Annotated in this window: 51 protein-coding genes (2 of these 51 running past the window's edge); 25 read left to right on the top strand and 26 right to left on the bottom strand. The window is 39.3% G+C overall.

The genetic code is table 11. The annotated features are described in order from the left end of the window. The 6 genes in view from PTUN_RS13040 to PTUN_RS13015 are tightly spaced (at most 30 nt apart) and all read left to right on the top strand, a layout consistent with a single transcriptional unit that may run on beyond the window. On the top strand, positions 1-684 hold the 3' portion of the coding sequence (locus tag PTUN_RS13040) for a flagellar motor protein (RefSeq protein ID WP_009837390.1). 84 nt of this gene lie to the left of the window's left edge; only the last 684 of its 768 coding nucleotides appear in the window; its start codon lies off the left edge, out of view; it ends in the stop codon at positions 682-684. A gap of 8 nt (positions 685-692) precedes the next feature. Then, the gene (locus PTUN_RS13035) at positions 693-1,658 is read left to right on the top strand and encodes a flagellar motor protein MotB (protein ID WP_009837389.1); all 966 of its coding nucleotides are present in this window, start codon (positions 693-695) and stop codon (positions 1,656-1,658) included. Between the two features lie 12 nt (positions 1,659-1,670). Beyond that, positions 1,671-2,456: a ParA family protein gene (locus PTUN_RS13030; RefSeq protein WP_009837388.1), complete on the top strand. Its 786-nt coding sequence runs from the start codon at positions 1,671-1,673 to the stop codon at positions 2,454-2,456. Beyond that, the gene (locus tag PTUN_RS13025) at positions 2,453-3,184 is read left to right on the top strand and encodes a chemotaxis protein CheW (RefSeq protein ID WP_009837387.1); all 732 of its coding nucleotides are present in this window, start codon (positions 2,453-2,455) and stop codon (positions 3,182-3,184) included. The genes PTUN_RS13030 and PTUN_RS13025 overlap by 4 nt, the downstream gene beginning before the upstream one ends. A 29-nt stretch (positions 3,185-3,213) precedes the next feature. Further along, a complete protein-coding gene (locus PTUN_RS13020) occupies positions 3,214-3,705 on the top strand; it encodes a chemotaxis protein CheW (RefSeq protein ID WP_009837386.1) in 492 nt (163 codons plus the stop codon). A gap of 30 nt (positions 3,706-3,735) precedes the next feature. Continuing rightward, positions 3,736-4,134 (top strand): DUF2802 domain-containing protein, encoded by a 399-nt coding sequence (locus tag PTUN_RS13015; RefSeq protein WP_009837385.1) that lies wholly within the window; start codon positions 3,736-3,738, stop codon positions 4,132-4,134. On the opposite strand, the gene PTUN_RS13010 is transcribed toward PTUN_RS13015, so the two are convergent. Together PTUN_RS13010 and PTUN_RS13005 are read right to left on the bottom strand one after the other, a co-directional pair. Beyond that, positions 4,131-4,427, bottom strand: coding sequence for an EscU/YscU/HrcU family type III secretion system export apparatus switch protein (locus tag PTUN_RS13010; RefSeq protein WP_009837384.1), 297 nt, complete (start codon positions 4,425-4,427; stop codon positions 4,131-4,133). The two genes, PTUN_RS13015 and PTUN_RS13010, sit on opposite strands and share 4 nt — an antisense overlap. Positions 4,428-4,431: 4 nt before the next feature. Continuing rightward, entirely contained in the window at positions 4,432-6,285 is a 1,854-nt protein-coding gene (locus tag PTUN_RS13005) for a hypothetical protein (protein WP_009837383.1), read from the bottom strand. Between the two features lie 109 nt (positions 6,286-6,394). Here PTUN_RS13005 and ccmA point away from each other — a divergent pair, with 109 nt between their 5' ends. From ccmA to PTUN_RS12955, 10 genes are read left to right on the top strand one after another with little or no spacing between them, the layout of a single operon-like run. Then, positions 6,395-7,015 (top strand): cytochrome c biogenesis heme-transporting ATPase CcmA, encoded by a 621-nt coding sequence (gene ccmA / locus PTUN_RS13000; protein ID WP_009837382.1) that lies wholly within the window; start codon positions 6,395-6,397, stop codon positions 7,013-7,015. Next, entirely contained in the window at positions 7,015-7,701 is a 687-nt protein-coding gene (gene ccmB / locus PTUN_RS12995; RefSeq protein ID WP_009837381.1) for a heme exporter protein CcmB, read from the top strand. Before ccmA ends, ccmB begins: the two co-directional genes overlap by 1 nt. Positions 7,702-7,703: 2 nt before the next feature. Continuing rightward, positions 7,704-8,453 (top strand): heme ABC transporter permease, encoded by a 750-nt coding sequence (locus tag PTUN_RS12990; protein WP_009837380.1) that lies wholly within the window; start codon positions 7,704-7,706, stop codon positions 8,451-8,453. Further along, positions 8,443-8,646 carry a heme exporter protein CcmD gene (gene ccmD / locus PTUN_RS12985; protein WP_040643648.1) on the top strand — a complete coding sequence of 68 codons (204 nt, stop codon included), beginning with the start codon at positions 8,443-8,445 and terminating at the stop codon, positions 8,644-8,646. Before PTUN_RS12990 ends, ccmD begins: the two co-directional genes overlap by 11 nt. Beyond that, complete coding sequence (gene ccmE, locus PTUN_RS12980; RefSeq protein ID WP_009837378.1) at positions 8,643-9,122, top strand: cytochrome c maturation protein CcmE; 480 nt, start codon at positions 8,643-8,645, stop codon at positions 9,120-9,122. Before ccmD ends, ccmE begins: the two co-directional genes overlap by 4 nt. Before the next feature lie 2 nt (positions 9,123-9,124). Then, a complete protein-coding gene (locus PTUN_RS12975) occupies positions 9,125-11,110 on the top strand; it encodes a heme lyase CcmF/NrfE family subunit (RefSeq protein ID WP_009837377.1) in 1,986 nt (661 codons plus the stop codon). Next, positions 11,100-11,672 carry a redoxin family protein gene (locus PTUN_RS12970; RefSeq protein ID WP_009837376.1) on the top strand — a complete coding sequence of 191 codons (573 nt, stop codon included), beginning with the start codon at positions 11,100-11,102 and terminating at the stop codon, positions 11,670-11,672. The genes PTUN_RS12975 and PTUN_RS12970 overlap by 11 nt, the downstream gene beginning before the upstream one ends. Continuing rightward, positions 11,669-12,130 carry a cytochrome c-type biogenesis protein gene (locus PTUN_RS12965; protein ID WP_009837375.1) on the top strand — a complete coding sequence of 154 codons (462 nt, stop codon included), beginning with the start codon at positions 11,669-11,671 and terminating at the stop codon, positions 12,128-12,130. The genes PTUN_RS12970 and PTUN_RS12965 overlap by 4 nt, the downstream gene beginning before the upstream one ends. Next, positions 12,130-13,389, top strand: a complete 1,260-nt coding sequence (gene ccmI, locus PTUN_RS12960) for a c-type cytochrome biogenesis protein CcmI (RefSeq protein ID WP_009837374.1) — start codon at positions 12,130-12,132, stop codon at positions 13,387-13,389. Before PTUN_RS12965 ends, ccmI begins: the two co-directional genes overlap by 1 nt. 7 nt (positions 13,390-13,396) lie before the next feature. Next, entirely contained in the window at positions 13,397-14,128 is a 732-nt protein-coding gene (locus tag PTUN_RS12955) for an MlaA family lipoprotein (protein ID WP_009837373.1), read from the top strand. Positions 14,129-14,181: 53 nt separating this feature from the next. Here PTUN_RS12955 and PTUN_RS12950 read toward each other — a convergent pair whose 3' ends face one another. After that, positions 14,182-15,411, bottom strand: a complete 1,230-nt coding sequence (locus tag PTUN_RS12950; protein WP_009837372.1) for an EAL and HDOD domain-containing protein — start codon at positions 15,409-15,411, stop codon at positions 14,182-14,184. Positions 15,412-15,699: 288 nt separating this feature from the next. Between PTUN_RS12950 and putP the strand changes: the two genes are divergently transcribed. Continuing rightward, entirely contained in the window at positions 15,700-17,190 is a 1,491-nt protein-coding gene (gene putP, locus PTUN_RS12945; RefSeq protein WP_009837371.1) for a sodium/proline symporter PutP, read from the top strand. Between the two features lie 605 nt (positions 17,191-17,795). Here the strand turns inward: putP and PTUN_RS12940 are convergent. The 10 genes from PTUN_RS12940 to PTUN_RS12895 form a co-directional block, all read right to left on the bottom strand. Next, positions 17,796-18,647: a Tim44 domain-containing protein gene (locus PTUN_RS12940; RefSeq protein WP_009837370.1), complete on the bottom strand. Its 852-nt coding sequence runs from the start codon at positions 18,645-18,647 to the stop codon at positions 17,796-17,798. A gap of 191 nt (positions 18,648-18,838) precedes the next feature. Continuing rightward, positions 18,839-19,546, bottom strand: a complete 708-nt coding sequence (locus PTUN_RS12935) for a DUF3379 family protein (protein ID WP_009837369.1) — start codon at positions 19,544-19,546, stop codon at positions 18,839-18,841. Position 19,547: 1 nt separating this feature from the next. After that, on the bottom strand, positions 19,548-20,102 hold the full coding sequence (locus tag PTUN_RS12930; RefSeq protein WP_040643647.1) for a sigma-70 family RNA polymerase sigma factor: 555 nt from the start codon (positions 20,100-20,102) through the stop codon (positions 19,548-19,550). Between the two features lie 98 nt (positions 20,103-20,200). Next, complete coding sequence (locus PTUN_RS12925) at positions 20,201-21,820, bottom strand: BatD family protein (protein ID WP_009837367.1); 1,620 nt, start codon at positions 21,818-21,820, stop codon at positions 20,201-20,203. Beyond that, positions 21,814-23,727, bottom strand: a complete 1,914-nt coding sequence (locus tag PTUN_RS12920) for a vWA domain-containing protein (RefSeq protein WP_009837366.1) — start codon at positions 23,725-23,727, stop codon at positions 21,814-21,816. The genes PTUN_RS12925 and PTUN_RS12920 overlap by 7 nt, the downstream gene beginning before the upstream one ends. Then, a complete protein-coding gene (locus tag PTUN_RS12915) occupies positions 23,724-24,710 on the bottom strand; it encodes a vWA domain-containing protein (protein WP_009837365.1) in 987 nt (328 codons plus the stop codon). The genes PTUN_RS12920 and PTUN_RS12915 overlap by 4 nt, the downstream gene beginning before the upstream one ends. Continuing rightward, the gene (locus PTUN_RS12910; RefSeq protein WP_009837364.1) at positions 24,703-25,161 is read right to left on the bottom strand and encodes a DUF4381 domain-containing protein; all 459 of its coding nucleotides are present in this window, start codon (positions 25,159-25,161) and stop codon (positions 24,703-24,705) included. The genes PTUN_RS12915 and PTUN_RS12910 overlap by 8 nt, the downstream gene beginning before the upstream one ends. 2 nt (positions 25,162-25,163) lie before the next feature. Then, positions 25,164-26,111: a DUF58 domain-containing protein gene (locus PTUN_RS12905; protein ID WP_009837363.1), complete on the bottom strand. Its 948-nt coding sequence runs from the start codon at positions 26,109-26,111 to the stop codon at positions 25,164-25,166. Between the two features lie 3 nt (positions 26,112-26,114). After that, on the bottom strand, positions 26,115-27,071 hold the full coding sequence (locus PTUN_RS12900) for an AAA family ATPase (RefSeq protein ID WP_009837362.1): 957 nt from the start codon (positions 27,069-27,071) through the stop codon (positions 26,115-26,117). Positions 27,072-27,337: 266 nt separating this feature from the next. Beyond that, entirely contained in the window at positions 27,338-27,559 is a 222-nt protein-coding gene (locus tag PTUN_RS12895) for a hypothetical protein (RefSeq protein WP_009837361.1), read from the bottom strand. A 318-nt stretch (positions 27,560-27,877) separates the two neighbouring features. On the opposite strand from PTUN_RS12895, the gene fadI reads away from it, so the two are divergent. From fadI to PTUN_RS12880, 3 genes are all read left to right on the top strand, one after another. Further along, on the top strand, positions 27,878-29,185 hold the full coding sequence (gene fadI, locus PTUN_RS12890; RefSeq protein ID WP_009837360.1) for an acetyl-CoA C-acyltransferase FadI: 1,308 nt from the start codon (positions 27,878-27,880) through the stop codon (positions 29,183-29,185). After that, complete coding sequence (fadJ, locus tag PTUN_RS12885; RefSeq protein WP_009837359.1) at positions 29,185-31,287, top strand: fatty acid oxidation complex subunit alpha FadJ; 2,103 nt, start codon at positions 29,185-29,187, stop codon at positions 31,285-31,287. The genes fadI and fadJ overlap by 1 nt, the downstream gene beginning before the upstream one ends. A gap of 109 nt (positions 31,288-31,396) precedes the next feature. Continuing rightward, positions 31,397-31,591 carry a hypothetical protein gene (locus tag PTUN_RS12880; RefSeq protein WP_009837358.1) on the top strand — a complete coding sequence of 65 codons (195 nt, stop codon included), beginning with the start codon at positions 31,397-31,399 and terminating at the stop codon, positions 31,589-31,591. Between the two features lie 12 nt (positions 31,592-31,603). Here the strand turns inward: PTUN_RS12880 and PTUN_RS12875 are convergent, their stop codons facing one another. Then, a complete protein-coding gene (locus PTUN_RS12875) occupies positions 31,604-33,841 on the bottom strand; it encodes a sensor domain-containing protein (RefSeq protein WP_009837357.1) in 2,238 nt (745 codons plus the stop codon). Positions 33,842-33,898: 57 nt separating this feature from the next. Further along, the gene (locus tag PTUN_RS12870) at positions 33,899-36,619 is read right to left on the bottom strand and encodes an insulinase family protein (RefSeq protein ID WP_009837356.1); all 2,721 of its coding nucleotides are present in this window, start codon (positions 36,617-36,619) and stop codon (positions 33,899-33,901) included. A gap of 189 nt (positions 36,620-36,808) precedes the next feature. Here PTUN_RS12870 and sixA point away from each other — a divergent pair, with 189 nt between their 5' ends. Both sixA and PTUN_RS12860 read left to right on the top strand, forming a co-directional pair. Then, complete coding sequence (gene sixA / locus PTUN_RS12865; RefSeq protein ID WP_198138427.1) at positions 36,809-37,291, top strand: phosphohistidine phosphatase SixA; 483 nt, start codon at positions 36,809-36,811, stop codon at positions 37,289-37,291. A gap of 293 nt (positions 37,292-37,584) precedes the next feature. After that, positions 37,585-40,362, top strand: a complete 2,778-nt coding sequence (locus PTUN_RS12860; protein ID WP_040643646.1) for a M16 family metallopeptidase — start codon at positions 37,585-37,587, stop codon at positions 40,360-40,362. Positions 40,363-40,434: 72 nt separating this feature from the next. Here the strand turns inward: PTUN_RS12860 and PTUN_RS12855 are convergent, their stop codons facing one another. The 10 genes from PTUN_RS12855 to PTUN_RS12810 form a co-directional block, all read right to left on the bottom strand. Further along, positions 40,435-40,896, bottom strand: a complete 462-nt coding sequence (locus PTUN_RS12855) for a methylglyoxal synthase (protein ID WP_009837353.1) — start codon at positions 40,894-40,896, stop codon at positions 40,435-40,437. 60 nt (positions 40,897-40,956) lie between these two features. Beyond that, entirely contained in the window at positions 40,957-41,586 is a 630-nt protein-coding gene (locus PTUN_RS12850; RefSeq protein WP_009837352.1) for a LysE family translocator, read from the bottom strand. 91 nt (positions 41,587-41,677) lie between these two features. Then, positions 41,678-42,865 carry a multidrug effflux MFS transporter gene (locus PTUN_RS12845; protein WP_009837351.1) on the bottom strand — a complete coding sequence of 396 codons (1,188 nt, stop codon included), beginning with the start codon at positions 42,863-42,865 and terminating at the stop codon, positions 41,678-41,680. Positions 42,866-43,000: 135 nt separating this feature from the next. After that, complete coding sequence (locus tag PTUN_RS12840) at positions 43,001-43,651, bottom strand: peptidylprolyl isomerase (RefSeq protein ID WP_009837350.1); 651 nt, start codon at positions 43,649-43,651, stop codon at positions 43,001-43,003. An 85-nt stretch (positions 43,652-43,736) separates the two neighbouring features. Further along, positions 43,737-44,123, bottom strand: coding sequence for a bactofilin family protein (locus PTUN_RS12835; protein ID WP_009837349.1), 387 nt, complete (start codon positions 44,121-44,123; stop codon positions 43,737-43,739). After that, complete coding sequence (locus PTUN_RS12830; RefSeq protein ID WP_009837348.1) at positions 44,113-45,384, bottom strand: M23 family metallopeptidase; 1,272 nt, start codon at positions 45,382-45,384, stop codon at positions 44,113-44,115. Before PTUN_RS12830 ends, PTUN_RS12835 begins: the two co-directional genes overlap by 11 nt. A gap of 119 nt (positions 45,385-45,503) precedes the next feature. Continuing rightward, positions 45,504-46,814, bottom strand: a complete 1,311-nt coding sequence (fahA, locus tag PTUN_RS12825; RefSeq protein WP_009837347.1) for a fumarylacetoacetase — start codon at positions 46,812-46,814, stop codon at positions 45,504-45,506. Positions 46,815-46,953: 139 nt separating this feature from the next. Next, the gene (hppD, locus tag PTUN_RS12820; RefSeq protein WP_009837346.1) at positions 46,954-48,000 is read right to left on the bottom strand and encodes a 4-hydroxyphenylpyruvate dioxygenase; all 1,047 of its coding nucleotides are present in this window, start codon (positions 47,998-48,000) and stop codon (positions 46,954-46,956) included. A gap of 483 nt (positions 48,001-48,483) precedes the next feature. Next, positions 48,484-49,911: a peptide MFS transporter gene (locus PTUN_RS12815; protein ID WP_009837345.1), complete on the bottom strand. Its 1,428-nt coding sequence runs from the start codon at positions 49,909-49,911 to the stop codon at positions 48,484-48,486. Positions 49,912-50,179: 268 nt separating this feature from the next. After that, positions 50,180-50,968: an ATP adenylyltransferase family protein gene (locus PTUN_RS12810; protein WP_069358433.1), complete on the bottom strand. Its 789-nt coding sequence runs from the start codon at positions 50,966-50,968 to the stop codon at positions 50,180-50,182. A gap of 205 nt (positions 50,969-51,173) precedes the next feature. Here PTUN_RS12810 and PTUN_RS12805 point away from each other — a divergent pair, with 205 nt between their 5' ends. Continuing rightward, on the top strand, positions 51,174-52,964 hold the full coding sequence (locus tag PTUN_RS12805) for an ABCB family ABC transporter ATP-binding protein/permease (RefSeq protein WP_009837343.1): 1,791 nt from the start codon (positions 51,174-51,176) through the stop codon (positions 52,962-52,964). Here PTUN_RS12805 and PTUN_RS12800 read toward each other — a convergent pair. After that, positions 52,948-53,955 carry an acyltransferase family protein gene (locus tag PTUN_RS12800; RefSeq protein ID WP_009837342.1) on the bottom strand — a complete coding sequence of 336 codons (1,008 nt, stop codon included), beginning with the start codon at positions 53,953-53,955 and terminating at the stop codon, positions 52,948-52,950. The genes PTUN_RS12805 and PTUN_RS12800 overlap by 17 nt on opposite strands. 186 nt (positions 53,956-54,141) lie before the next feature. On the opposite strand from PTUN_RS12800, the gene PTUN_RS12795 reads away from it, so the two are divergent. After that, entirely contained in the window at positions 54,142-57,045 is a 2,904-nt protein-coding gene (locus tag PTUN_RS12795) for an Ig-like domain-containing protein (protein ID WP_009837341.1), read from the top strand. A 134-nt stretch (positions 57,046-57,179) separates the two neighbouring features. After that, positions 57,180-57,671, top strand: the 5' end (the start) of a protein-coding gene (locus tag PTUN_RS12790) for an AAA family ATPase (RefSeq protein ID WP_009837340.1). Its footprint extends 1,335 nt past the window's final position; 492 of the gene's 1,827 nt are visible here — the first part of the coding sequence; the start codon lies at positions 57,180-57,182; its stop codon lies beyond the right edge, outside the window.

Below are 57,671 nucleotides of genomic sequence, written 5' to 3'. Positions count from 1 at the left end.
AGCTTAATTAATTTTCCGGCTTTGTTAATTGTACTGGGTGGCACATTAGGTGCGGTGATGCTGCAATCTCCTTCGGCACAATTTTTTTGTGGTCTAAAGATGTTTAAGTGGGTCTTTGTTCCGCCAAAACATCGCGTTGACGAAGGTATCTCTAAAATAAAAAACTGGTCGCAAAAGGCTCGGCAAGACGGTTATTTATCGCTTGAAAAAGAAGCACTTGCAAGTAAAGAGCATTTCATCAATAAAGGTTTAAATATGCTTATTGATGGCGTTGAAGCTGAACAATTTCGCTCTGCAATGGAGATTGAATTACTATTTCAACGTGAGAGTTTATTAAAGTCCGCAAAGATATATGAAGCTATGGGCGGGTACAGTCCTACAATCGGTATTCTAGGTGCTGTTTTAGGTTTAATTCAGGCTATGAGCTTTATAAAGCAACCTGAAATGCTGGGTGCAGGTATTGCGACAGCATTTATAGCGACTATTTATGGTGTTGGTTTTGCCAACTTACTCTTTTTACCTATTGCAAATAAATTACGTTTTTTAATTGAACAAAAAATGCTTTATAACGAGTTATTAGCTGAAGGTATGCTAGCTATTTTACAAGGCGATACACCTCATAGTATCGAGTTAAAACTGTCTGCGTTTAAAATGGAACGCCATTACATAGATTCACACCTTTAGGCTTAGCCATGCGTCGCTATCGCCAGCTTACAATCTCCTCTGAAAACAACCATGTCGAAAGATGGTTGGTTTCTTATGCCGATTATATGACCTTGATGTTCGCACTTTTTGTGGTGCTATATTCATTAGCAATCACAAAAGAGGAGGAGTTTTCGGTTTTATCGGATTCCCTTGAAAGCATCTTTGTGCAACCTGAAATTCGTACTGAAGATGGTAGTGGAGTAAAGGGAGAGGGGTTGTTATTAAAAAACTCAGTTGAAAGTGAATTTAATTTATATGGTAATGCAATTACCGATGAAGAGCGCGGCCCTGAGTTAGTTGATGGTTTTGGCGATTTAGTTAATTTAAAGAAAAAAAGACTTGGTAGCCCTTTAGAATCGCTTAATCAAGAGCTAAAAACAGCGTTATTTGATCATATAGAGGCAGGTGAAGCTAAAGTTGAACTTGATCAAGATTGGTTAACAATAGAATTAAGCTCAGGTTTGTTATTTGGTAGTGGTAGTGCTGTTGCAACCTTGAATGCTAAAAAAGTCGTAAAAGATATTTATGAAATAGTGAAAAGTGTCGATAACTATATACGTATCAGAGGGTTTACTGACGATAGGCCAATTAATAATGAATTATTTTCATCAAATTGGCAGTTATCGGTGGCAAGGGCCACTGAAATGCTACTTCAATTAGAGCGCTTAGGAATTAACCCTGCACAGATGGCAATAGAAGGTTATGGAGAACATTCACCAACTAGCTCTAATGAAACAGAAGAGGGCCGAGCTGCAAATCGTAAAGTTGTCATTGCTTTGTCTAAATATGCTTTACCAGCAAAAGAAAATAAAGTGAGTCCAGAGGCAGTAAACCAAGAAACTGTTATAATTGAAGATGCTAAAGCACAAAAAGCCAACCCTGAAATAAAAGTGATAGAGTTACCTCATGGTGGGATACGTATCACTACCCGAGAAGAAGAATTAAATAAGTAGTAAGGACTGTTTTTGAAAATTTGGACTGTGGCTAATCAAAAAGGTGGGGTAGGAAAAACCACCACAACAGTAACCTTAGGCGGGATCCTTGCCTCACAGGGTAAAAAGGTATTGCTGATTGATACCGACCCTCACGCATCTTTAACTTATTATTTTGGCATTGACTCAGAACAATTAGAAATTAGTGTTTATGATATTTTTGCCCGTGGTAAAAATATGAAAAAAGAAGAGATTTTACAGTCTCTTTGCCCATCTTCTATGGAGAATCTTGATATATTGCCCGCGACGATGGCCATTGCTACACTCGACAGAAGTATGGGTAATAAAAATGGCATGGGATTATTACTCAAAAAAGCACTCGCCAAATTAGACAATGAATATGACTACGCTATTTTAGACTGCCCCCCTGTATTGGGTGTGCTGATGGTCAATGCATTAGCAGCCAGTGAACGAATTTTGATTCCCGTACAGACTGAGTTTTTGGCTCTTAAAGGGCTTGACCGTATGATGCGAACGATGGAGCTAATGCAAAGCTCTCAATCAAAAACTTACCAATATACAATAGTGCCAACTATGTATGATAAAAGAACAAAAGCGTCCTTAGAAGCTTATAAAACGTTACGTACTACTTATGGTGATAAAGTGTGGCCGGGTGTAATTCCAGTAGATACGAAATTTCGAGATGCAAGTTTAGCAATGAAAGTACCTAGTTTATTTTGTCCTAAGGCTCGTGGTGTTTATGCCTATGAGGCTTTGTTGAAATATTTAATGAAAATAAATGGTGAGGCTTCATTATGAGCAGGCAATTGTTTGCTAATGAAAAAGTAATGAAGCAATATTTAACCGCTTTGTTAAACGATGATGAGGTTTCTCAACTTTCTTCAAATTTAGATCCCGTTGCAAAGTTACTGCAGCAAGTTCAGCCAATTGCAACTGAGCCTAAAGTCAGTTCAAAAAAAATCACCGAAAAAGCTGAAAAAGTAATAGTTATAAACGAGCAGCAGAATCAAGCTATAACGGATACTGAGCTACAAACCCAAGCGGCTGTCCCTCCAATAAAACGTTATGATGATGAATATCGTCAGGGGGAATTTCAAGCGCTGTTTTTTAATGTTGCTGGATTAACGTTAGCCGTGCCACTTAAGTCATTAGGTGGCATTCATCAGGTTGGAGAATTGAATTCTATCTTTGGAAAACCAAGCTGGTTTAAAGGTGTGATGTTGCATCGAGAAGAAAAGTTAAATGCAATTGATACTGCTCGATGGGTAATGCCAGAAAAATATGACAAAACGCTAGAAGAAGCACTAAACTATCAATATCTTATTATGTTAGGTGATAGTCATTGGGGTTTATTAGCTGAAGGGCTGGTCAATAATATTACTTTGAAGAACGATGATATAAAGTGGCGAGAAAACTCAGGTAAGCGTCCTTGGTTAGCTGGCTTGATAAAAGAAAAAATGTGCGCTTTAGTTGATGTTGCATCATTAATCGAATTACTAGAAAAAGGTTTAGACAGCCAAGAATAATTCTGGGCTTTGCTAATAGGAGCATTCAAATGAGTCAAGATAGAATACTGTCAACAAAATCAGTTGATAATGATGAAGTTTTACAGTGGGTGACATTCCATCTAGAAGATGAAACATATGGCATCAATGTAATGCAAGTACAAGAAGTATTACGTTACACCGAGATAGCTCCTGTGCCTGGTGCACCTGTTTATGTATTAGGGATTATTAACTTACGCGGTAACGTTGTTACAGTAATAGATACTCGTGCTCGTTTTGGTTTGTCAGGAAACGATGTTACTGATAATTCTAGAATTGTAATTATTGAAGCAGATAAACAAGTCATTGGTATTTTGGTTGATAGTGTTGCAGAAGTTGTTTATTTACGTAGTTCAGAAATAGACAGTACACCAAATATTGGTACTGAAGAAAGTGCTAAGTTTATCCAAGGTGTCTCTAATCGCGATGGCGAGTTATTAATCCTAGTCGACTTAAACAAACTCTTGAATGATGAAGAGTGGGATGAGTTAAGTAATTTTTAGTGATTAATAGGGGCCTTGTGCTCAGTTCTTATGATATTTGAAGTATTGGTATTACTTAATTTAGCGATTAGTTTTTTTGCTTTTTATATGATTTTTAAAGGGAAAAAAAACTATCAGTTATTAATTGAAAAAAAGGATCAGGAATTAACCGCCCTTACTCAGCAAATGACTATTTTACGTAGTGAAATAGAAGAGGTGCGCGGTGGATTGTTAAGTATTGGTAAGCGTATTTTAAAGTTAGAGCATACGACAAAAGAGCTTATTGAAAACCAGCAAGAACTTAAGTTTGTTGATCCTGATTCAAAGATGTATTCACGTGCAGTAAAGATGGTTGAGCTAGGTGCGGATTTAGATGAGATCATCAAAGAATGTGAATTACCTCGTGCAGAAGCCGAGCTGTTGATTTCGTTGCATCAACAGAAAAATTAAGCCTGTATATTTAATTTATTGCTGAGTTGTTGCCAACCTGGAGGATACTTTCCTTGCAGGACATATGAAAAAGCAATTAACTCGGCGATGATTAAATAAAGCTCCCGTGGGATTTCCTGCCCAAGCTCCAATTGTTTTATTACATCACTGAGCCCTTCATCTTGGTGGATCAGTATGTTTTTCTCTTTAGCTAAAGCGAGTATCTCTTCTGCTAGTACGCCAAAGCCTTTAACTGAAACACTCGGCGCATTTTTCCCATCATATAATAATCCTATCGCTGCTTTTTGCGTCATAACCTTATACCTTTATGTTGATAATACTGTGTTCATTATAAAAATTTTGCTCATCAAGAGGGCTGTATTTTATAGTCATTTTCTCTATTTTTAGTCCTTGCTCGGTCAAGCGCTGCCTTAAACTGAGTAAATGCGGCTCTGCTTTTTGGCTCAAGAGCTCTGTTGAGGCGATAATGTCAAAATTAGCTGTTTTATCGAATAATTGTGCATGAGCTTGTAGTTGTCCTTCTGTGCCAAAATCAAAGTTTAGTCGAATAAACCAGATGGTTTTTGAGAGATTTTGTTGCTGTTCTTGTTGTTGATAATGGCCAATTTTAAGATGAGTTTGCTTAAGCTCACCCATCAAATGCATTGGCAAAAATAAGTGCAGCAAGGGATTATTATCTTGTAGTTGTTGAATTAATTGTTGATGGTTTTGCTGTAAACTGCTTTGGATCATCGCCAAATCAGTGAATAGGCCGGGTAATTGTGTCAGCTGTTGCTGCGCTTTAGTAAAGTCGATTTGATCTTTTGCAAATAAAGCCCCGATTAACTGATCAATTGCCTGTCGATTTGATGACATAAGTGACTGTTTTAGCTCCCCTTGTGTTTGTAAGGTGAGCAAACTGATTAATAATTCACTTAAGGCGTTTTCAAATACCAGCGGTGCTTGCTGACTGCTTAAAGCACTTGGTTGTAATAGCTTTAATAGCTCGGCTTGAATTTTATAAGGTGATAAGTTCGTTGGAGATATTAGGCGGCTAAACGCTTGATTGATGAGCTTATTCAGTTCTTGCGCTTCGGGTAAACCTGCTTTACTCAATTGTGATATTTTTTCAGCTGCTTGCTCAAAGATTGTCGCTTTATCTTGGGTATTACTGACTTGCCCAGAATGATGCTCATTGGTTTTTGTGGGGTCTGTTACTTGTTGTTCTATTTGTGTTTCAGGATGTTGAATTGCTCGCTCAGCAGTGGCGTTTTTGTTAAGTAATGGTATTTGAGCACCTAATGTTTGGTTTATTTGTTGGCTTGCGTTATGTGGTCTTAATTCATTTTGCTGTGTAATCGCTTTATTTAAGTTTAGTGTGATGGGTGTCGGCGTGATGGATAGTAAAAGCTGTTGTTGTTTTATACTCGCATTTATTGGTTGCCAGCCATGATTGCCTGTATTGTTCGATTTTAGATTCAATTCAATTTGGTTGTTATTCAGTTGCAGCGAGGCTTTGCCACCTGAGGTGATATTTATTTGTGCTTGGTTAAGTGCTTTGGCGAGTAAATCCATTAGTTTTTGAGTTGAAATGGGCCCAGAGAGTAACAATTGCCCGTTAAGACGATTATTTAACTCGGTGGTGAGTTGTCCATGAGCACTTTTGACTTCAAGTTGAAGTTTTGTATCTCCTTGAGCTGTCAAAACAGCAAGTTGTTGTGGTGATAACGATAAATACGCCTTCAACTGAGGCAATTGCAGCTGCTGGGAATGTAAATTGAATTCGGCATTAAAACTCACTTTGTTCTGCTGATTAGAAAATTCAGCTTGTGGTAATAGGCTGATTAGTTTTAGTAAATCTGCGGTGGTGTTTATTTTTAAACTCGAATTCAGCGCAGGGGTAATCACAATTTGTTGTAGATTGCCTTTTAAAACTAACACGCCTTCAGTTATCGGATTGTTTTGACCTGAAGCAGTATTGTTAACGGTTAAATTCAGTGGGCGCCATGCTTCGTTAATTTTGATTTCTGCACTTAGGGCTGGAGCAAGATAAGTCATGTTACGAATAGGGTAGGGATGTTCGGTTTTAAGGGTTTGCAACAGAGTAAATGAGCCATTTGCGGGCTTGAGCTGTTGCGAACTTGTTAGCGAAACCTCATTTATTTTTTGCATTTGTGTCTTAAATCAATCTTTAGCCAATTCTGAGATAAAGCTAACTTACGCTTTGCAATATCATTATGATAGACTACTGCCCTCTTTGGGGTATAGAGAAAGTTACTTTTTGTTAAATGTAGAATCAATCACTTGCATCAAACAAGAGCGCTGTTTGTTTGAAAATCTCTCTTTTGAATTAAAAGCTGGGGAGATTATGCAATTAGAAGGTCCAAATGGGGCTGGAAAAACATCATTATTGCGTATTCTTGCTGGTTTTTCTCGGCCAGAGCAAGGTCGACGGTTGTGGATGGGTGAGGATATTGCAAAACATGAAGAAGACTTCCTAGCCGAGCTACTTTACATTGGTCATAAAACTGGGGTTAATCCGCATTTAACAGCAATTGAAAATATTCAATTCTGGCAGCAAAGTCATGGTTATGTCCAAGTAGGTGATTACTATGCTTTACTTGCTAAACTTGGTTTGGTTGGACTCGAAGATGTGCCTGTTAGAATGCTGTCTGCTGGACAACAGAGACGAGTTGCATTAGCGCGTTTGTGGGTAAGCGATGCAAAACTTTGGATGCTAGATGAGCCTTTTACTGCGGTTGATAAAAAGGGCGTAGTATTATTACAACAGCAATTTAAGCAGCAGTTAGCGCGTGGTGGTTGTATTATTTTGACCAGTCATCAAGATTTGACCGAACACTTTACTCAATTAAAAACCTTAGTATTGGAGTATCGATTTTAATGCTCCGTCAATATTCTTATCGTCAGATATTCAGTGCTGTGTATAAAAAAGACCTGCGTTTAGCTTTTCGCCAGCGTTCTGAAATAATTAACCCTCTTTTGTTTCTCACTATAGTTATCAGCTTATTTCCATTAGGTGTGGGTCCTGAGCCTGCGCTACTTTCGCGTATGGCACCTGGTATTATTTGGGTTGCAGCTTTACTGGCTACTATGTTGAGTTTAGATAAACTTTTTCGAGATGATTATTTAGATGGTTCATTAGAACAACTATTGGTAAGTCCTTATCCTATGTCGTTGATTGTATCTGCCAAAATTGCAGCGCACTGGACAACAACCGGATTACCACTAGTCTTATTTTCACCTTTATTCGCCCTGTTACTGAATTTAGAAAGCCAAGCCTGGCAAGCGACCATTGTCACGTTATTAATTGGTACTCCATTATTGAGCTTAATTGGTGCCATTGGGGCAGGTTTAACTGTGGGTTTACAAAAAGGAGGGATTTTATTGAGTTTACTAGTCCTTCCGCTGTATATACCCGTATTGATTTTTGCTACTTCAGCTATTGATACCGCAGCGATGTCGCTTGCGTATAGTGGGCAGTTAGCAATCTTAGGAGCCATGGTTGCAGCTGCAATTGTGCTTGCTCCTATCGCCGTTTCATCAGCATTGAAAGTGAGTGTAAGTTAATTATGTGGAAGTGGTTACATCCTTACGCGAAAGCGGAGACAGCATATCGTTTGTGCAATGTATTTTTGCCTTATTTTGCCGTCGCAACAGTTGTATTACTCGTCGTAGGTTGGGTATGGGGGTTAGCGTACGCACCAGCCGATTATCAACAAAAAGATAGCTACCGTATTATTTTCATTCATGTGCCATCAGCTATTTTATCGATGGGTGCTTATTCATCGATGGCGATAGCTGCATTTATTGCGCTTGTTTGGCAAATTCGTAATGCCGAATTAGCTGTCATAGCCATTGCCCCTGTTGGGGCTGCAGTGACCGCTATCGCTTTAATTACGGGAGCCGCATGGGGTAAACCTATGTGGGGTGCTTGGTGGGTGTGGGATGCACGCTTAACTTCAGAACTCATCTTATTATTCTTGTACTTGGGTGTTATTTCGCTCTATCACGCTTTTGAAGATAAAGCTGCGGCTGGCCGTGCAGCCTGTATTTTGGCGTTAGTTGGGGTGGTGAATTTACCTATCATCCATTTTTCGGTGGAATGGTGGAACACCCTGCATCAAGGAGCAACTATCACTAAATTTGATTCATCAGCAATAGATAAATCAATGTTTTGGCCATTAATGGTCAACATTGCTTCGTTTGCCGCATTTGTTGGCACAGTGACCTTAATTCGATTAAAAAATGAAATTTTGTTGCGTGAAAAACACCGCCCCTGGGTGAGAGCGCTTGTAAGTGGAGATCACAATGCAGTTTAGTTCCTTCTCAGAGTTTTTCGCCATGGGCGGATATGGGTTTTATGTATGGCTATCTTTTGGTAGTTGTTTGTTGATTTTATTGGGGTTAGTTTTTTTCAGTGCCCGAGGGCATCGACAAACATTAAAATCAATCGCTGATCAATTAGGTCGAGAGCAGCGTATTAAACAAGCTCAACAAGGGGAGATGGTATGAACCCAAGACGTAAAAAAAGATTGTTTATTTTAGTTGCGATTTTATTTGGTATCGGCAGCGCCATTGGCCTGGTTTTATACGCTTTACAAGAAAATATTAATTTGTTTTATACCCCAAGTGAATTAATTGAAGGTAAAGGGCCGGATAAACAAAAACCGCATGTTGGTCAAAAGCTTCGTATTGGCGGCATGGTGGTGCCTGGCAGTGTGGTGCGTGATGAAAAGTCTTTGTTTGTTGAATTTAAACTGATTGATACCGGGCCACTGGTGACAATTCGTTATCAAGGTATTTTACCTGATTTGTTTCGTGAAGGTCAGGGCATTGTGGCTCAAGGTCATTTAACGTCTTTCGATACCATTGAAGCGTTTGAAGTGTTAGCAAAACATGATGAAGAATATATGCCTGCAGAAGTTGCTGAGGCGGTAAAAGGAATTAGACACGAAAAACCCGCTTACACTATACCAAAAGGGAATTAAACATGATCCCAGAGTTAGGTTTTTTGTCTTTAACAATCGCAATGGCGCTTTGTTTACTGTTGTGTATTTACCCTTTGTGGGGCGCGCATAGCGGTAATTTAAGGCTAATGCGAGCTGCGCCCGCATTGGCGGTTGGTCAATTTGTTTTTGTACTTTTATCTTATTTAGCATTAGTTTATGTCAGTTTACATGATGACTTTACCGTAGCGTATGTCGCAAATAACTCCAGCTCATCACTTCCTTGGTACTACAAAGTAACTGCAACGTGGGGAAACCACGAAGGTGCGATGTTAGTTTGGGTCTTAATGCAGTCAATCTGGACCGCATTAGTCGCGGTATTATCAAAATCATTGCCATGGTTATTAAGGGCTAGAGTATTGGGTGTCCTTGGCTTTTTAGGTGTTGGTTTTATGTCATATACCTTACTACTTTCAAGCCCATTTGAGTTACTACTGCCATATTATCCTGTTGAAGGTCGTGATTTAAATCCATTATTACAAGACCCCGGGATGATTATCCATCCACCGTTATTGTACATGGGTTATGTTGGTTTATCGGTTTCATTTGCATTTGCAATTGCAGCATTGATGACCGGCAAGCTTGATAATACATGGGCTAAATGGTCTCGTCCTTGGACTATGGCTGCGTGGGGATTTTTAACCTTAGGTATCACAATTGGTAGCTGGTGGGCATATTCAGAACTTGGTTGGGGTGGCTGGTGGTTTTGGGATCCTGTAGAAAATGCCTCACTGATGCCATGGTTAGTTGCCACTGCGTTACTGCATTCACTTTCTGCAACTGAAAAGCGTGGTGTGTTTAAGTCGTGGACTGTATTGCTTGCGATTGCTGCATTTTCATTAAGCTTGCTTGGCACCTTTATTGTGCGCTCAGGAATTATTGTTTCTGTGCATGCATTTGCAACCGATCCTGCACGTGGCGTATTTATCTTGGGCTTTTTACTTACTGTGGTTGGCGGTAGTTTATTACTCTATGTACTAAAAGTGTCTGATGTAAAAAGTGAGGGGCGTTATCAGTTCTTTTCTCGTGAAGTTGCACTTTGGTTAAATAACATTTTATTAGTAGTTGCCACATTAATCGTATTACTCGGTACTTTGTTACCGCTAGTACACAAAGAGTTAGGACTTGGTTCTATTTCTATTGGTACGCCGTTTTTTAATCAAATGTTTTCAATTTTGTTAGTGCCATTTGTTGTTTTATTAGCGCTGGGTCCAATGCTTCGCTGGAAACAAAATCAGCTCAAGTTTGTATTTAACAAATATGCATTTGCCCTAGTATTGAGTGTGATTATTGGTGCTGCTTGGTTGTTTTCGAGCTATGAAACTGTCGCGGTAATGACGTTTGTCGCCGTAGTATCAGCACTTTGGATTGTTCTAACTTCCCTAATAGATATCGCACTTAAATTTAAAGGAACAGTCAACTTTGCTGAAGGCTGGAAGAAATTAACCTTAAGTTATTGGGCTATGATTGCAGGCCATGTTGGGTTTGCTTTTGTCATTTCAGGGGTTGCTTTGACATCTGCTTATTCTGTTGAGCGTTCGGTTAAAATGGAGCCCGGTGAAAGTGTGTATCTCAATCAATATGAATACCGTTTTAATGGTGTTTATGCACTTAATGGTCCAAATTACACAGGCCATGCGGGTGAGGTTACGGTTCTTAAAGACCAAAAATTTGTTGAGATTTTACACGCCGAAAAACGTCTTTATACCGTGGGTAATCAGTTTATGACTGAAGCTGCCATTGATGCTGGATTTACTCGAGATTTATATTTAGCGCTTGGGGAACAATTTAGTAATGGTGCATGGTCTTTGCGTATTTATCACAAGCCTTTTGTGCGTTGGATTTGGCTTGGCGGTATTATTATCGCCTTGGGTGGCTTTTTAATTTTGTTTGATAAACGCTATCGTCGCAAAGTGACAATAGCTAATACACTCAATAATAAAAATGGAGACACTAATCATGCAGCGTAAGTTACTGTTAGCAACCCCATTAATTATATTTTTATTGTTGAGCATTTTTTTATTTAAAGGTTTGTTTTCAGACCCTCGAGTATTACAGACCGGGCGTTTAGGGCAGCCTATGCCAGAGTTTGTTTTACCAGACTTGATGCAAGCCGATAAGCAGTGGCGTAATACTGATTTATTGGGTGAAGTTTATTTACTGAACGTGTGGGGTACATGGTGTCCAACCTGTTTGGCAGAACTTGATTATTTAACTCAACTACGTGAAAAAGGCATTAAAATCGTAGGGCTTTATTATGAACAAGCTTATGACCCTGACTTTGGCGATCAATTTAGTCTACCAGCTTTACAAAAAGAAGTGACTCAAATGCTGGCACGCGCAGGGGATCCTTATCAATTTAACATGCTGGATTTACATCGTACCTTGTTGCTTGACTTGGGGGTGTCTGGTGCACCTGAAACCTTTTTAGTTGATAGTAAAGGGACGATTCTGTTACATCACACTGGTGATATTAACGAGCGTGTTTGGCGAGCAAAATTTGCTCCGGTTATTGCAGAGTTAACTCAATGAAATATTTAATCGCAATATTACTTAGTCTTGTTTCAACTTTTATAGTTGCGAGCGAAGATAAGTATCAATTTGAAACCAAAGAGCAGGCCTCGATTTTTTCTGAGCTCACTCATGAGTTACGTTGTCCAAAATGTCAAAATCAAAATATTGCTGACTCGGATGCGATCGTTGCAAAAGATTTACGAGACAAAGTATTAGTATTGGTTGAAGAGGGCAAGGGTAAGCAAGAAATTATTGATTATATGATTGATCGTTACGGCTACTTTGTTCACTACAAGCCACCGGTAACGGCTTCGACCTTAGTCTTGTGGGTATTGCCAGTATTATTTGTTGTATTTGGCTTTATTTCGATTTTATTGCGTCAGAAAAAGGCATCGAAAAACCAGCCTTGGACTGAGCAAGATGAAGCAACGTTAGTTCAGCTAATTGCTCAGTATCAACGCAAGGAGCCTAAATAATGACAGAGTTTTATATTTATGCCGTTATTTTAGTGATTTTAGGCTGTGGATTTGTTGTTTTACCTTTTATTCGTGAAGACAAACTCGCTTCGGTTGACCCGGGTAATAATGCAGAGCGCATTGATATTTATCAGCAACGATTAGCTGAGCTTAATCAGGAGCAGCAATACAATACTTTAACGCCCCAAGCGTATGAACAAGCAATTATTGAGTTAAAAAAACGCTTACTCAACGAACTCGCGCCTGAAAAGCAATTTAATCTCAAAGGTAATAATCGCGTATTAAGTTTGGTTGGCATTTTGTTCATGTTTAGCTTTAGTGGCATTTTTTATTATGCCATTGGTAGCCATCAACAAGTGCAAAGTTGGCATCAAGCGATTGAGCGTTTGCCTGAGTTAGGGCAACGAGCAGTGATGCAAACTGGTGAGCCGCTTACCCCTAACGAACTACAGCAATTTGCATTAGGCTTACGGACAAAACTTGCAACCAATGGTGATGATCAAATTGCATGGATGTTATTAGGGCGTGTAGCCATGTCTTTAAATGATTTTACCATGGGATTACACGCCTTTGAAAAATCACTTAGCCTGCAACCAGATAATAACACTGTTATGTTGAGCTTTAGCCAAGCGTTACTCGTTGAAGGCTCTGAAAACTCAATGAATAAAGCAGCTAAATTATTGGCGAAAGTTTTGCAAAAAGAGCCAACAAATATAGATGCTATTTCATTGCTGGCACTTATCGCTTATGAAAAAGAAGATTGGCTTGAAGCCAAGGCTGCTTTTGAATTGCTCCTAGCTTCAATGACCACTGATGATCCCCGTTATGCCATGATGCAAAGTCGTATTAGTGAAATAGAAAGTCATTTGCAAACCACAGTTAACAAAAACTCACAAACTAATCCTTTACAAGCGCCAAGTCTGAACGTCAAAATTCAGCTCGATAGCAGTTTGATTGGCCAAGTGCCAGCTAATGGTACTTTGTTTGTGTTTGCCAAAGCATTAAGTGGACCACAAATGCCTTTAGCTGTGGTAAAGCTACAGCAATTTGATTTACCACAAGTGATTGAGTTGAGTGAAAAAAACGCCATGATGCCATCGCTAACACTGGCAAATTTTCAGCAAGTGATTATCACAGCCCGTATTTCACTTGATGATAAAGTCGATTTAGCGTCAGGTGAGTTACAAGGGGTAAGTGGCACCATTGATTTATCACAAACCAATTCACTCGATTTAACGATTAACCAAGTGATTCAATAGAGGTCGCATGTTCAGAACCGCAGCAATGCTAGGGATTCTACTGATTTTATTCGGTTGTGCCCAAGTACCAGAAGAGAAAAAAGATGCTCGAGATCCCTTACAAGTACTAAATCGTCCGGTTTATGATTTTAATATGCAAGTGCTCGACGCGTATTTACTTCGCCCAGCTGCGGTTGGTTATGCCACAGTTACCCCACAACCTGTAAGATCAGGGATTGTGAATTTTATCGAAAATCTTCAAACGCCTATAGACACAGTTAATGCTGTCTTTCAGGGAAAACCCAGCAACGCTGGAGTCGGTTTAGCTCGGTTTTTGATTAATTCTACAGTGGGTGTTTTTGGTATTTTTGATGTTGCATCAGAAATTGGCTTAGAGCTGGTTAAAGAAGATTTTGGCCAAACCTTGGGTGTATGGGGAATTGGTGATGGTGCATATTTAATGTTACCAGCTATGGGGCCAAGTACCGCCCGTAATTTTACCGGTGATGTAGTTGATAATTTAGTTATTCCTCAGGTTGCGTTAAGCACACCTCAGAGTCTGATAGTGTTTGCTTTTAAAGCACTAGAAGCGAGGGCATCCTTAATTCCACAAGAAGGTTTGCTCAATGAGTCGCTTGATCCGTATATTTTTATGAAGGATATCTATTTTCAACGTCAATTATTTGAGCTGTATGATGGCAACCCACCGTTAAAACAAGAACCAGATAACTACGATGAAGATTTTCTAGAAAACTTATAAAATAAAAAGCCGCTAAATTTAGCGGCTTTTTTTATCCAAATTTTTGAACTCAGTTAAGCAACACCCGATACGGCTTGAAGTTGTAAGTTAGCCCATTGAACAGCGTCATGATAGGCATCAGGTACTTCTTTAGGGTCAAGCTTTAATTGTTCAATCAGCGTTGCTGCGTCAGTCCAATTGGCTTGCTCGTATAGTTTCACTAACGCTAAGTATTGCGCCAATACACCTTCGTTATTTAAAAGTGCATTTTTGATTTCATTTGAAAGAGGGAGCTTAGAAAGTGCGCTTTCCATGGTTTCATCTAAAATCGCGTCAATGAGTGACAGCATGCCTGCTAAAAACGCCATTGCAGTGTCTTTCATTTGGCCATGACTTTGCGCTAGCAGCTCAGCAAAACGAGCGCGTGTTAATGAAAGGCTCATTAATTCAATTGGTTTATTACTCGATACTTGCGCTGTAAATAACACAGAGAGGAACTTTTTCAGCTCTTCCGCTCCTAAAACAACTAACGCTTGTTTAATTGTGCTAATTTCTGCACGGCGTTTAAAAGCAGCAGAGTTGGTATAACGCAATAATTTATAAGATAAATTAACATCACGTTCGAATACTTCGGTAATTTTACGTAAGTTGATTTCGGCGCTTGAGGTTTCGTAGAGCAATTCGGCTAATGTAATTTCTGAAGGCGCGAGCGACTTACTTTGGATTACTTCTGGTTTTGAAAAGAAGTAACCTTGGAAGTAAGTAAAACCAAGCTGTTGAGCAATCTCAAATTGTTCATGAGTTTCAACTTTTTCAGCAAGGAATTTGATTGCCGGAAAATCTTTAATGTCATTGAGTATTTTAGAAATTTGTTCGACGCTGAGCGCTTGAAAATCAATTTTAATAATATCAATGTACGGGTAAAAGTGACGCCATACCGGATTGTGGATGTAATCGTCTAGCGCTAAGGTATAGCCTGCATCTTTGAGCTCTTTTACTAATGCTAATAGGCGTTTACCGGGCTGCACCGTTTCTAATATTTCGACTACGACTTGTTCAGGTGCTAATAAACTCGCGTAGCCTTTTTGTAAGGTTTCTAAGGTGAAGTTAATGAATGCGGGTTTTGTACCTGTGATGTCTTCTAAATTAAATTCAAATTGGCTTCCAGCAATGAGTTTGGTGGTTGCTTCATGACCATCGATGTTTGGGAAAACATTATCCAAGCCATCTCGAAACAATAATTCATAGGCAAACAAATTTTTATCTTTATCGAGTATTGGCTGTCTGGCTGCATAAAAATACATAAGCTGCGGACCTTTTTCCTAATCTTTATTCTTATTGATGAGGCATCAATATAAAAGATATGTAATTATTTTTCATTAATTATTTATGTAAAACCCATTCTTTAGGTGGGTAATTGCTTACATTAACTCAATTTTATCTTTGATCATGGTATATTGTAAGCACGGAATATGTTTCGTACCTTAAATCGAAAGATTTTTCTATAACTTAGCAGAGTTTAGACTACCTTCTGCCTAAAGTTCTAGTCAGAAGATTGCAATGACAACAATAACAATGCTTAGGAGGCAAATGTGGCAATTGGCACGCTAATTTCTTTAGCGATTTATTTTATCGTAATGTTAGGGATAGGTTTTTACGCTTATCGAAAATCCACCAGTGATGTATCAGGTTATATGCTAGGAGGCCGAAGTTTGAGCCCAAGTGTAACTGCATTATCAGCAGGTGCATCTGATATGAGTGGTTGGATGCTAATGGGTTTACCTGGGGCGATGTATATCACGGGGATCAGCAGCACTTGGATTGCAGTCGGGTTAGTAATTGGCGCGTTATTAAATTATTTAATCGTTGCGCCAAGATTAAGAACCTTCACCGAGGTTGCTAATGATTCAATCACTTTGCCAGATTTTTTTGAAAACCGTTTTGCCGATAATTCTCATATGTTGCGCTTGGTTTCATCGGTTGTGATTATTGTATTTTTTACTCTTTATACATCATCAGGGGTTGTTGCTGGAGGAAAATTGTTTGAATCCTCTTTTGGCTTAAGTTATGAGTTAGGTTTATATGTCACTGCTGGTGTGGTGGTGGTTTATACCTTATTTGGTGGTTTTTTAGCGGTCAGCCTTACAGACTTTGTTCAAGGTTGTATTATGTTTTTAGCCCTGATTTTAGTGCCTTTAGTCACTTTATTTGAAATCGGTGGGATTGAGGAATTAAATAATACTGTCGCCGCAATTAACCCAGAGATGCTCAATTTAGTCAGTGGCACAAGTCTTGTTGGAATTATTTCTGCAATGGCATGGGGCTTAGGTTATTTTGGTCAGCCTCATATTATTGTGCGCTTTATGGCAATCCGTTCCGTTGAAGATGTACCGACTGCACGTAACATTGGTATGAGTTGGATGATAGTGTCGATTATTGGTGCTGTTGCCACTGGCTTTGTAGGTATCGCCTACGTAGCCAAAACCGGCATGACATTAGATGATCCTGAAACAATATTTATTGTTTTATCACAATTGTTATTTCACCCGTTAATTGCTGGTTTCTTATTAGCTGCAATTTTGGCTGCTATTATGAGTACGATCTCGTCTCAATTGTTGGTGACTTCAAGCTCACTGACTGAAGATTTTTATAAAATATTTTTAAATGCTAATGCCTCAGATAAAGAGCAGGTCTTGGTTGGACGTATATCTGTATTATTAGTGGCTTTGGTTGCTATTTTCTTAGCCTATGATCGCGATAGTTCAATTTTAAGTTTGGTAAGTAACGCTTGGGCTGGATTTGGTGCTGCATTTGGTCCATTAGTTATTTTAAGCCTGTACTGGCGCAACATGACTGCTTGGGGGGCGCTATCAGGTATGTTAGTCGGTGCAGCAACAGTACTATTTTGGATTTATGCACCGTTATCAGTTGATGGCCAATCATTAAGTGCTTGGTTATATGAAATTGTGCCAGGCTTTATCTTATCGACTATCGCTATTGTGGTGGTCAGTAGACTTACGACAATTGATGATCCTAAAGTTGAACAGCAGTTTGAGCAAATGCTGGCAAAACATGGCAAATAAACAGCTAAACTAACTTAGCAAAGTTAGATTAGTTTAAAAGCCAACAGTCACCAAGACTGTTGGCTTTTTTATTTTAAAGAGTTACGAACATATATTTATCTTCATGATTTAAGTTCGTGCCTCGATTTTTATAATGCGTTGTTCATAACGATCACGTGGTATTTAATGATGAGCTCAACGGATAAAAAATCATTACTTAACCTAAACCACCTCAATGCTGGACAAAAATTTTATCTCATGACGCTATTTTCAAAGCTAATAGTTTTGATTAACGCGCCACTTCGTCTTGTTACCCCTGAATAATGTGGCTAGAAATGAGTAAGCTAGATATTTATCTTTAATTCAATCTGTTGATAAGTCTCTTATTGAGAACTGAGGTTAAATAACACATTAAGCTGCAGATTATCTAGATGAGAAAGGGAGTGTATGGTTATGTACTAACGGCGTAGCTCAGTTATTAGCTGCACGAGATTGAACATTTTAATAATCTAGCTAGGTGCTAAAGGCGGCTGTTAAACAAAATTTTTTTAGCTCTGGATGTAAAGCGAGATAAAACTTTAACTTAAATAGCACTTAAGGCGTAAACCTTAAGTGCTTAAAAATTGTTATGCGGCTTGGTCTTCAATGCCAACAATTAACCATGGGGCGTTGCTTTGACGCATATCGCGCTCTAAATGCCAAACTTCGTTGATCATTTCTTCTTGAGTATCACCTAAATCACGGTACTTACCTTTAAAGCGCACGCTTACTTCCCACAGAATTGGCGAGCTGTCAGCACGTGCTAATTCAGCGTCTAAGAATAATACTTCAGTCGCTACATCTGCCACATCAGCACGCTCTGCTTTTAATTCGTTAAATAACGCAGGGCTAACATATTCTTCAATCGTTGTTAGGTCGTTATTATTCCACGCTTTTTGTAAAGTATGATAATGATCACGTGCACCTTGCAAAAATGCAGTAGTATCAAAACCTGATGGTAAATTAAACGGCACGTGATCTTGGCTCGTTGCAAAACCACCAGTGGTATTTTCACGGTATTGTGGCGTTTGCTCAACAGGGTTTATCGATGGACCGCCTGCAGGCATTGGCTGAGATTGGCGATTTTTTGCCATCACCATTTTCACAACTTTGAAAATAACAAACGCAAGTAATGCCATAAGTAGCATATCCATGATTTGTAAGCCTTCAAAATCTCCACCTAACATAGTTGCTATCAAGCCACCCACCAGTAAGCCACCTAAAATGCCGCCCATAATACCTTTTTTACTTGAGCTTTTTGCTGCGGTTGCCGCTGGCGCTGCAGCAGTATTGTTTGGTTGATCTGCTTGTTGTTTTTGCTGGCTAGTTTGTTGGGTTTTACCCGTTGATTTACTGCCAAATTTCTTACGTGCATCCACATCGAATGATGTAGAGAATAACACTGCAAATAAGGTGAAAATTATAAAGAATTTTTTCATTGCTCTGCCTTGTCTAAAACAATTAATTAAGGACAGATTGTAGGGAGTCGGGGAGTGAAGTCAATGTTTGAAGTGATATTTATCTTATTGTTTTAAAACAATTAAAATAGATTAATCTTGCGTTAAATTTAATCTAAATTTAAGCGTTACCCAGAGTAAAAATAAGCTATTTACTCTGGGATAAAGAAAGTCTAAATTTTCCACATCAAGTTTTCTTTAACTTGTTGTTGGTATTTAGGTAAGTTATCTGCTTTTTCAGCCAGCATAATTACATTTGCAAAATGGGTTTGTAAAATCGTGCCTTTAAATTGTTGATCGGAAAATTCAGATACCGATTCTCTGGTATTGTCTTGGGGCACAATAAATAAAGTGACAGGGCCAGTTGCTGAATTAAATACTAAATGCAACCCTTTTTGGCCTTTAAAATCACAAATCGTTAAAAAGCTAATCTCGCCTGGTAGCTCATTTAGTTGACCGCCAAATGAAGCGAGTTTGGCGTTAACTTGGTTTAAATCAAATCGCCTATCTTGCATCTTGATTGATGCAATTTCATGATAAAGATGGTCAAGTGCGTGTTGCTCAAGGTTAAGCGGTGCGGCCGAATTATAGAGATTAAAAATGATCCCAAAAGCAAAGGCGACAGAAGCTGCGATAGCTAAATGGGCTCGTGCCCTACGTTTTTGACTTCGATGTTCACTAAATGACTGATTTAAAATAATACGCTCAGCTAAGTTATCCGGTACTTCGATATTCAGCGCTTGTTCTAACCGTTTATCTAACGATTGAAGGTCGGCAACTAACTTTTCTCGCTGTGCATCTTGAGCTACATAGCTGCTTAATTGCTCATCAAGCTCATTTGGATCAGCATAAAGGCGGCGACGAAATTCTAATTCATCCATGTTATTTTACTCCTCTATGTTGTTCGATTGGTGAAGTTAACGCATCTTTTAGTTGGGAGCGCGCGCGAAAAAGTCGGGTCATAACGGTGTTTTTATTCAAATCCAAAATAGTTGCAATCTCATCCCCAGAGCACCCCATGACCACTTGCAATAATAAAGGCTCGCGATACTCTTCAGGTAGTGCTTGGATTTGGCGCTGGATCATGGTTTGTTCCATCGTTTGCTCTAGTGTAAAACTATGATCATCAACCAGATGATCTTGTTCAACATCGGAGTAATCAAATTGTTTACGTTCAAACCGCCTTGCATTTTCGCGGCGTAAGATAGTAATAAGCCAAGCTTTTGCAGCATACTGATCGAGCAAAGAATCTAACGATTTCCAAGCCCTTAAAAACGTTTCTTGTACTAAGTCATCGGCCACGCTGTGGTCTTGGCATAACCAATAGGCAAAGCGGTATAATTCTTTGTGATACACCTGCACGAGGGCTTCGTATCGTTTCTGTTTATTTGTCATATCTATTAAGACCTGACGATCAGAATTTTTCTTTCCAAACATGCGTTTTTTCTTATTTATCTGATATGACATTAGTATTGCACCAAGCAGGGCACAAGCCAAGCTTGGTGCTTGCTTAAGGGTTGGCCCTTAAGCAATGTTTAATAAAGCGGTTTTAGTTTTGCAGCTGTATGAGTCTTTGAAGTGGGGACTTGTTTCAATAACTTAAGTAAGGCAGTTAAATCGACAGCGCCTTTTTCGCTACTGTATAAGCTTGCTTGGAGCTGGCTAACGAGAGAGGCAAGTTCAGGTGATTGATATGATTCAACAAATGAGCTTAAGTTTGCTTGCTCTGCGCCATAGCGTACCTTGATTAACTGTAACAATAGCTGATAAAACAAGTGGTTGTTTTTATCGCGTGCCGCTTGATTAAGCTGTTTTAATACCGTTTGTTCATTGTCTGCAGTTGGCTCAGCTACTTCTTTTGATGCGGCTGAGGTTTTACTGCGTTTTAGCCAAACGATTACTAGCGTAACTAACCATAAAATATAACCACTACTGACCAATAACCAGTTAGTTGGGTCACTACCCATTACAGAGGGTTGCACTGGTGGTATTGTGCTTGATGCTGTTTCTAATGTATTTATAGGCGTTTTTATAGGTTCTTGGCCTGTGCCGGTTACCGTTATGGTGCGAGTCGGTAAGGTGGCATATTCAATGCGATTTACCACGGTATTAAACCAAGGGATTTTTACTTCAGGTAAGGTATAGGTACCCGGTTTTTGAGGTAGTAAAGCAAACGATTCTACTCGTTGTGAAATTACTCGGCCATCACGCACGCTGTGGTTATTGTCGGCTTGATCTGGGTATGAGCGGATCCCTTCTATTTCTGGGGTTACAATTTTAGGTAATTGTTCTTTAGTGATGCCAAGTGCCGTTAAGGTAATAGTTCGAGTAATTGGTGTGCCTACTTCAACGGTGTTTTCTTCTGGTTGCCATTGTTCATGTAATGAAACCAGTTCACTCGGTAGCCAATCGCCTTGATAGTTAGCAGGCATAGGCTTGACCGTAAGCTTGGTATCTTCGGCAATTGCAGAGGCGGCAATTGCACGATAGTTTTCTTGAATACGGCCATTAAAAGCAGGCGCTGTAATGGTAAATTCACCACTTTTTTGTGGTTGAACTAAATAATCTCGGCTTACGACCAAATAACGTTTACCGTTAATAATTTCAGTGCTTTCAACTTGTTTGCCTAATTGCGAGATTTGCGCATTATCCATCATCGGGCTTGAAAGCTGGCCATCACGCAGTTCTTTGGCTAGAAATAGTTTTACGTTGTAAACACCAGCTTGCTGAACATATAACGACTCAGGTTTTAAGCTGGTTTCAATATAAATATCATCGCCTTGCTTAGTTGTATCTTGCGCCACTACGCTTAGGGTATAAGGCTGTGATTGCACGCCCTTGAGTGTAAAAGCAGGAATCGTAAATTGCCCGCTTTTGCGCGACATTAATTCAATTTGCCAAGTGGTCTTTTTAGAAATACTACCGTTAATAATACTGGTATGGTTACTGACACTAGTAGGTCCTACCACAAAATCTCTTAATAATGCACTGGTATCAGGCTGATCACCTTGCACACTATCATCGGCTTGTAAGGTTAATACAAAAAACTCACCCTGTAATACCGGATTTTGGCTCACCGAAGAATCGAGTCGAGTTAGGGCAAACACATTGTGTGAGCAGATTAATAATAGTAATAAAATACAACGCATTACCATGATTTTTTAACTCCTTGAGGGCTTTGGTTGCGGCCACGGTTTTGATATTCCAACTGCATTTTGTTTCTTAATAAAATAGATGGGTCATCGGGTACTTTACGTAGTAACTGGCTCAGTTGTTGCGCTTTTTCACGTTCTTCGGCGGAAAGTGGAGTCGGTGTCACTTCCATTTGTTGACCTTGTTTATTTTCATCAGAGGCGTCTTTTTGATCATCGTCTTGCTGAACTTGCATTTGTTTTTGCGCTGAATCGTCAGACTTTTCATCAGATTGTTCTTGTGCTTGTTGTTTAGCTTGCTCTTCTTGGGTTTTTGCTTGCATTTCGGGCTGATTTTTCTCATCCGAATTTTTTTGTTGTTCGCTTTGTTGCCCATCTTCAGATTGCTGTTGATCGGACTTTTGCTCTGATTGCTTTGACTCATCCGATTGCTGCTCAGAATTTTGCTGTTCTGAGTTTTTTTGATCTGAGTTTTGTTGCTCAGATTGTTGCGAGTCTTGCTTATCTTGCTGGTTTTGATCTGAATTATTTTGCTCTGATTGTTCTGGGTTTTGTTGCTGTTGTTGATCTTTTAACAGTTTTTCGAGTAATTCTTTATTTTCTTTGGCCGCATTAAAACTAGTATCAAGATTAAGTGCAGCTTGGTATTTTTCAATTGCGTCAGGTAATTTACCAAGCTGTGCTAAGGCATTTGCTTGGTTGTATAAGCCTTGTGCAGAATTATCTTGGCTAAACTCAGCAAGCGCTTGTTCGTATTCCCCTTGTTTATACAGTGCAGCGCCTTTTAACTGAGGGGTGTCAGCTTGGCTTGCCTGTTTAAAATCACCTTGTTGATAAGCTTGTAAGGCTTTTTGTTCTTCATTTTGCCACAGGTTTTGCCAATCGAGCGCAAATGACTTTTCGGTTGGCAGTAAAAGCACAACAAAACAAATACTGAGCACTTGATTGCGTTTGAGTAGTAATAGCGCAAGCGGAAGCAGGAACAGCATTAAATAAACACCACCATCTAAGCGTGCTAAGGTGTGGTTTTGTTCAGATTGGCTGAGGGTTTCTTCCCCTTTGCTTTGATTAAATTGATTAATATCTTCATTGGAGGCGCTGTAGCTGGCAAATTGGCCTGAGCCGCGTTTTGCTAGTTGTTTAAGTGTAGTGAACTGTGCCTTTGGCACCACAATTTGGCCATAGTTATCTTTTAAAAAACCGCCTTGTGGTAATTCAATTGGTGCGCCTTGCTCAGTCGCTACAGCATACACATGTAAGTGATGGCCCGATTGCAGCGCAAACTCTTGCACACTTGAAAGATCTTCACTATCAATCCCATCGGTTACTAAAATAATATCGCCACTTAAATAACCCGCTTGGCTGAGTAGTTCATTTGCGGTCGTTAAGCCTGCCATTACATTCGAACCCTTGGTCGGCATAATGTCTGGGCTTAAACTTGGAATTAAATTACTGAGGGTACTGGCATCGCTAGTTAATGGTGAAATCACATATGCATCGGCAGCATACGCAACTAATGCGGTTTCGCCTTCTTTAAATAGCTCAATCATATCGAGTGCTTTAAAGCGCGCTTGGCTCAAACGGTTAGGTTTGATATCAGTGCTATACATTGATAACGACATGTCCATAACAATAACACGCGCTTGTTTTGCTTGGTAAATTGGGATTTGTTGTTGCTGCCAACTAGGGCCTGCAAGTGCCACTATCGCAAGAGTTATAAATACAATGAGTAACCAAGGAGATTGCCTATGTGTTTTTGGTTGCTCAGCTAAAATAAACTGTGCTAGATGCGGCGCAATGAGAGGTTGTTTGCGGCTATGGTGTTGTTTTTGGAAATAAAGCGCTAACGCCAACGGCAATACAGCGACTAAAAGCCATAAATAGTCTGGGCGGATAAATTCAAATGTCATTCATTTATCTCCTTTTTAACCATAACAAAGTACGGTTTTAGTAATGCTAAGGTCAAAATAAATAAAGCAATTAATAACGGATAGAAAAAGAGAGCCGTTTGAGGGCGAAAGGTTTGCGTATCTGATGCAATCGGTTCTAGCTTATCAAGCTCTTGATAAATCTGTTGTAAGCTTGCCACGTCGGTTGCTCTAAAATATAAACCACCGGTCTCAGTTGCAATCTTTTGCAATAAGCTTTCATCTAACGAACTGGACCCCGACATACTAAAGAGGTTGAAGCGATTACCACCTTGTGAGCCCACGCCAACGGTGTACACTTTGATGCCTTCTTCGCGAGCCAGTAACAGTGCTTCTTCAGGAGCAAGATTGCCCGCAGTATTTTCACCATCGGTTAGCAAAACCAAAATTCGGTTGCTGTCTTGTTTTTGCGAAAAACGTTTTACTGCTAAACCGAGCGCATCACCAATGGCTGTTGCTCTACCTACTAAGCCAATTTGCGCTTCTTCTAGCATTTTACTCACGGTGTTTAAATCTCGGGTGAGTGGAGTTTGTAAAAAAGCAGTATCACCAAACAAAATTAATCCTAGACGGTCGCCTTGGCGTTGTGCAATAAAGTTTTTTAATACCGCTTTTACCATAGATAAACGGTCAACATAACGGCCCTGATAAGCCATATCTTGTTCAACCATGGAGCCTGATAAATCTACAGCAAGCATGATGTCACGGCCTTCATTGGGAAGGCTAATGGGTTCACCTAACCAGCGAGGATTACTTGCACCTAGGCACAAACAAAGCCAAAACAACCACATTAAAATTGAGCTGCGTTGTTTAACTGAATGACTACCTGATGGTGATAACAGAGGGTTTGCACTAAAACTGGCAATTCTGAGCGTAAGTTGCTGAGATTGGTTTTGGCTAAAACGTTTCACCAACCAAGGCAGAGGCAATAATAACAGCATCCAAGGCCAACTAATTTCAAACATGATAGTGCCCTCGGGTTTTAAAGTGTTTGATAGCCGCAAGATAAGCTGTTTTTAGCTGGATAAGCGTTGTATTGTCTAAGTGTGCTTGGTAGATGCTTTGCAACTGCTGCGGATTTAACTCGCTTTGACAGTGTTGTTGTAAAAAATCACACCAAGCTTTACCACTCAATGAGGCGACGCTTGTGCCGTAATAATGTTGAGTGAGTCGTTTTAAAATAATATTGAGTTGCTGTAAATCACTCATCTGATTATTGGTTAATGTGTTACTCAGTGCTATTGCTTCGCGTTTGGCGCTGTTATGGCGAAAAATAATGCGCCAATAAAGAAAAACACTGAGTATTAAAATGAGGCTAACGGCTATTACCAACCACCAAGCAGGGCTTAATGGCCAAAAAGGCACGGTCGTTGGGGCGATGATATCGTTTAAATTGTCTAAAGGAGAGGCATTCATGGTTATGCTTTTCCTAATATTTGTTGTTCTAATGGACTTGCGGCACTGAAATGTAAGGTTGCGATCCCTGATTTTTTAAGTGCATTGTGACGTTTTGTTTGTTGTTGATTTGCATGCTCACAAAAGCGAGTGCGAAACTGCTTGTTTGCCAGAGGTAATTCAAATATTTGGTCGCCGGTTTGCACTTTAATGTTGTCGGAATAGTCAGCCAATTGCAGCTCAAACGGGTCGTTTACTTGGCAAGCGATAATTTCACAGTGGCGCGCTAATAGCTGTAATTGTTTAATTACCTCATCATCGAGCTGAGTAAAATCTGAGATTAAATAAATCAACGAGCCAGGTTTTGCCAATTGGGTTAAGCGCTTTAAATTCTCAGCGAAGCCATGGTTTGTTGGCTGCACGGGTAGGGTAAGTGCCTGTTTATGACAGCTGAGCAAATTATGAAATAACGCCATAACAGCCGATTGGCGGCTGCCGGGTTTGAGTTCAAAGTGCTGTTGTTGGTTAAAAACCAATCCGCCCACACGATCGCCACGTAGTACCGCAGACCACGCAATGAGTGCACTTAAATGAGCAACCTGCATCGACTTAAGTAAAAATTGAGTGCCAAACAACATTGATTGACTAAAGTCGCTGAAAATGAAGACTGGGCGCTCTTTTTCTTCTTGATATAACTTAGTGTGTGTTTGGCCTGTGCGCGCGGTAACCCGCCAATCAATAGAGCGAATATCATCGCCTTGTTGATAATGACGTACTTCGGCAAACTCCATACCTCGGCCTTTATGTGGCGCGAGGTATTGGCCTGCTAATTTATGTTTAATATGGGCTTTGGGCTTTAAATCTAATAGTTTTGCTTTCGCACGGTAGTACATCAGCTCTTTCAGATTGAGCTGGACACCATTACTATGACAACTTTCTAACCACAACGCCTGATTGTTGTGTGTATTCATAGTTTATGGCACTGCAACTAATTCTAAAATTCGATTTAATGCCTGATCTTTAGTGATGCCATCGGCTTGTGCTTCATAACTTAAAATGATGCGATGACGTAACACGTTTAAAAAGACCGCTTGAATATCATCAGGAGCAACAAAATCACGGCCATTTAACCAAGCGTGAGCGCGTGCACATTTATCAAGCGCAATGGTTGCACGAGGACTTGCGCCATAATCAATCCAGCTGGCAAGTTCTTTATCGAGTTTAGCGGCATTACGAGTTGCCATAATAAGTTGCACTAAATAATGCTCTAATGGCTCTGCTAAATGTAGTTGTAAGACTGATTTTCGCGCTTCAAATAAAGTTTGTTGTGAAATTTCAGGTGCTTCAACCTGGTGTTGATCAAGTGCTTCGCCACGGGTTAAGCGCAAAATTTCAAGCTCGCTTTGTGCATTTGGATAATCGATATTAAGGTGTAATAAAAAACGGTCTAATTGGGCTTCAGGTAATGGATACGTCCCTTCTTGTTCTAATGGGTTTTGGGTGGCCATTACTAAAAAAAGTTGCGGCAATGGGTAAGTATTTTTACCGACTGTAATTTGGCGCTCAGCCATGGCTTCAAGCAACGCCGATTGTACTTTTGCCGGTGCACGGTTGATTTCATCAGCCAAAATTAAGTTGTGAAATAAAGGGCCTTTTTCAAAAACAAATTCGCTGGTTTGTTGGCGATAAATATCGGTGCCGGTAATGTCAGCAGGGAGCAAGTCGGGTGTAAATTGTACTCGTTGAAAACTGCCTTCGACCCCCTTGGCTAATGAGTTTACAGCGCGTGTTTTAGCAAGCCCTGGCGGGCCTTCAACTAATAAATGGCCATCAGCTAAAATAGCGAGAAGCAGAGATTGTGTCAGTGCAGGTTGGCCGATAATTTGAGAATTAAGATAAGTTTGTAATTGTTGAAATGCGTTAACTGCCATAACTAAAATAAATCCTTTGTCTATTATTGCTATTTAGGAACATTTTGCCCCATTGAGACACTAAGACAGATATAAGGTTCATTTTTATTTAAAACAAGTTGTAATGATAAATAAATGGGCGAAAGGGGTAAAAATAACGTTAATACTTGTAAGAGCCAGAGTATTTAACGCTAATTTGTTATTTTATAGACTTTTTTAATCGCAATATTGCACTTGCAAGAGTAAAGCAGGTTAAGTCTTTGTCGGACTTCACGCGATGCAGCAATTTACTTTAATTGTGACAGTTCAGTTGTTTCGTTATGCAATTGCGACATTTGTTGATGTTTTATACCTTCAACTAATAATTCTAATAAAGCTCTTTTTTCACCATGATACCAGTTGTTGGCTGTGCGTTTGCTAAGAGCACCTTGGGTATAAGCTTCAACTTTACTCATACTCCATTCTTTTCCAAGTTGTTGTTTAATATATTGACTGAGTTTTAGGCTCATGATGTCCTCCATTTCATTATTGTTTTTTTAAGTGTTACCGAAAAATTTGAAACTCAAAAGCATAAAATCGTTAAGTTTTGTAATCGCCCAGTTTTATCAGTCTTTCTTTGTAAATTTGCACCAAGTAAGCCAGCGTTTATTGTTAGAAAGAAACACTGCTGAACGTTTTAATTGAAAAAATAAGCCGTTATCCCACTATTGTTTGGTTTTACTGCTAAATTTGACTGATTAAATGAAAACAATGGTTGGCAAAAAAAACAGGGTTGTTTAGAATCAAAGCAACTTTAACAGGTCAGACCTGTACCAAGAGGAATTATTATGTCTGAGCAAATAAAACTAAGAACAGCCCAAGGCGACCGTATTGCAATCGTAAGTGGTTTACGCACACCGTTTGCAAAACAAGCAACGTATTTTCATCATGTATCTGCGCTTGATTTAGGAAAGCTAGTCGTAAATGAAATGCTAGAGCGTCTGAATTTTGACCGCAATGAAATTGACCAATTGGTTTTTGGTCAAGTAGTGCAAATGCCTGAAGCGCCAAATATTGCCCGTGAAATTGTACTCGGTACAGGTATGCCCGTAAGTGTTGATGCCTATTCAGTTTCACGTGCGTGCGCGACAAGTTTTCAAGCGATAGCCAATGTTACAGAATCAATCATGGCAGGTTCGGTGAATGTTGCCGTGGCAGGTGGGGCTGACTCTTCATCCGTACTCCCGATTGGTGTCAGTAAAAAATTAGCTGGCTCGTTGGTTGATTTAACTAAAGCGCGTACTTTTGGTGACAAACTTAAGATTTTTTCAAAACTACGTTTAAAAGATTTACTGCCAGTACCACCGGCTGTTGCTGAATATTCAACAGGACTTTCGATGGGGCAAACTGCGGAGCAAATGGCTAAAACTCATAGTATTAGCCGCGCCGATCAAGATGCTTTAGCGCATCGCTCGCATACACTTGCGAGTAAAGCATGGCAAGATGGTTACTTTAAAGAAGAAGTAATGACAGCTCATGTTGCACCCTACAAAACTTTTTTAGAACAAGATAACAACATTCGTCACAATTCAACACTTGAAGGTTATGCCAAGTTACGCCCAGTGTTCGATCGCCAACATGGTTCCGTTACTGCTGCAAATGCAACGCCATTAACCGATGGTGCTGCTGCGGTACTGATGATGAGTGAGTCAAAAGCAAAAGCATTGGGATACCCAATTTTAGGTTATATCCGCAGCTTTGCATTTAGTGCCATTGGTGTACACGATGATATGTTGATGGGGCCTGCGCACTCAACACCAATCGCACTACGCCGTGCTGGTATTGAGTTAGCTGATTTAGATTTAATTGAAATGCACGAAGCATTTGCAGCGCAAACTCTGGCCAATATGAAAATGTTTGAATCAGAGAAGTTCGCCAAAGAAATTGGTTTGAGTAAAGCAATTGGTTCTATCGATATGGCTAAATTTAACGTTAACGGTGGGTCGCTTGCTTATGGTCATCCATTTGCGGCTACAGGTGCACGTTTAATTACGCAAAGTTTACATGAATTAAAACGTAGAGGTGGTGGTTTAGCATTGACAACCGCATGTGCTGCTGGTGGTTTAGGTGCTGCGTTTGTATTGGAGGTCGAATAATGACGGATTCTGTATTTAGTCTTGAATTACATGATAACGCTATTGGTGTTGTAACTATCGATGTGCCAGGCGAAAAAATGAATACCTTGCGTGCAAGCTTTGTCGATGAGCTTAACGCAATCCTACAGCAAGCCTTATCAGAGCGTGTTAAAGGGTTAGTATTTATCAGCGGTAAAAAAGATAACTTTATTGCTGGTGCTGATATTAAAATGCTTGATGATGCAAAAACCCGTGATGATGCACTTTATTTATCAAAAACCTGTCACAGTGTCTTTGCCGAGATGGCAAAAATGCCATTCACCACCGTCGCTGCTTTACATGGTGCGACATTAGGCGGTGGTTTAGAATTTGCACTTGCCTGTGATTACCGTGTTTGTTCTGATGCAGACATTACTAAATTAGGTTTGCCAGAAGTTCAACTTGGCCTATTGCCCGGTGGTGGCGGTACCCAAAGACTACCGAAACTAGTGGGTATTCAAAAAGCATTAGAGTGGACATTGACAGGTAAACAAGTGCGCGCAAAGCAGGCATTAAAAGCCGGTTTAGTGAACCAATGTGTGCCACACAGTATTTTACTTGCTACCGCTATTTCTCAAGCTACCAAGGGTAAAGCAAAAGCGGCTAAACCTAAGCTAGATAAGATCAGTCAGTTGCTTGAAGGTAACCCATTTGGTCGTAACATCATTTTCAAAAAAGCGGCCGAAAATGTCACCAAGAAAACTGGCGGCCATTATCCGGCACCGTATGCCATTATCAAAGCCATTCGTGCCAGTGTTGAAATGGATACCGCAGGTGCTTACCAAGTAGAAGCTGATGGTTTTGCTGATTTATGTATGAGCAGTCAATCTAAAGCATTACGCGGAATTTTCTTTGCCACCACTGAAATGAAAAAAGAGTGGCAAACTCCAGAAAAAACACCTGTCACCCATGTTGCTGTATTAGGCGGTGGTTTGATGGGCGCAGGTATTGCCCATGTCAGTGCCTGCAAAGCTAATGCAAGAGTGCGTATTAAAGATGTCGCTGCTGAGGGCATCACTAAAGCGATGAATTACAGCTACAAGATTTTATCGAAAAAACAGCAGCGCCGAATCTTAACGCAAGCACAGTTGCAGCTACAAATGAACCGTATTACAGGCGGTACAGATTATGTTGGTTTTAAACATACTCAAATTGCCATTGAAGCGGTTTTTGAAGATTTAACGTTGAAACAAGCGATGGTTGCAGACATTGAAGCCAATACCAATGAGCACACAATTTTTGCAAGTAATACCTCATCGTTACCAATTCATCAAATAGCTGCTAATGCGAGCCGACCTGAAAATGTGATTGGACTGCATTATTTTTCGCCAGTAGAAAAAATGCCATTAGTCGAAGTCATTCCCCATGCCGGTACTAGCGAAGCCGTGATTGCAAAAGTGGTGAGCTTTGCACGTAAACAAGGTAAAACACCAATTGTAGTTAAAGACAAAGCGGGTTTTTACGTCAATCGTATTTTAGCGCCTTATATTAATGAAGCTGCTAATTTACTGTTAGCTGGTGAACCAATTGAAAAGATTGACCAAGCATTAGTGGAGTTTGGCTTCCCTGTTGGGCCGCTGACATTATTAGATGAAGTAGGGATTGATATTGGTTCTAAAATAGCGCCAATCCTTGAAGTTGAGCTAGGTGAGCGTTTTAAAGCGCCGGATGCATTCTCGCGTTTAATTTCAGCAAAACGTTTGGGTCGCAAAACTGGCCAAGGCTTTTACCTCTACGGTAAAAAAGACAAAAAAGTCGATGAATCAATCTATGAGTTACTTGGTGTACAAGTATCACCAAAACTTAATCTTGAAGAAATCGCTGAGCGCTGCGTAAGCCAAATGCTTAACGAAGCTGCACGCTGTTTAGATGAAGGCATTGTTGCAAGTGCGCGTGATGGTGATATTGGCGCGATTTTTGGTATTGGTTTCCCTCCGTTTTTAGGTGGTCCATTTAGTTATATTGATAAACTAGGGGCGAGTCATCTCGCGTCACGGTTAGCAACTTTTGCCGAGCAAAATCCTGCATTTACCCCAGCAGAAGCGCTCGTAACTATGGCTGAAAATAAAACCTGTTATCGTTAATCTTCGCGAAAAACTGAAAAATGGTTATTTATATTTGTTGTATATTTAACCATTTTTTATCTATATACTGCCCGCCTATTTTTATTGCTTAGCTTTTTCACGGATTTCTATGTTGATTCTGTTAGTCAGTTTGGTCTTTGCGTTGCTACTGAGTGTACTTGCGTTGAAAAAAGGTATGCCAGTTAAGCGCTGGTTGATTATTGGTGCGCTGGTAGGGCCAATTGCAGTGTATTTATTTAATGTTCATTATCGACGAGCACTGCTGCGCGCTCTTGGCCAGAATCGCTCAGTTTTAACAGCTTAACGCTTGGCGTTATTAGCTTTTAACTAGGGTCAGTTTATTGGTTTGGCGGCCCTGTTGCTTTTCTAAAAATTGCTCAAAGTGTTCAGCTGAAAGTGGTTTAGAATAATAATAACCTTGAATTGTCTCACAATTGAGTTCACTTAGAATGTGTACTTGCTCTGCGTATTCAACTCCTTCAGCGACCACAGATAAATCTAAGTTGTGAGCGATAGTCACAATTGAATCAACCATGTTACGGCCACGTTCAGTCGACATATCATCGATAAATGCTTTATCTACTTTTAGGGTATTGAGTGGAAATTGTTTTAAATAAGCCAAAGAGGAATAACCCGTACCAAAGTCATCCATGGCTAAATGAATTCCTCTGGCACTGAGAGATTTCATAATGGCAATAGCTTCTTTGGGATCATCCATTACGGTGCCTTCCGTAATTTCAAGCTCTAAGAAATAAGACGGTAAACTGTGTTTTTGTAGTATGGCATCAATACGAGCAGTTAAGTCAGGTAAAGCAAACTGCTTAGCTGAGAGATTAACGGCCACTCGACCACTAAATAAGCCTTTGTTTAACCAGCGTTTAACATCGGCGCATGCTTTATCAAGCACCACTTCGCCAATTTCAATTATCTGGCCTGTTTCTTCTGCGATAGGAATAAATTGCGCGGGGCTTATCAAACCTTTGTTAGGTGTAATAAAGCGTACCAAGGCCTCCATCCCTACTAATTCGTTGGTTTCGGTATTCATTTTAGGTTGATAATAAACACAAAAATGATCTTCTTTTAAACCAAAACGCATTAAGTTTTCTATTTGCAGTCTTTTTACCGCTTGGCGATTCATGGTGTCGTTGAAGAATAAATACCGGTTGCCTTGTTGTTTAGCGTGATACATCGCGGTATCGGCATTTTTTAACAAGATTTCGGGGGTATTACCATCTTCAGGAAACAATACCACCCCAACACTCGAGGTAATTACTAACTCGTGGCCAGCCATGTGAAAGGGTTGAGTGATTTCATGTAAAAACTCTTTGGCAGTCGAGGTGATTTTATGAATATCGTTAGTGCCTACTATCACCAAAGCAAATTCATCACCACCCAAACGATAAAAACTATCTTGCTGGCGAGTTAATTTAATTAAACGATTTGCTAAACGGCACAGCAACATATCACCGAGCTGATGGCCTAGTGAGTCATTAATTTTTTTAAAGTTATCTAAATCAAATACTAAAAGAGCATGGTGACACTTTTGTGCGCCCAATTTTTTTAAGTTCGTGAAAAATAAGTTTCGGTTTGGCAAGCCAGTGAGGCGGTCGCGATTCGAAAGACGCTGTAATTCGGACTCTGCTTTTTTACGTTCACTAATATCAGAATAAAGCACTACAAAATGAGTGACTTTGCCTGTACTGTTTTTAACTACATCGATTGATAAATCGATTGGCATCAACTCTTTGTTTTCATTTGGAAGTTTAAGCTCTTCTTGCCAATGGCCTTTGTCGAGTAAAAATGTTTTTAATTTTTCAATATAGCTTTCTTTATAGCCATGCAGCTTAAATGGCTTATTAATGTAATGATCGCGTTGTTTACCAAAAAAACGCAAAAAACTAGGATTGATATCAATAATATTAAAGTTACGGTCGCAAATAGCGATGGCATCACTTAAGTTTTCAACACATTTGGCAAAAAGATTAAGCCGCTCTTCGGTCGATTTAATTCGACTAATATCTTTCACTGTGCCCGTCATACGGGTTGGTTTTAGTTGGGGATCGGTTTCAATCACTTTACCGCGATCGAGTACCCAGCGCCAACGACCCAAATTGTCTTTTGTGCGGTAACTGGCTTCAAAAAAAGCAGTATGGCCGGAGAAATGCTGTTTTAGTAATAATTCAACTTTAGGTAAATCTTGCGGATGAATGTTTTTACGATTAGGTGGGGTGGTAACATTTTTGTCTTGTTCAAAAAACTGCCCGTCGTTAATTCGAGTGAGCTCCCCAGTAACAATGTTCCAATCCCAGAGGGTATCGCCGCTGCCTAGGAAGCTGCTTTTCAGTCGATCTTCAGAAATTTGTAGCTTTTTTTGCGAGCGGATTAATTTATAAATAGTAAGCAGCGAAAAAGGCAGCAGCATTGCAATGAGCATGGCCGGGATAAAATACACCGATTGGGCAAAACTAACTTCATGACTCTGAGTTGGAAAAGAGTTTAAAGCCAATTGAGCACAAAGTGTAACTAAGACTGCTTTTTTTGTATTTGACTGCATTCACTTTACAAAATGTTAACTTTAGCCCGCTTACACTAATCGAATGCTAGAGCGCTGTCAAAGAGACTTTGACTGCTGCACGACTGTTTGTATATTTTTTTTGCTTTGCTCTGAAAGTAGGGTCATTTTTATACTATTTACATTAAAAACTTGCTTACAAAAATCAGCGAGTTGTTGTTTTGTTAACGAATTTAAGCATGTTGCCAAACGATTTTGCATATCGAAAGTAAGATCATTGTTATTTAAACTAAGCCAATAACGCTGTGAACGTACGCGCAAGTTTTTATCTTCTTCTTGAATTTGTGTCAGTAATCCCATCTTGATTTGATGCCAGTCAAGATCACTCAATTGTAAAATATTATCGGCATAACTGTTGCTAAAGGTATTATGAAATTTTAATAGCTCATCGGCAGTATAATTCGGCGATTGCACATACATTGCCATACCAGCTCTGCTATTAAGAGGTGCATAACCAGTACCGACTAAATAGCCAAGTTGTTTTTCGGTACGCATATACTGAAAGTAATCTTGACTCACAACATGATTAAGGCACATTAGCGATACTTTTTCGCTTATTTCATCGGTAGCGGCCTGAAAATAAACCACTAGGGCATGATCTGCATGCTCAAGTAATACTCGATGCTGAGTTTGCTGTGTTAAATAATGATTCGGTTTCGCAAATTCAGCGTTTTTTGCGCTGGTTTTCGTACGAAGCGATATCATGTTAATGAATCTTTCAGCATCTTGGCGCTGCCAATTGCCATGTAATAAAGCTTGCAGGCGAATTTCGCTGAGTATTTCAGTACAAAACTGCTCAAATTGGGCAAAGCAACATTGCTCAAGTGCTTGTGCTAAGTCTTCAGGGGTAGGATTCCAAGGTAATAAAGATGCGCTGAGTTGGCTAAATAATTGGCTTACGGGTTTATTATGATTACCACTTTGCCAATGGCGACAGAGCTGTTTTTTATATTCAGCAAAGCGTTGTGGGTTGTAGCGACCGTCATATAGATGATTGAGTAATTTATCCACTAACCCTAATTGGTTTGTTGATAAACCCGAAGTATGAAGTGTTAAACCACCTTGATGCGTTGTGAGTTGATAGCTCAGACCTGCTAGTTCCGCAGGATAGAACTCTTCAGCCACTTTATCCATAAATAAGTCAGCAAGTAACCGTGTCATTGCCATATGCTGAACATCTTTTACGGCTGTTAAACTGTCGATAGCAAGATAAAAGTGGCCTTTGGCTACCCGATATTGGTTATCTTGTTTAAACCAAAACTCAAACCCTGTTTCATTGATTAGGCGTTGAGGAATGGCTGATTTGGACTCGAGTTCAAGTAATGTTATTTTTTGCTTAAGGTAAGGATTAACCTCGGGCAATGCCATATCTGGTTGCGGGGTCGCAATTCTATCAAGTTGTTGTAGCCATTTGGGGCTTAAATCTTCTATCGAATAGGGAGTGTGATACCACGCTGTGGTCGCAGTTGTTGGTACATCAGGGTCGATTAAAACAATTCGCATATTAAGCGGTGTAAGCCAGGCTAATAACTGTTGCCAGTGATTTTTTTCAAAGCACTGCATTAAAAAGTCACCACTAATGTATTCGTGCTCAGGATAATGGTGCATATTGGCACTTAGTCCGCTAATCCAATCGAGCAGTCGTGATTTTTCTTGATTATCAAAGGCGACATCTAATAATGTTTTTTTGTCCTGATACAGCGCATCAAAATGAGCGTTCGGATTTTTTAATAGCGGCAGATAAGCAAAAATACTTTCTACAATATCGCGATAATGCGCTACACCTTCATCAGTTAAATTAATACTTAAATTAAAGTCTTTAAAGTTACTGCCATTAATACCACCGCCAGCCGAAAGCCCGTTGATCCAGCCGCGCTGTTTTAAAATTGCATAAAGCGATCCTTGACCTTCATAGCCTAAAATGTGGGCTAAAAAGCTGACAGATTTATGGCGATAAAAACCATCAATATTGGGCATTGCAAAGCTGACTATTAGTTTTTGCATATGCTTATGAGGTGTGATGTAAATTTGTTTTGCTTGATGTTCAGGCAAATAAAGCGGCACCGCAATCGCAGCTTTGATATTTAAATTTGATTTAATATCCGCAAATAATGATTTAATCCATACGATTTGTTGCGCAATTTCCACTGGGCTACAAATAGCCAGCGTCATGTGATTAGCAAGATAATGCTGATTAAAAAAATCTTTAATTTCATGGCTGATACAACGGCCATGATCCGCGAGGGTTTCTTTATTACCAACAGAGAATTTTGCAAATGGATGCAGAGGATTTACGGTTTCTTTATGAACTTGATAAATTCTGCGGCTATCGTCTTTAAGCTTGAGCTTAAATTCAGCATCAATTGCATTGCGCTCTTTTTCCGTAGCGGCTTCACTAATCAGAGGTGCGATAAAAAAGCGGCTAAAAATTTCGAGGGCTTGGTAAAAAAACTCATTATTAATATCAAAAAAATAACTCGAATGCTCAGTACCTGTCCATGCATTACAACTGCCACCATGTTGGCTAGTAAATTGTGATAATGTGCCGGGCTCTGGATGACGGTCAGTACCTAAAAAAAGCATATGTTCAAGAAAATGAGCCATGCCTTGGCGTTGCCAAGGATCATCAAAATGGCCAACATTTACAGTTAAAGATGCGGCTGATTTTTCGCTTTGTAGGTCTTGGATAAATAAAACTTTTAGACCATTGTCCAGTTTGAGTGGATGATAAACTCTGTTATCATTGCTGCTGATATTCAAAAGCGGCTCCTGAATGTCACTACAGAAATTCTTGTAAGTTGATAGGCTCAGGGAAGAAGACAACTTAATTTAAAAAACAAGCTTGCCTGAATGTCAAAATCATAAATGAAAATTAAATATAGCTGAGTTATGCCTGTTATGGCTATAGTCTTTACGATTTCTTTTTGTTCTTAAGTGGTTAAATTATAAATGAATAGAATATTTATCATGCGACATGGACAAGCTGAGCCGATGAAGGCTGATGATGTGAGTCGTCAATTGACCCTTTTAGGTAAAAAAGAGGCTGATGACATGGCTGTGAAGCTGAGTTTATGGATCCCACAGCTCGATGCACTTTTAGTTAGCCCTTATCTTCGTGCGCAGCAAACCGCAGCGCAAATCAAGCGCCGGCATCCTAAGATTGAATTTGAACAAACCTGCGCTGATTTTATCCCAGATGCATCTCCTCAAACTGCAGCTGATTATTTGCTTGCTTTAATGGCACTCAATCCTAATTTAGATACTTGGCTTATTGTTTCACATATGCCAATGGTGAGTTATTTAGTTGACCAACTTTGCCCCGGAAAGATGCCAATTTTTAATACCGCGGCTATTGCTGAAATCGAATTTGACCTTGCAACGCAAGCTGGTCGTTTGGTGGCAATCAGTTCACCACAAGTGTGTGCATTTTAATCAATCCAGACTGGTAGTTAGTTCTATTTACATTTGGAAACAATTTCAATCCTTGTTTTTACCTTGTTGTTTACATTAGTTTATATTGGCCATTGAAATCCTCAGCCATTTCCTGTTTTATAACCAAGTTGAGATCCACAAAGCTCATGTTTTGGTCTCGAATATGTTCATGCCTTGGTTCTCAATTACAGCGTATTTTTTACCAATTAAATTAAACGCTTAATTAATACCTCAAATGGTGCAGAAACGTTTAAGTTTCACAACCATATTTTGTCTAAAATTAAGGGAAATAAATGAAAAAGAACATGCTAAGTGCCTTAGCGGTTGCGGTATCGCTCGCTTTAACAGGCTGTAATACAACAGCGGGAACAAATGCTGCAAAAGCTAATGTTGCTGCAGTTGCTATTCCAAGTGTCGATATTCAATATGAAACATTTACGCTCGACAATGGCTTAACTGTTGTAGTGCATACGGATAAAAAAGCACCGATTGTGGCTGTGAATGTTTGGTACAAAGTGGGCTCTAAACATGAAAGATTAGGCAAAACTGGTTTTGCACATTTATTTGAACATTTAATGTTTAATGGTAGTGAAAACTACAATGATGAGTATTTTGGTCCGTTTGAGCGTGCAGGTGCTACTGAGCAAAACGGTACAACCAACAATGACCGGACTAACTATTTCCAGAATGTCCCAACCTCGGCGGTTGATATGGCACTGTGGATGGAATCTGACCGTATGGGGCATTTATTAGGTGCAATTACTCAAGACAAGCTTGATGAGCAGCGCGGCGTAGTGCAAAACGAGAAACGGCAGGGTGAAAGTCAGCCTTATGGCAGAATGTGGACCGTAATGTCTGAAAATACTTTTCCAAAAGGCCACCCATATTCTTGGTCTGTTATTGGTTCAATGGAAGATTTAAATGCCGCTTCCTTAGATGATGTTCACCAATGGTTTAAAGATTATTATGGTCCAAATAATGCTGTATTAGTTTTAGCTGGTGACATTGATTTAGCAACCGCAAAACAAAAAGCACAGCAGTACTTTGGTGATATTAAACCGGGTAAACCTGTTGATCAGATAGATGCTTGGGTTGCAAAGCGCACGGGTACTAAACGTATGTCGATGCAAGATCGCGTGCCAAATCCGCGTTTAGTGAAAGTATGGAATACTGCTGAACTTGGGACTGCAGATGGAGAATATTTATCTCTGTTAGCGGATGTATTAGCGGGCGGTAAAAACTCACGTTTATACCAGCGCTTAGTGTACCAAGAGCAAAAAGCATCGAGTGTCTTTGCTTTTAATTATTCTCGTGTAATGGCGGGTCAAATTATTATTGGTGCTGATGCACTAAAAGACGCTGATCTAGCTGAAATTGAAGCCATAGTGAATGAAGAGCTTGCACGCTTAATCGAAGAAGGTCCAACCGTTGCCGAGCTTAATCGTATTAAATTCTCAAATGCAGCTAGCTGGGTTAAAAGTGTTGAAGGAGTCGGCGGTTTTGGTGGTAAATCTGATGTATTAGCATCGGGCGCAGTTTATCATAATGACCCTGTTTTTTATAAAAAACAACAAGCTATTCAAAATGTAGCTACCGTTGAAGATGTTAAAGCAGCAGGTAAACGTTGGTTAACTGATGGTGATTTTGTATTAACAATCGAACCTTTTGCTCAGCTGACAAATCAAGACGTGGGCGCTGATCGCTCGAAAGTTCCTGCGGTTGAATCTTTACCAAAATTAGTTTTACCAACAGTGGAAAAAGCCACATTAGCCAATGGCCTTGAAGTAATACTTGCACGTCGCACTGATACACCTACCGTTAATTTACAACTGAATTTTGACGCAGGTTTTGCATCAACTGTTGGCGCTAAGGCTGGTTTATCTGATTTTGCTATGGGCATGTTGAAAGAAGGTACAACATCGCTTTCAAGCCTGGAATTAGCAGCCGAACTTGAAAATTTGGGTGCTGGTATTTACTCAGGTTCAAACCTTGATGGTTCAAGCTTAAGTTTATCTGCTATGAAAATAAATTGGCAACGTAGTGCGCAAATTTTTGCTGATGTATTAATGAATCCTGCTTTTAATCAAGCTGATATGGAGCGTTTGCGTACATTGACACTTGATGGCATCAATAAAGAAAAAGCGAGTCCAATGAGTAATGCGCTTCGCATCTTACCGCCATTGTTATATGGTGATAACCATGCGTATTCTCAGCCTTTAACCGGTTCTGGTTCTGAAGAAACAGTGAAAAACTTCAGCCGTGAAGATTTAGCAGACTACACTCGCACTTGGTTACGCCCTGACAACGCGCGTTTAGTGGTTGTGGGTGATATTACCATGGCTGAATTAACCACAACGCTTAATAAAGAATTGGCAGCTTGGCAAAACCCTAATACTGCAAAACCACAAAAACAACTCGCAAAAGTAGCACTTCCTAGCAAACCTCGTGTTTTTGTTATTGATAAACCAGAATCACCTCAATCATTGATTGTTGCTGGTTTGTTAGGCCCTGCGCGTAAAGATTTAGCCGAAGGCCAAGATATTAAACTTGATCTAATGAATACTATTATTGGTGGTAGTTTTACATCTCGTATTAATATGAATTTACGAGAAGATAAAGGCTGGTCTTATGGCGCGCGTTCATCAATGAGCAAAGCTGAAGGTCAGGCACCATTTTTTGTTTATGCGCCGGTACAAACCGATAAAACCAAAGAGTCTATTAGCGAAATAATCAAAGAGTTAAAAGCTTATACAGGTACTAACCCTGCAAATGCGCAAGAACTTGAAAAAGTAGTGAGTAACAAAGTTGCTAAAGTGCCAGGTAGCTATGAGAAAAAATGGTCTTTATTAAGTGCGCTTGCTAATGCATATGACAAAGGTCGCGATGAAAAGTACTTAGAGCAGTATCCAACTAAAGTACAGCAAGTGAGTTTAGCTCAAGTGCAACAACAAGCCAAAGACTTGATTAAAGAAGAGCAACTTACTTGGGTTATTGTTGGTGATGTTGCAAAAATTAAAGCTGAAATAGAATCGCTTAATTTAGGTGAAATTACGTATTTACCAGCGAATTAAATAATTAAGCTAAATCTTAAAAATGTTAAAAGCCTACATAATGTAGGCTTTTTTATTGTTTAATATTCAGATTTATATGGTAAGGCGCTGCGCTAAATAGCCTTGGTAATCGGGCATTTCACGGGGCATTTGACTGTTCATAAGGGGTGATGACAGTAACATATCAGCACTTGATTCATTACACGCAACTGGAATATTCCACACCGCGGCTAATCGTAATAAGGCTTTTACATCAGGATCATGTGGTTGCGAGGCCAACGGATCCCAAAAAAATATCAATAAATGGATTTCATGCTCAGCTATGAGCGCACCAAGTTGTTGGTCGCCCCCTAACGGGCCGCTAAGGAGTTTATGCACAGGAAGGCCGGTTCTCTTTTCGATTAAGTGACCGGTTGTGCCTGTGCCATACAGTGTATGTTGACTAAGTATATTAAGGTGTTTTGAGCACCAAAGTTCCAGGGCGTGTTTTTTGCCATCATGGGCAACCAAGGCAATGGTTTTTTTTGCAGGTAAAGCCTGTTGTATTGTCTTCATTATTCTTCCTCATTCCAACAGCTGTAATATGGTGAAATAACATTAATCTGTAAACTGATTTTATAGAATAATGTTGATTGCTAAGGTAATAAAGACGATGCCGGTGATCCTATCAAGCCACTGTTGTGCACTCGGATGATGACGAAAATAACTTGCAATTTTATCGCCAAAATGAACATACATTGCATCAATTGGAAATGCAAAAATAGGATAGAGTAAGCCAAAAATAGCCAGTTGCCAGCTTGCTGAAAGACTTAAGCTGGTATCAACAAACTGTGGTAAAAAGGCAATAAAAAACAGTGCAACTTTGGGGTTTAATACTTCCGTCATCATGGCTTGAAACATCACATTTTTTTCTTTTTTTGTTGAAACATGAGGTTTATCAGAGCAATGAGCGGCTTTAAAGCTATCACGCAGCGCCATAATGCCTAAATACACTAAATAGGCTGCACCACACCATTGCACAGCTTGGTAGGCGATAGGCGACGTTTTTAAAATGGCTGATAACCCAAGCACAGCAAAAATGGTATGGATGACCCCTGCAATTGCAAAACCAAATGCGGTTTGCATCCCGGCCGTTTTGCCTTTGGTAAAGGTTTGTGCCATTAAAAAAGCATTTGAGGGGCCTGGGGAAATAGCGAGTAAGAAGCTAATGCTTAAAAATGAAATTAACGATTCGATGCTGATCATGAATATTTTATACGAATAAAAATCGCAGCTTATCAGTTGTTTTTCAAGCTGAAAAGTTAAATATTAGCTAAAAATACAATCCTCAAAGGTTTTAACTACTCGGATGTAAGCGTTGTGTTTTATCGCAATATAATAAAATGAGTAAAGGAACCAACAAGGTTAAATGCATTAAGACCAATAATGGGGCTGACAGTCCAAATTGTAAGGTGATACTGACCAGTAAACCTGCGCCACTCATTTGCATAACCCCAATTAAAGCTGATGCCGTGCCTGCTTGGGTTGCAAAAGGTTCAAGGGCTTTGCCAACCGCAGAGCCGAGCGTAAGCGAAAAACCAATCGAAGCGACAAAAATAGGAAGCATAAACGCCCAAGGGGTATTAAACCCGATTAACGTTAGCATGAGTAAGCCACTGAAAAATAATACTCCGAGACCGAGTAGCAGTGCTTTTCTGGTTGAGCGTTTGATGAAATAAGGCGCGGTAAAACTAGCTAAAATTGATAACACTGCATTAATAGTAAACCACACGGTAAACTCATGGGTTGAGAGTCCCAAATGGCTCATCAACCAGCTTGGCGCAGTACTGACAAACGCAATAATGACTGCCATCGCGAGTAAACAAATCATAGCGTGGAACAAAAAAACATGATTTTTTAAAATCGGAATAAAACGACTGAAATCGGTAATTTTGCCCTGGTAAAGCGTGTTTTCTGGCCGAGTCTCTTTAGCAAAAAATAGTACTAAAAATAATGAGATGAAGGCAAAGCTAGCTAAAAATAAAAAGTTACTTTGCCAACCAAAATTAAGTGTTAACCAAGCGCCTAAAATTGGCGCAAGCGCGGGAATAAAACAAATCACGCCATTCAAATAAGACATCACTTGTGCACTTTTATTGGCGTTAAAGCTGTCTCTGACCATCGCAAAGGCACAAACAAATGTAGCACATGCCCCAAAGCCTTGAATTAAACGAGCAAGTAATAACATTTCAAAACTTGTAGCGTAAGAGGCCGCTAAGGCACTGACACCATATAAAGTCATACCAAACAGAGTGAGTGGTTTTCGCCCATATTTATCGGCAAGTGGTCCGGCAATCAGTTGACCAAGCCCGACAGTAAGTAAAAAAAGACTGATTGTTTGTTGAATATGTTGTTCAGGCACAGCTAGTTGTGAGGCAATAACCGGAAAGGCTGGCAGATAAATATCTATCGCAAGAGGGCAAAATACAACCAATAAAATCAAAATTAAAATGGTAGAGGCTGGTGTGTTACTGGTTTTAGGCATAATACTTCTTGCTTGTAGGGAAACATGGCAGCACTTAAAAACAAAATGCGCCGCTCAAAAGAATGAGCAGCGCATTGTAAGGGGTCTTTTTAACAATTGAAACAGTTAAACATATCCAAACGTATGCAATGGTTATTATTCGATTCGAATAGTGGCTTTGTTGATTACAACTTCGGTACTGGTTTTGCCTGAACGACTGCCTAAGGTTTCAAGTTTGGCCAAGGTCTCATCAAGCCCTTTAACGACTTGGCCAAAAATAGTGTGGCGGCCATCTAAAAAAGGAGTCGGTTTAAAAGTAATAAAAAATTGGCTGCCATCGGTATTAGGGCCTGCATTGGCCATGCTTAAAATACCTGGTTTGTCGTGAGACAGTTTTGCATCAAACTCACCTGCGTATTTATAGCCTGGATTGCCACGGCCTGAACCTAAAGGATCGCCGCCTTGCGCCATAAATTCAGGGATAATACGGTGAAAAATCAAGCCATCATAAAAACCAAGTTCAGTTAAATAAATAGTGCTACTAACATGCATCGGTGCAGAAGTATGGAATAACTCAATGCTTATCTCACCCTGATTGGTTGCTAAATCCCAGAAGTATTTTTTACCTTCAGTAAAGGTTAGCAGTGGCGGTTGTTTGAGTGTTGTTTTCCAATCTTTATTTTCTTTATCAACTTGTTGGCTACTAATAAATTGATTTGTTTCTTTAATTGCCTGATCAGGGCCAAAACAGCCACTTAATGTTAAAGTGAGGGTTAAGGGTAAAAAAACTTTTAACAGCGTTTTCATACAAAGAAGACCTTAAAATAATTGTTATTTGCAGCACACTACCAACAGCAGCAGTGTGTTTATGAAATTGTAACTGAATGAGTACTTAGGGAGCCGTTTTAGCTGATTTAGACACTTTTGATGCTGCAATATCTGTCACATTTTCAGCTTCAGTAAGTTGTTTGATGGTCCCGGCAACCGATGCACCTGTAGCGATGCTGATGGTTTGATGAAAAATATCACCTTCTACTTTAGCTGTTTTTTCTAAGATTACTCTGTTGGCGTGCACCGAACCTGCAACTTTACCTTTGATGATGACTTCATCGGCTTTAATACTACCATTAACTGTGCCTAACTCTCCGACAGTTAAATGATTGACACTAATTTGGCCTGTAATGGTGCCATCGAATTGGATCATACCAGTACTTTTAATTTCACCTTCGAGGATAACATCGGCTGAAATTAATGATGGGATCTGTTTTTTAGAGAACATGGGCAAATGCCTTTGCTAATTTTAATGGATTGACGTGTTTATTATTATGAAGTACTTCGTAGTGTAAATGAGTGCTGGTACTGCGACCTGTGCTGCCCATTAATCCGATAAGCTCATCTTTTTCTATTTTTTGTCCGGTTTTAACCTTTATTTTGGCTAAATGGCCAAAACGCGTAACAAATCCATTTTCATGCTCAATCTCAATAAAACGACCGTAACCACCGTTATTGCCCGCTCTTTTGACGATGCCATTCGCAGGGCTGAATATTTTAGTATTTTTCCAGCCCGCCATATCAATGCCTTTATGCATTGCTGCTTTACCTGTCATAGGATCTTTTCGAACCCCATAGCTACTGGAAATGTAAAAATCTTTAGCAGGTAACTGATTGGGTAATAAGCTAATGGCTTCTTCAAGCTCTTTAAGTGTAATTAAATTTTCAACCAGTAATTGTTGCGTGTCTGAAAGAGGTGCTTGAGAGACTTGGTACAAAGGTCCACCTTGCGCTTGGCTTGCTTGTGGCAAAGCTAGTGCCAAATTTATACCTGAATTATCGATGGCCGCTTGTAGGGTATTTTTTCGTTGTAAGACTTTGTTCAAAAGAGTGGTGAAATTATTTTCTAAGTTCAGGTCAACCGCTGCAAGTTGGTTTTGTTGTTCATCCATCACTTGCAGTAAATGTACGGACTTTATTTGTGATGTTGCCGGTTTTGATTGCTCAGATTCAGATTTTACTGCCGGTGTTTGTACTGGTGGTGTTTTGCTGTCAAGTTCTTGAGGCACCTCTGGCACAAACTGTGAATCATCTTCTGGTAAATGTTCGGTAAATGCAGTTTCTGTTTGGTTTTCAAGCGGAATATCGCTTTGATCTAATTCGCTACTGAGCACCTGCTTGAGTGTAGTATCAGGTTCAATTGTGCCAGGCATTGATTCAATTAAATCATGAACCAAAGTTTGTTGCTGATTGAGTTTAGCAAGTTGAGTCTGTAAGGTTTCTTGTTTTTCGGCATAAGCTTGATTAAGTGCGGCTAATTCGGCTTTTACTTGAGCGATAGCTTGGTCTTTTTCGACAACGGTTTGATGTAAGGTAAAAAATTGATTACTGGTAAAGGCCGTCCACGCGATGGCACCGCCAATCGTTAAAAACAATAAAAACTGTAAAAAGCTTGAAAAAGTAACAAATTTAACCGCGCCATTTTGGCGGACAAAAAGTTGTTTCTCTTGAAATAACCATAAAAAACAGTTTGTTATTATTTTAAACATGGAAGCCGAGTATTATTTTTTATTCAAAGATACCAAGATTTATCAAAAAATCTAGTTTTTCGTTGATTTGAGTGTCACAAAGGAGTGCTAGAGTTCATTTGAACTCCAGCACTTAGTTATTATTTAGCAGGTAAAATAGTTCCTTCTACTGAGCCAAACCCAATGCGTTTAAAGCCGTCTTTTTCACACCAGCCGCGCATAATGACTTTATCACCATCGTTTAAGAATGTGCGTGTTTCACCATTATTAAGGGTAATAGACTCTTTACCGCCACGCGAAAGCTCAAGCATTGAGCCTGCTTCTTCATGCTCTGGGCCTGATTGTGTGCCAGAGCCAAGCATATCGCCTGGTAAGAAGTTACAACCATTCACCGTATGGTGCGTCACCATTTGAGCGACGGTCCAGTATGAATGTTTAAAACTTGATTGCGATAACTTGCTCGCAGGTGTACCTTCAGTGCGCATTTTTTCTGATTCAAGTAATACATCCATTTGAATATCAAATGCACCAGCTTCACGATTAGCTGTTGAATCTAAGTAAGACAATGGTTGTGGATCGTTTTCATCACGGTGCCAATTGGTTTTAAATGGCGCAAGCGCTTCAGTCGTCACAATCCAAGGTGAAACCGTTGATGCAAAGTTTTTCGCTAAAAATGGACCAAGTGGTTGGTACTCCCACGCTTGTAAATCACGTGCCGACCAATCATTAAATACACATAAACCAAAGACATGGTTTTCTGCATCTTCAATAGCAATTGCATCACCTAACTTGTTTCCTTTACCTAAATAAATACCGAGTTCAAGCTCGTAATCTAAGCGTTTACATGGTCCAAATGAAGGAATCTCAGCATCAGGTGCTTTTGTTTGACCATTTGGGCGATGGAATGTTTGACCAGAAACATCAATTGATGATGAGCGACCGTGATAGCCAATTGGAACCCATTTGTAGTTTGGTAATAATGGGTTATCTGGGCGAAATAAACGACCGACCGCAGTTGCATGATAAATCGAAGTATAAAAGTCGGTATAATCACCAATGCGACATGGCAGGCTAAACTCGATATCAGCTTGAGCAATTAAGGCTGCTTCAAAAGAGGCTTGGTGCGCTGAACCAGTACGTAATGCTTGTGATAATGCTAAACGAAGCGCTGACCAATGAGCTTGGCCCATTCCCATAAATTCGTTAAGGCTTGGCGCATTGGCTGCGTGGACAGCTTCTTGCGCTAGGCCAGAAAAAATATTTGCAGCATCCACAACGGCTAAGTCAACAACTTGATCACCAATTGCTACACCGCCACGAAACGCTTCGCTGCTGCCTTTACGGCGAAATACAGCAAAAGGTAAATTTTGAATTGGAAAGTCAGTTGTTGTGTTGGCTGATTCAACCCAGCTAGTTAGATTAATATCGTGTGTTTCATTGATTAAATTCATTTTATTTCCTTTGGTGCGATGCACAATCGGCCAGTATTGTAGTACAAATGGTGGCGATTAAAATTATTTAAAGTCCAATACAGAAAAAGCAGGGCATAAATGCCACTGCTTATTTTGAGTTAATTAACTGAGCCGTTAATTAAAGTACGCCACGGCGCTCTTGATCACGTTCGATAGATTCAAATAGCGCTTGGAAGTTACCTTCACCAAAACCGCCATCATCAACACGTTGGATCATTTCAATGAAGATTGGGCCAAATAGGTTTTTAGAGAAAATTTGCAGTAAGTAACAATCTTCACTTTGACTATCAACCAAGATTTGGTGCTCTTTAATTTTTTCTTTATCTTCTTTAACCCAAGGCACACGATCAAAAATCGTTTCATAGTACTCAGGAATGATATCAAGCGTGGCAATGGTTGATTTATCAAGTTTATCTAATGAGCTTACTAAGTCATTGGTTAAAAATGCTAAATGCTGAACACCAGGGCCATTGTATTCGTTTAAGTACTCATCAATTTGGTTATTGTTGTTGTCTTTACCTTCATTGATTGGGATAGAGAAAGTACCACATGGCGATTTAAGCGCGTATGAAATAAGCGCTGTTTTTTGACCTTTGATATCGAAATAACGCACTTCGGTAAAACCAAACACGTTTTTGTAGAAATTAGCCCATGTTTCCATAGTGCCTTTATAAACGTTGTTAGTTAAATGATCGATACGCAAAAAGCCTTTATCTTCAACTAGGTTTTGTTCGCTTAAATCTTCAAAGTCGTTTTCAAAGATAGAGCCTTTATCACCAAATACTTCGATGAAATAAATTAGGCTGTCGCCAATGCCATATATTGCAGGGTAAGGTAAATCTTTATTTGCTGAATCAGTTGCTGGTTTTGCACCACGCTCAACTGCAACATCAAATGCTTTTTGGGCATTTTCTACACGCCAGCCCATAGAGCAAATTGCTGGGCCGTGGCTTTTGGCAAACTCAGCCGAGAAACCTTCACGTTCATTGTTCAGTAAGAAGTGAATATCGTTTTGATTGAAATAAACAATGTCTTTACCTTTGAATTTTTTTAATTTGGAAAAACCAAAATCAGTAAAAACCTTTTCCATATAATCTGCATCTGGAGTGGCATATTCTGTAAATTCAATACCCACTAATCCTAAAGGATTTAATACTTCACTCATGTTCATAACTCCGAATACTGGGCCGATTAAGGCGCTTAGTGTTACTTGCTGTTGTGCGGATGATTCCTGATTCTGTGATCAAGTGGAAGAGGGCGGCTTCATTTAGTCAAACTTGGTTTTGTAAATTTATACGGACAATGTATTTGGCTGCTGAAAAAAGTGACTCTGTCCTAATTCGGTTTTGAATCGTTAGGGAAGTTGTTTGTCTTATTTTTACCTGAGAACGAACTATTTAACCGAGTTTGAAAAGAAAATTTAAAAATAATAATTCATAACTTTATGATTTTTAATGTTAAAAATTATATTTTTTGGCGATGTGGAAAATTCAGCGTTTCTATAAAATAGTCAGTACTGTGAAATATTAATCAATTAAACTAATTTTCAAGTGTAAAGATTTGTGTCCATTTTTAGGTTTTTGAACTGATAGACGGTAGACGCAAAAAAAAACCCGCAACAAGGTGCGGGTTTTAAATAGAATTAAACTTAACGAGAAGCGGTTACTTTTAATTCTTCGTTTAGAATTTGCTCTTCGGTTTTTATAGGTGCCTGACCTTCAGCGCCATGCATCCATATTACTAAGCGATCACTTAATAAGTACATTGCTACCGCTGAGATTAACGCTGTTGCGCCTAAGCCGATGAAAATCCCCATTGCATTACCAAGGGCCTCTTCACCTTCACCAAGATAAGAACCAACAAAACCAGCAATTTTATTTGCAATCGCAGTACATAGGAACCAAATACCCATTAGTAATGAGGCTAAGCGCAGTGGAGCAAGTTTACTTACCATAGATAAACCGATAGGTGATAAACATAATTCACCTAAAGTGTGGAATAAGTAGAAAAGCACTAACCACATCATGCTGATTTGTAATTGTTCACCTTGACCTTGAGTGGCAAGTGCAAGCACCATAGTTAAGAAACCAAGCGCTAAGAAAACAAGAGCAATAGCGAATTTAACCGGTGAGTTAGGTTCGCGTTTATCAAGTTTTAACCAAACAATCGCAACCATAGGTGCGAATATGATGATGAATAAAGAATTTAGCGATTGGAACCAAGAAGCTGGGATCTCAAAGCCCATCAATACACGATTAGTGTAATCATTGGCGAATAAATTCATTAAACCACCGGCTTGCTCAAAGCCCATCCAGAAGATGATACTAAAAACACTCATCGTGAAGATAACTTTGATACGATCCATCTCAACTTTTGTTAGTGGCTCTTTGGTATCTGAGTTTGAACGTTGTTGAGCAAGTGTTGCAGCAGGCACAACACCAATGTCACCTAAGTATTTATTGCTTAGTGCAAGTTGTAGTAAAACAGAAAGTACCATACCGATACCTGCAGCAACAAAACCGTATTGCCATCCTAGTGATGCAGCAACAGCTCCGGCTACTAATGGGCCTAATGCACCACCTAAATTAATACCCATGTAGAAAATGGTGAATGCGCCATCACGACGTTGGTCACCTTCTTGATATAAGTCGCCCACCATAGTTGAGATGTTAGGTTTAAATAAACCATTACCCAAACATAATAAAACTAAACCAAGATAAAAAACGTTCACTTCTTGTCCCGCAAGTGCACTATGCGGAATACCCATAGTGAAATGACCTGCAGCCATGAGTAAACCACCAATAATAATGGCTTTACGCTGACCTAAAACATTATCAGCTAACCAACCACCAAATAATGGCGTGATATAAACAGCCATGGTGAAGGTACCGTATAAGCTAAGTGCATCAGCATTGCTCCAGCCAAATCCACCATCTTGCACCATAGCGACAAGATACAAAACTAAGATGGCACGCATACCGTAATAACCAAAACGCTCCCACATTTCGGTACCGAATAACAGGAATAAACCCTTAGGGTGACCTAAAAAGTCGCCTGTTTTTGGAATTGAACTCATTGTTAACTTCCTAATTAAAACTATTGTTGCGGCCTTATTTATATTTTATGTGTTTCTAAGCAGACATGAATGACGCAAAGTGAACGGGTGGCCAAGTATTATGTAAGATGCCATCAATGCATTTTTTATACATATATTATTCGGTAAATATGCATAAAAATTGGATTGGTTGGGCAAAATGCATCGAGCCAGTATACATAGACCGCCTATCAAGGAAAAGCTTTTGATAAGCAAAAGCTATAAATTCTAAGTGGTCAGACGAATGCGGTTAGTTAATTTTGATTAACTTCTTCAATATATCAAAGGGATCGTGCTCGAGTAGCCAAGTCAGTTGCGTTTTATTTTTAAGAAGAAAATGCCCTGCAAAGTTTAATCCATTGGCATAAATGCCATCGGTTTGAACTTGGCTTCGTGGCAAGATCCAAAGTAAATTATGCGTAACCAAAAGGTTGTGAGGATGTGTTTGTTGCTCGTTTTTCATTAAATTGAGAGCTGAAAGACCTTTTAAATAAACTGTGTAGAGTGTTTGTGGGTCGCTATTGTGATAGGCAACAAAGTCAGCGCCAGCTAAAAAATGACTCAGATAAGGGCGCTCATCTATGAGTGCTAAGGTAAGTTGTACCACTTGCATATGCCTGTGAGGTTGGCTTGCTCCTGCTGTGGGTTCTGAATTATAAAAGCCAAGTGTAGGGTGCTGAGCGCTTTTATCATTAATGATGCGCAACCAAGCGTTAAAATCGGATAGGTTTAATACAGTATTTTGAGCCACAAATTGATTGGCACAGACCAGCAAGTGGGGTTGGATAACCGGATATTTATTCAATAATACTTTATGTTGCAAACCACATTGTGCGACAAACATAGCGGGTTCATGAGGTAAAAAAGGGTTATTTGTTTGAGTGGTTTGGTGCGGTTTTTTTTCGGCAAATTCATTTCTTAAATGATAAGTAAATTGCACACCGTGGGCGTATGTAGTGACCAATTGAGATGCAATAGGCTGTAATGAGTTATTTTCTAATGCCTGGGTTGCAATATTGTTTGCTGTTTGCCAAATCATATTCACTTCACTTTTTTTACAGTCATTATTCGCTAAGGTATATACTGGCACTTACTTGAGATATAAAAGGCATTTATCTGCCTCAAGTAAATGAACTCTTCACAGGTTAACGATAAATCAGCGTATGTAAATTATCATCTGAATTTCAGATTGTGGATTGGTTGTTTAATATTTAATTATAACTCTAACATTAATAGGTTACTGAATGCGCCACGGTTTTAGCACGCCCAATGAAAATGATAGTTTTAACTTAGCGGTTTTTAAAAAAGTTTGGCCCTATTTATTAGAGTTTAAGCATCGGATTATTTTAGCCTTTTTGTGTTTGGTTTTTGCAAAATTAGCCAGTGTTGCATTGCCCTTTATTCTAAAATATGCAGTTGATGCGCTAAATGGTCAACCGCACAGTGCCTTACTTGCTGCCCCTTTGGGCTTGGTTGTAGCTTACGGATTAGTGCGATTTGCCAATGTATTGTTTGGCGAGTTGCGTGATATGTTGTTTGGTCGAGTCACTGAGCGCGCGATGCGTCGCATTGGTTTACAGGTTTTCTCTCATTTACATCAATTAGATTTAGATTTTCACTTGTCACGTAAAACTGGTGGACTGGCTCGCGATATTGAGCGTGGTGTATCGGGCATTAGTTTTGTGATGCGCTTTTTTGTCTTCAATATTGGCCCAACCATTATTGAACTTGCCTTTGTAATTGGTATTTTATCGGTTAATTACGGCCTTAAGTATGCGTGCATTATTGCGCTTGCGGTGGTGGCATATGTGTTTTTTACCATAAAGGTTACTAATTGGCGCCTAAAGTACATTCGTGAAGCTAACCTTGCGGATAATCAATCGAACTCTCGTGCGCTTGATAGTTTGTTGAACTTTGAAACTGTTAAATATTTTAATAACGAACCGCACGAAGAGCGCAGCTACGATAAAGCTTTGGCTGATTGGGAAAATGCCCGTCGTAGTAATCGTTTATCGTTATTTAACTTAAATGCAGGCCAGGCGCTTATCATTGCACTGGCGATGACCGCAATGTTAGTCCTTGCAGCACTGGATGTTGAGCAAGGTAAAATGACTATTGGTGATTTTGTATTAGTGAATGCGTTTATGATGCAAATATTTATGCCACTCAATTTTTTAGGTTTTGTTTATCGCGAAATAAAAGGCTCGCTCACCAATATTGAGAATATGTTTGATTTACTTGCTCAGCCAACAGCGATTAAAGAGCAATCCGATCCTCAATCCTTAGTATTAAGGCAAGGCGCGGTGCGATTTGACAATGTTTGTTTTTCTTACGGCAAAGGGCGAGAGATTATTAAAAATCTTAGTTTCAGTATTGCAGGTGGTAAAAAAGTAGCAATTGTTGGCCCCAGTGGCGCAGGTAAATCTACCCTAACAAAATTGCTCTATCGTTTTTATGACATAGAAAGTGGCAGTATTCAAATCGATGGCCAAAATATAAGCACACTAACAATAGATTCATTGCGTAAACAAATTGGCATAGTCCCGCAAGATACAGTGCTGTTTAACAACAGTATTTTAGAAAATGTACGATACGGTGACTTAGAAGCAACCGATGAGCAAGTAATACAAGCAATAAATGACGCCCAGCTAGGTGATTTTGTTGCAGCCCTACCTAAAGGTGTTCAGACCGAGGTGGGTGAACGAGGCTTAAAACTATCGGGTGGAGAAAAACAGCGGGTCGCGATTGCCCGTACATTGCTAAAAAATAGCGCAATTTTTATTTTTGATGAGGCAACCTCATCACTCGACAGCCACAATGAAGCGCAAATAATGAATACGCTTAAATCGGTATCAAAAGGTCATACAACCTTAGTGATTGCCCATCGTTTATCAACAGTTGTTGATGCCGATGAAATTATTTTGCTGGCTAATGGAGAATTAGCAGAGCGCGGTAATCACCAGCAGTTGTTAGCCCTAAATGGTCAATATGCCAAGTTATGGCATGCTCAATCACATACTAAAGGTGATATTTAGTGCGCCACAAACGGCTGATGGGCGCACTGAAAATAAAGTTGATGCGATAGTCATTCACTATTTTTTGAAATAGCAGTGGAATGGCTATGCCAAAAGCGACTCCGAGTAAAAGGTGGATGGCGAAATTTTCGAGATGTAAAACCTTCGCTAAAAGAATTCGTATTCCACTGCCAACTAAAATGTGAATGAGATAAATACTCAAAGAATAAGTGCCAATAGTTAATAGCCACTGAAGTGGGTGCTTATTAATTAAGCAAGCTAGTTGTATAACAAAATAGATACTGGTTAAAGCGGTTAACAGTGAAAATAATCCTCTATCGCTAAAAACATGATCTTGATGGAAAAAATATTGCACCATTAAGAAAGCAATCGCACTTAACAATAATAGCGTGTTATTAGACGCAGGTTCTTTATTGAGCTGATTAAAATAAATCCCTGCAACAAAAAACACTAAATTCTGATAAACCAAATATAAGTTAAAACCTTGAGGTAATTGGGCCGCAAACACATAAAGAGCCGCCGTGAATATAAATAAAATAGGTGTGTATTTCACACTCATAAATTTATAAGCCGCCAATGAGATTATAAAAATATAAATGAGGGCATAGAGAAACCAAAACTGCATTCTTGGTTCAGTAAAAAGCTGGAATACTTCTCTAAAGGTAATACCGTTGGTGGTGAATTGGCTTAGCACAACTTCTATCGAGCCTTGAAATAGCGACCAAAAAATATAAATATAAAAAAGGGTATCTATTTTTTGATTTATTAGGCCACCGACATGATATTTTTGTAGCGAAGAGTAAAAAAATAATCCAGAAAGAAAAAAGAATAACGGCATATGAAAGGTATAAATAACACTATAAATGAGGGTGAAATAAGTTTGATTCATTTCAAAGCCAGCATTTACTAAACCACTTAAAACATGGCCAAAAACGACTAAGAAAATGCCAATAGCTTTACAATAATCAACCCAATTTGAACGTTGCCCCATTATTAATTCATACTTTAATCTAAAATACCGACCTTGATTCTATTGTAAAAATAACTCGATTGCGAGTCAGCAACGTGTTTTTGGGGACTGCTATTTTTGTTAAAGCCACAAAACTACTTTTTTTTGAGCTTAAACTAGGTAAAATGTCTTAATAAATTGTAAATGATTAAAAGTCTTTGGTGTCATATGCCTGTTTTAAAAGTATTTTTTAGTGCCTTTATTTTACTGCTTTTAACTGCATGTGGCAGCCCTCCAGCGGAAGATTCAGCGGTTCCAACCCCTGAGAAAATTTCAATAGTCCCTTATACCAATCCGATTTATCAAAGCTCTGCAGCGATTCAATTAAGTTTGATTGGCACCTTTGCCGGTGGTCTAACTGAAGATCTTACGGCAAAAGCAACATGGGCTAGTTCAGATGAGAGTATTGCAAAAATCAGCAACAGTGGACAATTACAAGCAGTTGCACCTGGTACCGTAATTATCTCTACAACTTATAAAGGTGTCTCTGCAAGTTATAGTTTTACTATTTTATCGGATCTTTTACCCGCGGAAGAAATCGTCTCGATAGGGATAAAAACCACTGCAAATGCTTATTTAATTGGACAAAGTGGCGTTAAATTCAGCATTTTTGTTTTTTACAAAGACAGCAGTTTTAGCGAAATTGCGACAGGGATCACATGGGGAAGTAGCAACCAAACTATCGCCACAATAGATGCATTAGGGAATTTGGTTTTTAAAGCTGAAGGCGAGGTAGAAATTAATGCAATCTATCAAGATTTCTCAGCTTCACAAAAAATAACAGTAAAACCTGGTATTAAAAGTATTGCGATTACCTCAACACAACAAAGCTATTTTGCCATGGGGGATTTTGTTCAGTTGTCTTTACTCGCCGCATTTACCGATAACAGCTCTGAAAAAATAGTTGATGGAATTGTTTGGCAAACCAGTGATGACTCCAGAGCAACAGTGACTCAAGATGGTTTACTTAATCCCTTAACTGTGGGGCCGGTTGATATTAGCGCTACAGTATTTAATTTAGAAACTACGCTGAGTATTTATATTGATGAAATTGAAACTAATTCAATTGAGCCAATTCAAGCTTTTGGAAAATTGCCGTCAAAAATTGTATCTACTTTTAAAGTACTTGATGGTCAAGGCAAGCCTATCACTGGTTTAGCTGCTTCTGGAAGTGATAGTTGGAAAACGAAATTTTTAGTGGAAGAAAATGGAGTTGATGTTGGTAAGCGTAGTGAATCTTTTGCTCAGATAATTCCGATTGAAGATGCGGGTTTGGTCCAACCTCTAGTTTTTGCTCTAGACATAAGCGCGAGTATCAGTGATAGCGATTTTAGCTTATTGATCGAAAGCATCCGTAATATGATTTATGTTCAAGCGAGCGGTGGCCAATTAGAATCTAAATTGTTAGCAGGTCAGACGGTTTCTTTGGTCATTTTTGACCAAACGGCTGATGTCTGGTTTGGTGCGACAAATAATTTAACCATCATAGCTCAAAAACTTAATGAGCTCGCCCTTTTGAATCGTCAATCTCGGGTTGATAATAATTCCACCGATTTATACGGCGGGACAATAAAGGGATTGTCGCAGTGGAATAATGAGTCAAGTTCTGAAGGGATTGTACAGGGCTTTTTAGTGTTAATTACCGATGGCGCCCATGAGTCCGGTACTTCTTCACTTAGCGATGTTATTGCAGCGCGAGGTAATAAAGACGTGGTGGTGATTTTTACCGCTGAGCTTGAAGCCGGTGCTGCAATACCGACTGAGCTGAGTAAAATCGCTTCTAATGGTCAAGTAATTACTACTAAAGGGGATTTTTCACTTATTACTTTGGCTGTTGATACACAAAATCAGCTTATCAGTGATCAACTCAGTTCAATTTATCAGCTTGAATACGTAACACCTAAACGCCAAGGAACTTGGGAGTTAAAAGTTAGCTTGCTCGATGGTAGTGAAAATGTGCCGTATATTTTTGGTCAATATGATGCAAGCAAATTTACAAAAACGACACCCGCTGAAATAAAACTATCTGGAGTGTCTGCTAAAGGTTCTTCAACCAAGGCTTATTTTAATGTATCGCCACAAACAGAGAAATTGATAAAAGCGACTACCAATTGGACGGCCAAACAACCTGATTATGTTTGGACTAATCACTCCTTTTTGGTAAAAAACCCAACAGATAATACGATTGCTGCTTTGAAAATGGATGATGCACAAAGTGATGTAATTAAAATTATTGATAAGAATAACTATGTTGCAGGGACTTCGCCTGCGCAAAACGTGAGCTTTGAACTGGCAGTAAATAGCTCTCATACCGAGCTGGTATTATCCAAATATAAATTAGTTGATAAAGAAGAAATAAATATCTTGGCGCTAAGCTCAGCCAGTGCACCGAGTTTATTTAATTGGCGTATTGTCGAAGAACTTGCTGGCGCTGATTGCAAATTGGCCGCCAAAGATTCAACGACATTTGCAGATACCTTATTTAATGTTACTGAGGCCAAATTAAAAATTAACTCAGAAACTAAGTTACCAGGTAGCTGTGTTATTCGAGTCATTGATTTAGCAAATGATGGGGCCATTTTTGATCAGTATATTGTAATTAATGAACAGGGCACTGCGATTGATATGTCAGCCTATAATCCATCAGATGAAAAACTAATAGATTTCGAAGATGGCCAACTTGCCGCTTCTATGACAGGTGATTGGGTTGTTAGTGAAAATACCTATACAGCAACGCAGGGGCAATATCAGGTCCATTCTAAAAAAGAGTTAGCTGAGGGGAAAGCGAGCGTGCTTCGAATGACGGTTCGAGAAGCCAAAAGTATTCAGTTCCAATATAAGCTTAATAAAGGTGCAGGAGATGAATTTGGCTTTTTTATCAATAAGGCGTATACCAAAGCCGCTTTTTATAGTGATAAAGCTGAAAATGATAGCGAATTTAAAACAACAGCCACTTATACGTTTGATGGTTATGAAGCGCCGTTCTTGTTGGAGTGGATTTTTATACGCTCAAACAATCCTGCGCAAAATGGTAATCAAATCACTCTGGACAACATAGTTCTAAAAAAATAATTGTTGTAAGTGCAATAATATTCATAACAAAGTATTACAAAGAGCTGAACAACAAAAAAAAATAGCGTAAGATAAACAAATTAGTGAATTTAATATTTGTTATTACGTAATTTTGACTTGGGGTGAAGTAATCAATGTATAACGACTTTTATAATTTTAAAAGTGAGCCTTTTGAAAATACATTAAATGCAAAATTCTTTTTCCCGAGTGATAGTCATCGGGAAGTCTTAGCCTCTTTAATGTATGGCATTAAACAAGCCAAAGGGGTGTTGCTATTAACAGGTGAGATTGGCGCCGGAAAAACGCAAGCATTAAAAGTACTTAAAGACTTACTCACAGATGATAAAAATAACAAAATTATCGAAATAACGAACCCTAAATTGGGGTCTGATGAGTTTTTCTATTTTATTGCTAGTTGTTTAATGATTGAAAATGCCGCTGATATGGGCGCAAATCAACTTGTTGCTGAAATTAAAAACAAATTATTAACCGGTCGCAGTGATGATTTTCGCTTTGTTATTTTAATTGACGAAGCTCAGATGCTCAATGATGATGCCCTTGAGAAAGTAAGGTTATTATCTAATTTAGAACATCTAAGTAAAAAAATGGTGCAATTTGTATTAGTT

It is taken from the genome of Pseudoalteromonas tunicata, assembly GCF_002310815.1.
GTDB classification, from domain to species: domain Bacteria; phylum Pseudomonadota; class Gammaproteobacteria; order Enterobacterales; family Alteromonadaceae; genus Pseudoalteromonas; species Pseudoalteromonas tunicata.
Note: the sequence above shows the minus strand (reverse complement) of the source record. Positions and strands in the feature narration are given on the sequence as shown.

What these genes read in the sequence shown, in the direction of transcription:
- fadJ (WP_009837359.1), top strand. Translation starts at nt 29,185, where the DNA reads ATGACGGATTCTGTATTTAGTCTTGAATTACATGATAACGCTATTGGT.
- PTUN_RS13005 (WP_009837383.1), bottom strand. Translation starts at nt 6,285, where the DNA reads ATGCAAAAAATAAATGAGGTTTCGCTAACAAGTTCGCAACAGCTCAAG.
- PTUN_RS12970 (WP_009837376.1), top strand. Translation starts at nt 11,100, where the DNA reads ATGCAGCGTAAGTTACTGTTAGCAACCCCATTAATTATATTTTTATTG.
- PTUN_RS12800 (WP_009837342.1), bottom strand. Translation starts at nt 53,955, where the DNA reads ATGGGGCAACGTTCAAATTGGGTTGATTATTGTAAAGCTATTGGCATT.
- PTUN_RS12930 (WP_040643647.1), bottom strand. Translation starts at nt 20,102, where the DNA reads ATGTTTGGAAAGAAAAATTCTGATCGTCAGGTCTTAATAGATATGACA.
- PTUN_RS12795 (WP_009837341.1), top strand. Translation starts at nt 54,142, where the DNA reads ATGCCTGTTTTAAAAGTATTTTTTAGTGCCTTTATTTTACTGCTTTTA.
- PTUN_RS12925 (WP_009837367.1), bottom strand. Translation starts at nt 21,820, where the DNA reads ATGGTAATGCGTTGTATTTTATTACTATTATTAATCTGCTCACACAAT.
- PTUN_RS12915 (WP_009837365.1), bottom strand. Translation starts at nt 24,710, where the DNA reads ATGTTTGAAATTAGTTGGCCTTGGATGCTGTTATTATTGCCTCTGCCT.
- PTUN_RS12940 (WP_009837370.1), bottom strand. Translation starts at nt 18,647, where the DNA reads ATGAAAAAATTCTTTATAATTTTCACCTTATTTGCAGTGTTATTCTCT.
- ccmB (WP_009837381.1), top strand. Translation starts at nt 7,015, where the DNA reads ATGCTCCGTCAATATTCTTATCGTCAGATATTCAGTGCTGTGTATAAA.
- ccmD (WP_040643648.1), top strand. Translation starts at nt 8,443, where the DNA reads ATGCAGTTTAGTTCCTTCTCAGAGTTTTTCGCCATGGGCGGATATGGG.
- ccmE (WP_009837378.1), top strand. Translation starts at nt 8,643, where the DNA reads ATGAACCCAAGACGTAAAAAAAGATTGTTTATTTTAGTTGCGATTTTA.
- fahA (WP_009837347.1), bottom strand. Translation starts at nt 46,814, where the DNA reads ATGAATTTAATCAATGAAACACACGATATTAATCTAACTAGCTGGGTT.
- PTUN_RS13015 (WP_009837385.1), top strand. Translation starts at nt 3,736, where the DNA reads ATGATATTTGAAGTATTGGTATTACTTAATTTAGCGATTAGTTTTTTT.
- PTUN_RS12840 (WP_009837350.1), bottom strand. Translation starts at nt 43,651, where the DNA reads ATGAAAACGCTGTTAAAAGTTTTTTTACCCTTAACCCTCACTTTAACA.
- PTUN_RS12815 (WP_009837345.1), bottom strand. Translation starts at nt 49,911, where the DNA reads ATGAGTTCAATTCCAAAAACAGGCGACTTTTTAGGTCACCCTAAGGGT.
- PTUN_RS12805 (WP_009837343.1), top strand. Translation starts at nt 51,174, where the DNA reads ATGCGCCACGGTTTTAGCACGCCCAATGAAAATGATAGTTTTAACTTA.
- PTUN_RS12920 (WP_009837366.1), bottom strand. Translation starts at nt 23,727, where the DNA reads ATGACATTTGAATTTATCCGCCCAGACTATTTATGGCTTTTAGTCGCT.
- PTUN_RS12935 (WP_009837369.1), bottom strand. Translation starts at nt 19,546, where the DNA reads ATGGATGAATTAGAATTTCGTCGCCGCCTTTATGCTGATCCAAATGAG.
- PTUN_RS12845 (WP_009837351.1), bottom strand. Translation starts at nt 42,865, where the DNA reads ATGCCTAAAACCAGTAACACACCAGCCTCTACCATTTTAATTTTGATT.
- PTUN_RS12975 (WP_009837377.1), top strand. Translation starts at nt 9,125, where the DNA reads ATGATCCCAGAGTTAGGTTTTTTGTCTTTAACAATCGCAATGGCGCTT.
- PTUN_RS12860 (WP_040643646.1), top strand. Translation starts at nt 37,585, where the DNA reads ATGAAAAAGAACATGCTAAGTGCCTTAGCGGTTGCGGTATCGCTCGCT.
- PTUN_RS12895 (WP_009837361.1), bottom strand. Translation starts at nt 27,559, where the DNA reads ATGAGCCTAAAACTCAGTCAATATATTAAACAACAACTTGGAAAAGAA.
- PTUN_RS12965 (WP_009837375.1), top strand. Translation starts at nt 11,669, where the DNA reads ATGAAATATTTAATCGCAATATTACTTAGTCTTGTTTCAACTTTTATA.
- PTUN_RS12910 (WP_009837364.1), bottom strand. Translation starts at nt 25,161, where the DNA reads ATGAATGCCTCTCCTTTAGACAATTTAAACGATATCATCGCCCCAACG.
- PTUN_RS12950 (WP_009837372.1), bottom strand. Translation starts at nt 15,411, where the DNA reads ATGTATTTTTATGCAGCCAGACAGCCAATACTCGATAAAGATAAAAAT.
- hppD (WP_009837346.1), bottom strand. Translation starts at nt 48,000, where the DNA reads ATGAGTGAAGTATTAAATCCTTTAGGATTAGTGGGTATTGAATTTACA.
- PTUN_RS12905 (WP_009837363.1), bottom strand. Translation starts at nt 26,111, where the DNA reads ATGAATACACACAACAATCAGGCGTTGTGGTTAGAAAGTTGTCATAGT.
- PTUN_RS12810 (WP_069358433.1), bottom strand. Translation starts at nt 50,968, where the DNA reads ATGATTTGGCAAACAGCAAACAATATTGCAACCCAGGCATTAGAAAAT.
- fadI (WP_009837360.1), top strand. Translation starts at nt 27,878, where the DNA reads ATGTCTGAGCAAATAAAACTAAGAACAGCCCAAGGCGACCGTATTGCA.
- PTUN_RS12850 (WP_009837352.1), bottom strand. Translation starts at nt 41,586, where the DNA reads ATGATCAGCATCGAATCGTTAATTTCATTTTTAAGCATTAGCTTCTTA.
- PTUN_RS12855 (WP_009837353.1), bottom strand. Translation starts at nt 40,896, where the DNA reads ATGAAGACAATACAACAGGCTTTACCTGCAAAAAAAACCATTGCCTTG.
- PTUN_RS12830 (WP_009837348.1), bottom strand. Translation starts at nt 45,384, where the DNA reads ATGTTTAAAATAATAACAAACTGTTTTTTATGGTTATTTCAAGAGAAA.
- PTUN_RS13020 (WP_009837386.1), top strand. Translation starts at nt 3,214, where the DNA reads ATGAGTCAAGATAGAATACTGTCAACAAAATCAGTTGATAATGATGAA.
- PTUN_RS13010 (WP_009837384.1), bottom strand. Translation starts at nt 4,427, where the DNA reads ATGACGCAAAAAGCAGCGATAGGATTATTATATGATGGGAAAAATGCG.
- ccmI (WP_009837374.1), top strand. Translation starts at nt 12,130, where the DNA reads ATGACAGAGTTTTATATTTATGCCGTTATTTTAGTGATTTTAGGCTGT.
- PTUN_RS12880 (WP_009837358.1), top strand. Translation starts at nt 31,397, where the DNA reads ATGTTGATTCTGTTAGTCAGTTTGGTCTTTGCGTTGCTACTGAGTGTA.
- PTUN_RS13025 (WP_009837387.1), top strand. Translation starts at nt 2,453, where the DNA reads ATGAGCAGGCAATTGTTTGCTAATGAAAAAGTAATGAAGCAATATTTA.
- PTUN_RS12875 (WP_009837357.1), bottom strand. Translation starts at nt 33,841, where the DNA reads ATGCAGTCAAATACAAAAAAAGCAGTCTTAGTTACACTTTGTGCTCAA.
- PTUN_RS12990 (WP_009837380.1), top strand. Translation starts at nt 7,704, where the DNA reads ATGTGGAAGTGGTTACATCCTTACGCGAAAGCGGAGACAGCATATCGT.
- sixA (WP_198138427.1), top strand. Translation starts at nt 36,809, where the DNA reads ATGAATAGAATATTTATCATGCGACATGGACAAGCTGAGCCGATGAAG.
- PTUN_RS12900 (WP_009837362.1), bottom strand. Translation starts at nt 27,071, where the DNA reads ATGGCAGTTAACGCATTTCAACAATTACAAACTTATCTTAATTCTCAA.
- PTUN_RS12955 (WP_009837373.1), top strand. Translation starts at nt 13,397, where the DNA reads ATGTTCAGAACCGCAGCAATGCTAGGGATTCTACTGATTTTATTCGGT.
- PTUN_RS13035 (WP_009837389.1), top strand. Translation starts at nt 693, where the DNA reads ATGCGTCGCTATCGCCAGCTTACAATCTCCTCTGAAAACAACCATGTC.
- PTUN_RS12835 (WP_009837349.1), bottom strand. Translation starts at nt 44,123, where the DNA reads ATGTTCTCTAAAAAACAGATCCCATCATTAATTTCAGCCGATGTTATC.